The following is a 57,671-nucleotide window of genomic DNA, read 5'->3' as shown; positions in this document are numbered from 1 at the left end:
TGCGCTACGACTAACACATTGCCGTCGCTAAAGCGTTCTTTGATTTCTTCGATCACTTGTAACGACCGAGTCGCGATCGCCACTGCGGGCTCTCCCCCGGTAGGTGGGTACCAAGCAGGATCAGCAGACCAGCGCAAATAATCATCATGAAATTCTTGGCTCACTGTCGCTACTGTATTGCCTTCCCACTTGCCATAGTTAATTTCCTTTAAGCCGTCCCGCAGCTCCGGTTGCAAGCCTGTTGCCTCACAAAGCGGTTGCACTGTGGCGATCGTCCGCTTCATGGGGCTGGAAAAAATTGCCGTCCAAGGTACAGCTCTATAGGCGGCAGCAAATCCCTGAGCCATTGCCACACCATCGGGCGTCAGTTCAGGATCGATCGCGCCACAAAAGAGATTTCCGCGACTACAAGTTGTTTGGCCGTGGCGGAGGAAGTAAAGCGTGAGGCTCAAGGTTGTCAGCTCCAATACAGGGGGGCAAATCACCACTGCCAGTGTAGACAATCCTGACTTGCTAGCCCTTGTTTTAGGCCATCAGCCGTAAATTTACTGAGTTACATCCGATTTTGTGACTAGGATCACAGGTGAATTCGGCACTCGTCACATATCAGGCCAGAAAAATCCTTAACGATAGGAACATCTGGGTAATGACACCGTCCTTGGATCAAGGATTCATTTCAACCCTAATTTTTTGCCAGCAAATTTACTGGGTGCCGTCATGCTGCTGATTCGTGAAATTGTCCAACAAGCGCTCGCATCCGGTTGTTTGACAGTTGAAGCGGAAGAGCAACTTAGGCAGCTACTGGCTAAAAAGTATGATATCCAAGACTTGCAGGCTTTCATGAAGTTGCAACAGGCAACCATGTCGGGTTTGGTTAAGCAAGAATCTCGCGAGTTGCTATATTCGAGCTGATCTGCTGATTTCTATCGATTTCCTCTGTTCTCCCCATTGCGATCGCTCTCTGCAACGTAAAGAAGCGATCGCTTTTTTCTGGCTTAATTTTTCGGCTCAATCTATTACCACTTGAGGAACGCAGCTTCTGACCCCTGTTCGCGGCGAACTCTACCATCCTCCTCAAACCAAGCAATCACTTGTTCTGGCGTTAATTCTTCGATCGCCACACCTGCATCTTGAGCAATCTGCTTCAGCAACTTTAGAGAAGAAATCGTCAGGCGAGTTAAGAATTTCTCGTGAGACGACAACAACGCCGCATCTACAGCAGCCGCTTCTTCTAAGCTGAGGAACTGGGTGGAGGGTTGTTGGGCTTGAGTCATAGGGGGGCGGTTAGGAGTTAGCAATTAATGGATGATTAGGCTGAGCGGCGATCGCTACTAGCTTATTGACGATTATTTGAAACTAAACCTTTCCAAAGAATTATTCTGCCTAAGTTTCCGGCTAATCGCCAACTCCTGCTTTAGCCTGAATCAAGTACCCACAGCGATGTTCGCCATTCACAATCCAGTGGGTTCGCTCCACGGTACAACCAGGCAGGGCCGCTGCAAACATTTCTAACTCATGACCGCACACACTAGGGAATGACTCCGCAATGTGAGAAATGGCGCAGTTATACTCAGTCACCACATAACGCTCGGCCTGATCTGCCTGAGTTGCCACAGGTTGGTCCTCAGTGCCAGCCACCGAGTGCCATTCAGCCATATAGCCTTCGGCCCGTCGCAGCTCGACTAAATTAGCGACCCGCTCTTGCAACGACCCGGAACCCACGCGATCGCGATATTCTGCCGCCTTGCGCTCCCACTGCTTTTGCAGCAGCACCCCCACCTGCTCACGGCCCACCGTTGCAGTCAACGTATCTAAAAGCGAAATGGCAAATTCTTCGTAACGGTCAGGAAAGCGATCGCGACCTTGGCGACTGAGTTTATAGACGTGGTTGGGGCGACCCATACTGGCAGGCACCACTTCATGCAAAATCAACCCCTCAGCTTCTAAATCTTTTAGATGGCGACGAACCGCTTGGGGAGTCACTTTTAGATGTTCAGCCAGTTCTTGGGCAGTCGCTTGCCCCTGCTTCAGTAAATGATGCAGGATGTCCTGTTTCGTAGAAGGTTGCTGTGTCGTTGCCATCCTTGTCTCAAAACCAGTTAAAGCGAACGGCAAAAGTTGCACTAGTAGACTTTGACAACTAAATTGTTTCTAAAGTACCCTAAAATAGAAATTAAGCAACGAAAGTGTTGTTTTAATTATTTAATTATAGATTGTAGTTCAGTTTGTCCTGCCATCCTGCCTCATGAATTCAACGACCCCTGAAAGCCAGCAAGCAACAGAAAAAAGCCTCGAAGCCATGAGGCACTTTTCAGAAACCTATGCCAAACGGACAGGAACCTACTTCTGTGTAGACCCTGGTGTCACCGCTGTGGTGATTGAAGGGCTAGCCAAACACAAGGACGAACTGGGTGCTCCCCTCTGCCCTTGCCGTCACTATGAAGACAAAGAAGCAGAAGTAGCCGCTGCTTTCTGGAACTGCCCTTGCGTCCCCATGCGCGAGCGCAAAGAATGTCACTGCATGCTCTTCCTCACCGAAGACAACGAATTTAGGGGGGACAAGCAGGAAATCAGCTTTGAAGAAGTCAGATCTGTGACCAGTCAATATTAATTTCTAGCCTTTTGTTTGCCTGCGGCTGACTCGATTCCGTTTCTTACTTCAGAACACTCATTGCTCGTTTGCTGACCTAGCGTCTAATCTTCGCTCCGGGTTTGCTGTTCAGCCGCCTCCGATCCCCTCCGATCCTTAGAGTCTCAAGAGAACACTACCGATGACTGCAAGCGTTAAGACCCTCGTCAATCAGCCCTACAAGTACGGGTTTGTGACGGAAATCGAGTCAGAAACCCTACCCCGTGGGTTAAGCGAAGAAACCGTTCGCCTAATTTCGGCCAAAAAGGAAGAGCCGGAATTCATGCTGGAATTTCGCCTCAAAGCGTATCGCCAGTGGTTGAAGATGACTGAGCCTACCTGGCCTCACGTCACCTACCCACCGATTAACTACCAAGACATCATTTACTATTCCGCTCCCAAGCAGAAACAGAAGAAGCAAAGCCTGGACGAAGTAGACCCAATTCTGCTGGAAACCTTCGAGAAGCTGGGCATTCCGCTGACTGAGCAGAAGCGCCTCGCTAACGTGGCGGTGGATGCCATTTTCGATAGCGTTTCCGTCGCCACCACCTTCCGCGAGAAGCTGGCTGAGAAGGGCGTGATTTTCTGCTCCATTTCTGAGGCGCTACGAGAGCATCCAGAATTAGTGCAGAAGTATCTCGGTAGCGTAGTTCCAGTTGCCGATAACTATTTTGCCGCTCTGAACGCAGCGGTGTTTAGCGATGGCTCCTTTGTCTATATCCCCAAAGGCACCAAGTGCCCAATGGAGTTGTCCACCTACTTCCGGATCAACAGTGGCGACACAGGGCAGTTTGAGCGGACGCTGATTGTAGCCGAAGAAGGCAGCTCGGTCAGCTATCTAGAAGGCTGCACCGCCCCCATGTACGACACCAACCAACTCCATGCGGCAGTTGTGGAATTGGTCGCCCTCGATAACGCCGAAATTAAGTACTCTACTGTCCAAAACTGGTACGCAGGCGACGAAAAAGGTAAAGGCGGTATTTACAACTTCGTGACCAAGCGCGGTCTCTGCCAGGGTGTGAACTCTAAGATTTCTTGGACCCAGGTAGAAACAGGTTCGGCGATCACTTGGAAGTACCCCAGTTGCGTGCTGGTCGGTGACAACTCTGTGGGTGAGTTCTACTCGGTGGCGCTGACCAACCACATGCAGCAAGCCGACACGGGCACCAAGATGATCCACATCGGCAAGAACACCCGCAGCACGATTATCTCTAAGGGGATTTCGGCGGGCAACTCCAAGAACAGCTATCGCGGTTTGGTGAAGATTGGCCCCAAGGCGGAAGGCGCACGCAACTACTCGCAGTGCGACTCGATGCTAATTGGTGACAATGCTCAAGCCAATACCTTCCCTTACATTCAAGTGCAGAACAACACGGGCAAGGTAGAGCACGAAGCCTCAACTTCCAAGATTGGGGAAGATCAGCTTTTCTTCTTCACCCAACGCGGGATCTCGATGGAAGATGCGATCTCGATGATGATCAGCGGTTTCTGTAAGGACGTGTTTAGCCAGTTGCCAATGGAGTTTGCAGTCGAAGCCGATCGCCTGTTAGCCCTGAAACTAGAAGGTAGCGTGGGCTAAGACCTCTCCCCCAGCCCCTCTCCTGCGAGGAGAGGGGAGAAGCAAAGAAAAGTAAAAGTCGCGATCGCACCCCTCCTCTTCAACTCGCTCGAATTCCTCAACTCTCAAGCATTCCAAAGTTTTAATCAGTTGCAATGATCATTGAAAACAGCGAAGTTATTTTATCCGTCCGAGATCTGACCGCAAATGTGGACGGCAATCAAATCCTCAAAGGCTTGAACTTGGAAGTGAAAGCTGGGGAAATTCACGCCATCATGGGACCGAACGGTTCTGGCAAGAGCACCTTCTCCAAGATTTTGGCTGGGCACCCTGCCTATGAAGTCACAGGTGGCGAAGTGATCTTCCTGGGCCAAAACTTGCTGGAGATGGAACCTGAAGAACGGGCGCGATCGGGTGTGTTTTTGGCATTCCAATACCCGCTAGAGATTCCGGGAGTCAGCAACCACGACTTCTTGCGCGTGGCTTACAACTCGCGTCGCAAGCACCAAGGTCTAGAAGAACTCGACGCGTTTGACTTTGATGATTTGGTGCGGCAGAAGCTGGATGTGGTCAAGATGGACCCCGCTTTTCTAAATCGCAGCGTAAATGAAGGCTTCTCTGGTGGGGAGAAAAAGCGCAACGAGATTTTGCAAATGGCATTGCTGGAACCGAAGCTAGCCATTTTGGATGAAACTGATTCTGGTTTAGATATTGATGCGCTCAAGATTGTGTCTGGTGGGGTGAACCAGATCGCGAATCCCCAAAATGCCACCATTCTGATCACCCACTACCAACGTTTGCTCAACTACATCACCCCTGACTTTGTGCATGTGATGGAAGGTGGCCGCATCCTGACTACAGGCGGCAAGGAACTGGCCCTACAACTAGAAGAGCGCGGTTATGAATGGGTCCGAGAAGAAGACGCGGCTGAGGTGGCAGCACGATGACCATTCAATCCCCCGAACAAATTACGAGTTCTAGCGTTGCGGCTAATCGGGAAGCTTACTTAGCCAAGTTGCTAAAGTTGGCTCAAAGTGCTGAACTACCAACGGGTCAGGGTTTTTCGGAACTAAGATCGCAAGCTGCGGCACTAGTGCAAGAGCAAACCTTCCCCACGACTCGAAACGAGGAATGGCGAGTGACTGATTTGTCAGCGCTGTTGCAGGTAGAGTTGACATTTGGCGATCGCTCCTCAGCGATTAGCCCTGAAGCCGTTCAATCATTCGCTTTCCCAGAAGCGGCTGAGAGTCGGTTGGTGTTTGTGAATGGTGTGTATGCACCGGAACTGTCGGCGATCGCCAATCTCCCTACCAATCTTTTTGTTGGCAACTTGGCTGCTTTACCAGAGGAGCTGAAAGCGCGATCGCAAAACTACCTGGCGAAGCAACCTGGGGCTGAAGAAGTTTTTACGGCACTGAACACAGCAGGTCTGAATGATGCCGCTGTAGTCTGGATTCCCAGAAATCAGGAAGTTGCGGCTCCGATTCATCTGCTGTTTGTCTCTACGGCTAGCGATCGCCCCATCCTCTCCCAGCCTCGCTGCTTAGTCGTGGCAGAAACGGGCAGCAGCGTAACGCTGGTGGAAGATTATGTCACGGTGGGCGAGGGTGTATATCTCACCAATCCAGTGACGGAAATCTGGGTCGAACAAAATGCTCAGGTGAGTCACACTAGAATGCAGAGGGACAGCCAAACCGCTTTCCACATTGGCAAAACTGCGGTCAGCCAAGCACGAGACAGCCGCTATACCTGCAATGCCGTCGGCTTTGGCGCTAAACTTTCGCGGCACAACTTGGAAGTGTTCCAAATTGGGGAACAGACTGAAACCAACCTCAATGGCTTGACTCTAATGGGTGGAGACCAACTCGGCGATACCCACAGCACGATCGCCTACACGCAACCTCACGGCACTAGTCGTCAGCTCCACAAAACCATTGTGGATGACCAGGCGCGGGCTGTGTTCAACGGTAAAGTGTTCGTGCCCAAATTGGCGCAACTCACCGATGCAGGTCAGCTCAACCGTAACTTGCTCCTTTCCCCCAAAGCCCGTGTAGATACGAAGCCGCAGCTAGAAATTACAGCGGATAACGTTAAGTGTAGCCACGGCGCGACAGTGGGGCAGATTGACCCAGATGAAATCTTCTATCTGCAAAGTCGTGGTCTGGATCAGACCAGTGCCCGTCAGCTTTTGGTTTACGCCTTCGCGATCGAGATTATTGACCAAATTCCCGTTGCCTCTGTGCGCGATCACCTGTCTCAGCTAGTGAAACAACGAGCTTTTTAGAACCATGACCATCGCTCAGGAAAGAACTCTCGCCGCCAAAGTCCGTGCTGATTTCCCCATTTTGGATCAGGAAATCAATGGCAAGCCTCTGGTTTATCTGGACAACGCGGCTACTTCGCAAAAACCCCAAGCGGTGTTGCAAGCTTTGCAGCACTACTACGAGCACGACAACGCCAACGTCCACCGAGGAGTGCATACGCTCAGTTCGAGGGCGACAGATGCTTACGAAGGCGCAAGAGATAAGGTCGCTAAGTTTGTCAATGCGGCCTCTCGGCAAGAAATCATCTACACCCGCAACGCCAGTGAAGCGATCAACTTGGTGTCGAACGCTTGGGGTCTGAGCACGCTGAAGCAAGGCGACGAGATCATCCTGACGGTGATGGAGCACCACAGCAACCTGATTCCCTGGCAGTTGGTGGCGCAGAAAACGGGTGCGGTGCTGAAATTCGTCGAGTTAACCGAAACCGAAGAATTCAACTTAGAGCAATTCAAATCGCTGATCTCTGAGAAAACCAAACTCGTCTCCGTCGTGCATGTCTCCAATACTTTGGGCTGCATCAACCCCGTTAAGGAGATTTGCGCGATCGCTCACCAACATGGCGCAAGAGTGCTGATCGATGCCTGCCAAAGTCTGCCCCACATGCCAGTGGACGTGCAGGATATTGACTGCGATTGGCTCGTCGGCTCTGGTCACAAAATGTGCGCGGCGACTGGAATCGGTTTCCTCTACGGCAAGCTGGCTCTGCTGCGCTCCATGCCCCCATTCTTGGGTGGTGGTGAGATGATCGCGGATGTGTTTCTCGATCACTCCACCTACGCCGACCTGCCCCACAAGTTTGAAGCGGGCACCCCTGCCATTGCCGAAGCGATCGCACTCGGTGCTGCGGTGGATTACCTCATGGGCATTGGGATAGACAAAATCCACACCTACGAGGAAGAACTGACGGCGTACCTGTATCAGCGCTTAGCTGAGCTACCCGAAGTTCGTACCTATGGCCCCAAACCCACGGAAGATGGCAAAGGCCGCGCGGCTCTCGCTGCTTTCACGGTAGGCGCAGTTCACCCCCACGACCTCTCAACCATTTTGGATCAAGCAGGAATCGCCATCCGGGCGGGACACCACTGCACCCAACCGCTGCACCGCCATTTAGGAGCACAGTCTACGGCACGGGCGAGCTTGTATTTCTACAACACCCGCGAAGAAATTGATGTCTTCATCGAATCCCTCAAAGAAGCGATCGAGTTCTTCGGCAGTATCTTTGGTTAATCGTTACTAACAACTTTTCTTGTAAGTAGGGTGGGCAGTAGCTCACCTTATTTTTATGCCTTAAAAACCTTGTAGCTTCTCTAATTGATCGAGTGTTTGCTTATACTTGCTCAAATCATTCTGCTGAAGAAAAAGGTTGGAGGCTTTTTTAAAGTTTTCTAGAGCTATATCGTTTTCTTGAAGTAGCTGATGAGCCTTAGCTTTGTTGTAATAGAGTGAGGCATCTGTAGGATTGATTCGCGTAGCTTGAGTATAGTCTCTAGCTGCTTGTCTGTGATTACCCATTTTATAGTGGCTATTACCTCGGCCTTTATATGCTCTACTAAATCCGGGATCAATCCGAATTGCTTGAGTGAAGTCTTGAATAGAACCGTGATTATCCCCCAATTTGTATCGAGCAAGGCCGCGCTTGAAATAAGCATCAGCACTTATTTGAATAATTTGGCTGAACTCTTCAATGGCTTTCATATAATTTGCCTTGTCAATCCTTTTCAATCCTTGCCGAAGAAGGTTTTTGGGTCTGCACACAGGACAGTCATTTTCACCGCTCTCTAGCCTTCCAGGATGAATTTTATTGTCCAATGTTGGCCGATATGTATGGAACAAGGTGCACTCATACCAATAAGCCTCATGAAGAGTATTGCAGTGCATAAAGGTGTAATAGGCATAGCCTCGATTACGAATCCGCTCTCTTAAATTCCCAGATCTTCCTACGTAAGCAACAGGGCCATCCGTAGCATGAAAAAATAAATAAACTCCAGGTTTGGACTCTACATCTGGATGATAGCTAAGTTCGTTCAGCTGCCTAATCACACCATATTGAAATTCCATTTTGCTTTTTGATGCCGCTGCGTATGCGACGGTAACAATTCTCTACTAACTATGATTCCCTAGATTTAAGACAAGCCGTAACGCAGGGACGCGACAAATTTAGTGCGTGTGCTGCGCTCACACACCCTACGAGATGTAATTAGCGATCGCTCCATTGTTCCTGACATTGCTGTATTCACCTGAGAGCGTATTCCCACCAACGCAGACAGCGCGATCGCGAGCATGTTTGCCGCCTATCCTGACTGGACAATGGAAATTCTCAGCCTGATCAATCCGTAACTCGCGTCATCACCAACATCCTTCACTGTTGTCAAATAAAAAATAAGCACCGAAACACCCACCGTTAAATTCGTTTGGAGGGGGTCTGGGGGACGCAACCGTCCCTCAGCGGGAGTTTGAGGGCAGGTGCCCTCAAGGCTCGGATTTGTAATGCCAAACTAAACAACCCAATCTTCACCACAAATTTAAACAAAGCAGTTTACATTTTTTAACAAAGTGCAATACTATGTATTTAGGTATATATCCTCAGTTGAGTATATATTCTTATTTGTCCCAATCGTGTTGACTCAGTCTGTCAAGGAAACGTTTTACAGGAGCGGTGGGAGAAGCAAATTCCCTCTAGCCTGGGCTACTGGTTAAGCTGCTATCCCAATTGTTCAATCATCGATTTCGAGAGCGCCTAGCACCATCTGGTCTGACCTCCCTTCAATCGGTAGACCTCCTATCAAATCGAGACGGATTGATTCAGCACCCTGAATGCCCTTCGCAACGAAACGACCGATTTATAGGTCTTGACTAATGAGTACTGATTTTCCTTGGCTCACTACCATCATCCTGCTGCCCCTCGTAGCATCCCTGCCGATCCCCCTTCTACCTGGTAAAGGCAACAAAGTTGTCCGCTGGTACGCCCTAGGGGTTGGTCTAGTGGATCTAGCCCTGACTTTCTACACCTTCTGGCAGCACTACGATTTCCAAAATCCTGAGCTACAACTCGTTGAAAGCTATACCTGGGTTTCCCAGCTAGGTCTTAACTGGTCGGTTGGCGTGGATGGTTTATCGATGCCTCTGATAATTCTGACTGCCTTGGTCACGACCCTCGGCATCATGGCAGCTTGGCCCATTACCCACAAGCCTCGCCTGTTTTACTTCCTGATGCTGGCGATGTACAGTGCCCAGATCGGAGTATTCGCCGCTCAAGACCTGCTGATGTTCTTCTTGATGTGGGAGTTGGAACTCGTCCCCATCTATCTGCTCATCTCGGTCTGGGGTGGGAAAAACCGTCTCTACGCAGCAACCAAGTTCATTCTCTACACCGCAGTTGGTTCGCTGTTTATTTTGGTCGCGGCTTTTGCAATGGCCTTCTATGGTGACAATGTCACCTTCGACATGCGCGAACTAGCCCTGAAGGACTACTCGTTAACTTTCGAGCTGATTGTCTACGCGGCCTTTCTGGTTGCCTATGGGGTCAAGCTCCCCATGTTTCCCCTACACACTTGGCTACCGGATGCTCACAGTGAAGCGCCTGCGCCTGTGTCCATGCTGTTGGCAGGTGTGATGCTGAAGATGGGCGGCTATGCCCTGATCCGCATGAACGTGGAAATGCTACCCAATGCTCACGTTTACTTTGCGCCTGTATTGGCTCTGCTCGGTGTAGTCAACATCATCTACGCGGGTTTGACTGCCTTCGCCCAGACCAACCTGAAGCGCCGCATGGCCTACTCTTCTATCTCCCACATGGGCTTTGTCCTGATTGGGATTGCCTCCTTCACAGAGGTAGGCTTGAGTGGAGCGATCCTGCAAATGATTTCTCACGGCTTAATTGCAGCGGCTCTGTTCTTCTTGTCTGGGGTGGCTTACGAGCGGACTCATACCCTGATGATGGACAAGATGGGTGGTATGGCGAAGCAAATGCCAATTGTGTTCGCTTTGTTTACTGCTGGCTCAATGGCATCTCTGGCGCTACCCGGAATGAGTGGCTTCGTCAGCGAGTTGAGCGTATTCCTCGGCTTTACCAGCAGTGAAGCTTACAGCGGCCCCTTCAAAGTGGTTGTGGTGTTACTGTCGGCGGTGGGATTAATTGTCACTCCCATCTACCTGCTCTCGATGCTGCGGGAAGTGTTCTACGGTACAGCTAGCCCTGAAATGGCGCAGATTAAATTCTGGGATGCGAAGCCAAGAGAAGTGTTTATCACGGCTTGCCTGATTGTGCCCATCATTGGCATCGGTTTGTATCCCAAACTGGCGACCCAAACCTACGATGTCAAGACGGTGGCGATCGCAGCTCAAGCCAAAAACTCTCTCCCTCTCGTAGCAGAGCAATCTCCCTCTCGTTTGTTCTCCCGGATCTTAACGGCACCCCAACTGCCGACTCCTCAGACGGGCGAATTGCTAGGTGTGCTGAAGTAAGTTCCTAACTTCTACATTAAGGGCAGCATTTAAGGTGCCCAGTCCCCTGAAGTCAGCAGTATGATTTCAGGGGTTTTTGTTGATTGCAAGGATTGAGACTATGAAAGTTTGGACTTCTGCGCTGCTGGCTCCTGTCGTGGCTTTGGTGTGGTCAGCCACTGCTGAGGCGGCTCTCCGCACCAAGGTTGTGGAATATAAGCAAGGGAGCACTGTACTCGAAGGATACTTGGCCTACGATGATGCGGTGACTGGTAAGCGCCCTGGTGTATTGGTCGTGCACGAATGGACAGGCATTGGGCCTTATGTGAAGCGACGCACCAATCAACTGGCGAAAATGGGCTATGTCGCCTTTGCTCCTGATATTTATGGCAAGGGCATTCGGCCTAAAAACCCGAAAGAAGCAGGGGCTGAAGCGACTAAGTATCGCTCAAATCGGGCATTGCTACGCGATCGCGCTCAAGCTGGCCTAGATGTTTTGCGCCGACAACCCTTAGTTGACTCCAAGCGACTAGCTGCGATCGGATATTGCTTTGGTGGGGGTACCGTTTTGGAACTAGCGCGGAGCGGCGCTGATCTTGCAGGTGTGGTTAGCTTTCATGGCAACCTAGATACCCCCAATCCAGCTGATGCCAAAAACATCAAAGCCCAAGTTTTGGTATTGCATGGCGGTGACGATCCGCTAGTACCCGATGAACAGGTGCAGTCTTTTAAGCAGGAGATGCGCCAGGGCAAAGTCAACTGGGAACTAGTGAGTTATGGCGGTGCCGTCCATAGTTTCACCAATGCAGAAGCAGGCAATGATACCTCTACAGGGGTGGCTTACAATCGCACTGCCGATCGCCGTTCTTGGGAAGACATGAAACAATTTTTCGCGGAGATCTTTAGGAGATAGGAAGGATGAGGGATGAAGGAGGAAGGATGAAAAAGTGAGAAGCCAGGAGCCAGAAGGGTTTTAGTTCTCCCAACTTCTTAGCGATCGCCTCTCACAGAAAGTCGAAAATACCTCTGGTGTTCCTTTCCTCCCTCATCCCTCATCCCTCATCCCTCATCCCTCATCCCTCATCCCTCATCCCTCCTCCCTCATCCCTCATCCCTCATCCCTCATCCCTCATCCCTCATCCCTCATCCCTCATCCCTCATCCCTCATCCCTCATCCCTCATCCCTCATCCCTCATCCTTCCGTCCTCACCGCTTGCTCCTGCACCAGGTTGGGGCGAGTCACATTCGAGGTAAAGAGATTCTGGAAGGCGGTTTTGCGGCGGGCGACGTTGTTGGTGTCAAAGTTCCACATGGTTTCGTAGTAGAAGAACGACACCCCTTTAAAGTCGCGATCGCGTACTGCTTGCACTTGGGCTTGAATTTGGGGAGTTGGCATCAAACGGTCTTTCAAGCCAGCCAAAATGCCGATCGCGACAGGAATGTGTTGTTTTGCAGCTCGAACTTCAGGCTGATCGAGTTCCGAAATAAAGGTGTTTAAGTCAGTGCGATAAATCTGGAGTAACAGTTCCTCGACTAAGCCGCGTCGTTCCCACGTGACCCAATCGGCCAAGAATTCCTCATAAGAAAACTTTTGGGGATTGGGAGATAACGAGACGATCGCCTTGGGTTTGCGAGCTTTAATCGCTTCAAAAGTACGGGCAAAAACAGCGGTAATTTTGTCGGCACGCCAACGAGTCCATTCGGCATCTTTGGGATCGCTAGGCGGGCTTTGTCCTTGATGTTCTTGCTGATAAAGCTTGACGGTGAGAGGATCATAGCCAAACTGAGCGGGTAGCCCAAAGTGGTCATCAAACTGAAGGCCATCAATGTCGTATTTGGAGACAATTTCTGTGACCAAATCGATCATGAATTGCTGCACTTCTGGCTGGAAAGGATTGAGCCAAACGCGACTGTGCTTGCCCTCTGCCCAAATTGTGGAACCGTCTTGTCGAGTGGTGAGCCAGTCAGGATGACGTGCCACTAGATCTGACTCAGCAGGAGCCATGAAGCCAAACTCAAACCAAGGAATGACAGCGAGGTTGTTCCGATGGCCTTCCGCCACAGCTTCCGCCAGCATATCTCGCCCTTGTAAGCCTGGAGTCGGGTCTACTTCTGTACCAATCACTTTTTTGGCCACTTGGCTGGGGTAGAGGGTGTGGCCCCAGTTCCAGACGGTTGGGTACACAGTGTTGAATTTGAGATTCGCCAGGTCTTGCAAGTCATTCTTGAGGCGATCGCGGCTAAACAAGATCTCGCTATCGACATTCGTAAGCCAGACACCCCGAATTTCGCTCGTTTTATTGGTGCTTTGAGGCTGGGACTGGGGTTTGTTGCCAGCGATGTATTGAGCAGGAATCAACTGAAGTTGTCCAGTGTATGCTGTGCTCTGGCAAAGGGCTGCTGCCACATCTGCGCGAGTCGCCAGTTGATTTGGGTTGAGGGATTTGATGTTGGGATAGTTGACAACAAGTTGTTTTTCGGTGGCTGCCGCGATCGCGTTACGGGCATAGTCAGGAATCGCTTGAGCATCATTAAAGGTAGCGCTCAGAGTTGTCGCAACGGGTTGAGCAGGTTTGTAACCTAAACCATTGGCCAACGCTACCAACACTTGCGCTCGTGGAATGTTCTGACTGGGCTTAAAGATGCGACCTGGATAACCTGACAAAAACCCAGCCTCAGAAGCTTGGTTAATTGATGTACGCGCCCAGTAGTTAGTAGGAACGTCAATAAATTGAACCCCAAGCCCAGATGGAGGCTGAGTCACATTAATGGTGCCAGCAAAGTTTTTGGCCACCATTGCGGCAAATTCGGCGCGAGTGACGGGGGCACTGGGGCGGAAGCTACCATCGGGATAGCCACTAATGATTTTCTGGTCAGCCAAGTTTTCAATACAGTTCTGTGCCCAATAACCTTGCACATCTTTAAACTTGGTTTGGGCAGAGGCTGGAGTCATCATGCCAGCCAGAACCACCATCGCGATCGTGGCGATAAAAGTGACGATAAAAGAAAACTGAGAGCGGCGTTGGTAGAAGTTACGCATGCAGAGATTCCATAGGGCAAAGAATGGCAGGCAAAAATTAAGTATTTAGGGAATTGGGATTACAGCCTTATTTGGATCATCCAATTAGACTGCCCATGATTCCGCCAAAAAAAAGTGGGCTCATTTAGCCCACAAGTGTCAAAGACTATGGAAATGCAGCCAGGGTGCCGATCGCGAGATGGAATGTTACAAGAAAATCTAGCGATCGCTCGTCATCTCACCCTGATTTACCACTCGCCTTGGCTTTGTAGCCCAGCTTGGTCAAAATTTCTACGAGCTTCTGTGTGTGATCACCCTGAATTTCAATCGCGTTTTCTTTCACAGTGCCACCCGCTCCGCACTGGGCTTTCAGTTTTTTCAGCAAATCGGCCAAAGTTTCTGCCTTGGCTTGAAATCCAGTAATTTCAGTCACCGTTTTGCCACCCTTGCCTTTCCGGGTCGCCTGCACCTTCAAGTTTTGTTGATTCGGTGGTAAATCGGGTACTCCGCGCGCCAACGCATCAGGATTAGCAGAGTTACCAAACTCGGAGTAGACCATGCGATCGCTTTTATCGGTCGGCTTGCGCTTAGAAGAAGCCATAGTCAGAACTTGTTTATTGCTGAGTTGAATTCGTGGAGGTGCTGGGTTCCCCTTTCACTCCCCCAATGTAAAACAACCGGGTCACCGCTTCATAGGCCCAGTGATCTCTGGAGACATCGGAGAAGGGTGGCTCAAATTGCTCAATTGGGGTTTCGTAAACCTGAGGCAGCGGTAGCGGAGCATCTTGGCGGCGAATGGGATAACCCTGGTTTAGTGCAGGATCAGTGGGCGTTGGTTGAGCCGTGGAGTCAGTAGGCGCGAGATCAGGAGTTTGAGCTTGAGCAGGCTGAATGGCGATCGCTTGCGAGGGCGTAGCCCTTATCGCGCTTCCAGTCAAAGTTCCTAAAACCAAAAGCCATCCTAGAGGACGAGCCAGTATTTGTTGCAGCATAGTGAGGATTGAACGTGCGAATTTTATCTCCACGGTAGCGCGATCGCCTAGACCTTTGAGTCTGGCTCCCCTTCCCTAGTAGGGAAGGGGCTGGGGGTTAGGTTAATTCACAATTCCCAACTTCACCCGCATCACCTCATACAAAACCCGCGATAGCTCTCGTCGTTGCACAACTTGCTTGTCGATCGGAGTTCTAGCAAAAGCGCGATCGTACGCAGCAGGCAGAGCTTTTTTGACCAAGAAAGATAGGTGCTCACGGGTGATGGGGCGTTCTGGAGCAAAACGGCGATCGCCCACACCCGCCACGATTTGCTTGGCTACCAAAGTTTCAATCATGGGGTAAGCCCAGCGGTAGTTTGGCAGCACATCCACGAAAGTTGGTGTGGCGGGTGAGATCAGCTCAAAACCCAGTAGTTTTACCAGTGCGGTTGCTACAACTGCTCGATTGACGCTAGCTGAGGGCCGAAATCGCAGATCGGTGTGGCTCTCGCTGCGAATAATTCCGGCGGCTGCCAGAACTTGAATCGCTTCAAAGTCTGGATCGTCGTGAGCAATGTCATCAAACCAAAAAATTGGGATGCCGTTGCGGGTCAGCGTGCCTTGCAGCTTACGTTTTAGACTTTCGTTAGTAGCGACATCGCGAACATCCACGCCTGCATTCGCGGCTAGGGCTGCTAGATAACCTCCCGCTTCTCCGATCGCCCATTCTACGGGGTGCATCCGGTAGGCCGCATTGGTGATGTGGGTGGTGCCAATACTTTTGGCTGAGAGTACTAATCCATCAGTGTTGATGGGAATCAAAGCGCCGAGCGGCAAGGTGAAGGGCAAGGCGATCACGTTTTCCCCCGGCAAACTGGCATGTCCTGGCTCGTCGTTGCCGTGCAGATCAAGATAGTGGTACTGCCCAATACCCACACTATCGTCAAAGCTTTTGGCTCGCGCTTGCCCAGGGAAAAAGGGTTTGGCGACATCTTCATGGCGAATGGTAGTAACCGCGATGCCCCGTCTCGCTTCGCGAATGTAAGGCTCTAGGGCAATGCCATCGCGAGTCCACGTTAGGTCACCGCGCGGCTTTAAGTCCGGGACACCGTTGGTTTGCAAAAAGTGGACATAGGCACGGGCGCGATCGCGGGCTTGTTGAGTGTGACGCTGCCGATCTTCCCGGCTCACGCCCACTAAAACTCCGACTCGATAGTCATTACCACAGCACCAAGGGCCGTTTTCTCCATGTTGATGCTGCCCCCAATTGATGACGGTGACATCACCAGGGCTAATCGTTTTCTCCTCTTCGGCCACCCGCAGAATTCGTCGATAACGAAAAATACCGAAGGGATTAAAAAACTCACGGGGTTGGGGTTCCCACTGCCCTCGGCTTTTGTGCCAGAAAGAACTCCGAAATTCCTTGCTGTTTAACCAGGAAGTGCTGTTATATCCGGGTGGAGCCCCAATAGCAACGCCACGACCCGGAGCCGTTCGCTCTATCACATCGCCAAAGGTAAAAGATTGCTGACATTGGGGCAAGGCTCGTTCGGGTAAAGCTTGCTCTCCGGTCTCACTGCGGGCTTCTTGACCAACGCGAGATTCGATATTGCCTAGTTCTAGCAAGTCCCCCAAATCCGTCGCTTCCAGAATGACTCTGCTGTTAATCGTAAAGGTGTGATTGTTCTGACGGTTTTGGAAGACTACCCCGGTGATGCGCCGCCGCTGACCTGGATTTTCGGTGGCGATGACGCTAATGGGTTCGGCGAAAGGAATCAGAATCAGCTTGCCTTGAGCAATGTAAGGTGCGATCGCTTCATTCATCGCCGTTGCAGCCACGATAGGGGTGGTGGCGAGGGGGCTAACCCAACCTCCTCCCGGATTAGCGACCTTTCTGCCGTTGAGCTTTTGTAACTCCCGTTGGCGATCGCGGAAGGTGCGTTGGCTTTTAGAAATGGCAAACCGCTCACCTTCAACTTGAAAGGGGGTGGCTGGTTGCCGCAAAAGATCACCATCGTCAGAAGCGGGAAGGGCTTGAGCGGTAAATTGCCCACCCACTACCGCTTGGGGTTGGACTAAGCAAACCGTGACGCCACTCCTTAAGGCCGCTAAGGTGGCAGCATAGGCAGCAGTCGAGCCGCCTACGATCAGGATGGGGTAATCCAGCGATCGCCCATTCTCAGGTCGAACGAAGGCGTTGTCATCAAACACTCCTCCTTGCTGGCGAATCGGCTGTGGTGTCTGCATGGCTTGAGTTGGTGGTTGAGAATGGTTGGATGCGGAAAAGCCTGATTTATGGATTTTAGGCAGGGTCAGAGGTTTGGCTGGGTTCGTACAGCTTGATTTAAGCTCTGGGCAAATCCGAACCTTGGGGGCACTCGCCCCCAAACCCCCGCTGAAGGACGGCTGCGTCCTCCAGACCTCCTCCAGACGAATTGGACGGTGGGTGTTTCGGTACTGTGTTTAGCACTTTGTTCAATATTGTGTTTAGCACTTTGTAGTGATTCACGCTGCCAAGTTGCAATTCCTGGCATCGTTGGGTTAGCAAAGGGTTATTTAACAAAGTGCGATCGCGCTTGCTGCGTCTGTTGCAATTGGTCTGCTACGCCTTCCCAGTTTTCTTGCTCAATATTGGCGATGATTTGATCGAGTTGGTTGCGGTAAGCAGCAAGCGATCGCAACAGAGCGGAGCGGTTGTATCGTGCCATCATCAACCCCAATTCTGGATTCCCTCCGCCTACGCGACTCGTATCCTTAAATCCAGAGCTTGCTAAAGCTTGAGCGAGTTCTAGGGTGGTAGGGTCTGTCTCGCTCATGCAAGCTGCAATTAGGCTGGAACTAGCCATGACAGGTAAATGAGAGATCCAAGCTACAGCTCGGTCATGATCTTCAGGACGGCAGTGGTAAAGGTGAGCGTCCAGCGATCGCACCAAGGTTTCTACTGTTTCGATGCAGACAGGAGGGGTTGTTGTGGTAGGGGTGAGGACGTAAGGCTTACTGGCAAACAGATTGGCTTGGGCGGCCTCAATGCCATTTTCTTCGGTTCCTGCCATCGGATGCCCACCGACAAAGTTGGGCCAGAGTGGAGTGATGCTATCTACTACGGAAGTCTTGACTGAGCCAACATCCGTTAAAATCGTGGTCGCAGCAAGGTGTGGGATCAGCTGGATGACGGTTGATTCAATCGCAGAGAGAGGGGTACAAATAAAGACCACATCGGCAGCAGCCAAGAGGGTTAAGTTGACACTGGCATCATCGACGGCTCCTCTAGCAATGGCCCGCTGACAAGTGTGCTCCTGACGACTCACTCCTAAAACTTGGTACCCGCGCGATCGCAGATCCAGCCCCAATGAGCCACCGATTAAGCCCAGTCCAACAATCCCAATATTCATTTGTTATTCTGCGTTATTCTGCCAATATTCATTGTTGACTGACTCAACTAGCTACTCAGGCTTACGTAGCTCGACCATGACTAGATGCCGCCTATCTCCATCATTTTTGGATCTCTAAAGGGAAATCTTGATGAACGCTGAGGAACTCCTAAAAAAATACGGAGCGGGGACTAGAGAATTTATAGCGGCTGACTTGCGCGAGGCTAATCTCAGTGGCGTCAACCTGAGCAAAGCAAACTTGAGTCAAGCGAACTTGAGTGTATCAAATCTCAGTGGCGCTAATTTGAGCGAAGCTGATTTGAGTCGCACCAAACTGAATGTTGCTAGGTTGAGCGGCGCTAATTTGAGCAAAGCCAATCTCAGTGGCGCTAATCTTAACGTTGCTAACTTGATTCGGGCTGACTTGAGCGGTGCTAACTTAACACAAGCGGCGCTGGTGCGGGCAGAACTGGTGTTGGCTGATTTAAGCGGGGTCAACTTTAGTCGCGCTAATCTAAGTGAAGCCAATCTCCGTGAAGCCAAGCTGCGGCAAGCGAACTTGATGCGGGCTAATCTGAGTGCCGCTGATCTAAGGGGGGCTTCGCTCACGGGTGCCACGCTAGAGCAGGCAAATTTGCAAGGTGCAGATTTGAGTAAGGCTGACTTAAGTGGGGCTAATTTGAGTGGGGCTGAGCTGAGGCAAGCCAACCTCAACCAAGCCAACCTGAGTGGGGCTGATCTGAGTGGAGCCAATTTGCGCTGGGCTGATTTAAGCGGCGCTAAGTTGCATGGCGCAGACTTGAGCGGCGCTAAGTTGAGTGGGGCTGACCTCAGCCGTGCGGACTTGAGCAACACCAATTTGATGAACACCAGCTTGGTCTACGCTGACCTGAGCCAAGTGAACTTAATTCGAGCGGATTGGGTCGGAGCAGACTTAACGGGAGCGACTTTGACGGGAGCGAAGGTACATGCAGTATCTCGCTTTGGAATTAAGACGGAAGGCATTACCTGCGACTGGATTGACCTCAGTCCTAGCGGCGATCAAAGCCAGATTCATCGCTTTGCAGCGGAAGAGCATAAGAAATTTTTCAAATCCACACCACCGACAGTTCAGATTATTATCGATGCGCCATTGGAACCTGCATCCCACTCAGCGATCGCGGCTGCCTACCACCAAATTGCTCGGCAATGCCCAACCCTGAGTTATCCACCCAGTATTGAAGTCGGTCGGCGGCGCACGACCCTCACCTTTGGCCTGAATGGTGATGAGCAGTTGTTTGCGATCGCCTATGTAGCAATTTTGCCGTTTCAGGATGCAAAAACGGTGCAGCAGCAAATGATGGGATTGCTGCATATGGTGCGATCGCAGGGTACGCAAGAACTTAGTGTCAGAGAACTAGAGCGCTTGGATAAACTGAGCGCAGCTTTAACTCAAATTAGCCAACAAGTTACAAAAATCCGCCTTTCTCTCCCACCGACTCCGGTGGAACCTGCCAACCCAGAAAAGCCAGTTCAAGTCAAAGAAACCAACTTTTTTGTCGCCCCCACCCAAACGATTCTGACTAATTCCAGCGATCGCACCCTGACGGTTTATTACCATCCCATGTTTGGCAAACGCTTTATGAGTGCTTCGAGCTTTGCTAAAGCTGGCTTAGATAGTGCTACTTCAGCCAAGCCCGTGCTACTACCCGTCAGTCTGGTGATTGATTTTGTTCGAGGATTTTACTACTTAGACCTCTAAAACGCGATCGCTCAATGCACCTAGGTCCTAGAAAATAGGGATTCTATTTACGTTGACCTTAAGATAGAGCGTTCAGAAACCGAAGACTACTACAGTAGGCGGTAGACACACTGTAACCTGTACTACTAGTTGTATTGAGCAGCGAGGTCAATAATGAATTCTTGGCGCGATCGCTTTAACCAAATGAGTGGGCGCACCCGATTTGTCGTTTGTCGCCTGATGTTGCATCTGGCAGGGCAAGAAGTTGCCCCTATTTTAGGCGTGCTAAATCGGGCGGGCCGACAGGCCGTTGACTCAGATGGTGATTTAAAGGTTTTGGGAGAAGGATTGGTCGAAATCTGCCAAACCCTATTGCAAAACGACCTTTACTGGCAGTCTGCCGCCAACGAAGGTGATGTGTTTTGGAATGAAGGCGAAGCGGGAGACTTTGTGACCGACTTGTTTACAGACTCCGCTCAGCGTTATCTGAGTGAACCAGATTTTAGTCAATCGCCAGAAAACGAACCATTGTCCCTGCCTGTCACGCACAACTTGGTAGTCATGCTGACAGTAGCGTTTGAAGGAGAGGTTCCTGAATTGGAAACGGATCTCGCTAGTATGGAAGCAATGGCGGCAGGTTTAAGAGCATTGATCAATCTGCACTACCAGGACAACCTACGGGCCGTTCAGGTTCATTTCTCTCCCGCTCAGTTGGGTGACGAATTAACCTCGGATCAGCTATTACTCAACTTTGCAGAGTTAGTACCGCTGTAGAGGCGTCAAGCTGGTTCTTGACTTCCCAATCTTGAGAAACCATGCCGAATGGTTCATAAAATCAGTCTTGAAATGAATACAATAATTCACCCACCTATGTTTCGTCGATTTGTAATATTAGTCACGGCTCTAGCATTATGTTGGACTACGTTGGCTTGTGGTGAGGCTCCATCAGTCCAGTCTCAAGCTCCTAATGCTAATGCCAGGGTCTCAACAGCCCCCACCCAGCAGAACATACCAAGCGGCCAGTACCCCGTACAGCAGGCCACTTACAACGACGGTAATGGCGAATATAGCTTGATGTTGTTGAACACACCGCCCGGAGTGCCAGCTGTGTTTCGGACTTCTGATTTGCAAATGGCTCGCCTTACCGATGATGAAGTGGCTGCCAAACAGCAAAACTATCTAAAAGTCGATGGCGGGAAAGCCTCTCTCCATGTGGCGGAAGATTTCAAAATTGAGTACGTTCACAACGTCGTTGAAACCCAAGCTGATCCTCAAACGGGTCGCCAAGAAACGGTCGTTGTGCGCCAGCAATCCAGCTTCTGGACTCCTTTTGCAGGAGCGATCGCAGGCCAAGTAGTAGGCAATCTCTTGTTTACGCCACGCTATTATGTACCACCTGTCTATCAACCAGGGGGTCTAAGAGGGTTTGGTGGTTATGGTGATACTTACGGCCAAGCTGTGAACCGCTACCAATCTCGTTATCAAGCCCCACCTGCAGCGGTTCGCAATCGCCAAACTCTGCGTACCACGGGTCGTTTAAGAACACCCACGTCTAGCAGCCGCCCCACCACTGTGCAACGACCTTCTACCTCTGGCAATCGTTCTACTGGTTCTGGGTTTGGCTCCAGTACTCTCCGCCAATCTGGGCGATCGCAGCCTAGCAGAGTCAATCGGAGTTCTGGTGGTTTTGGCAGCAGCCGCTCTGGTGGAGTCCGGCGATCGCCTTCTCGCAGCCGACGGCGCTAATTTAGCTCCAAAGCCGATTGAAAGCCCCTGTCTCGTCTGACAGTTGTCATAATTGATCAAGAATCAGTTGCAAAAATCCCTGCGGTAAATTTAAAGCCAGCAGGGATTTTTAACGCCTGTGTCAGAATAAAGGTCACGCGGTAATCAAACGCTCCTCGCCTGTGATTGAAGTAGAAGTCCACCAGCAACTCCGTGCTTTCCTACGAGAACAGGGTGAGCCCTACTGGCCCCATCACTTAACGATGGGACGCTTGGTGGCGCGAGCTTTAAGGCTAGGCCGTAGTGCCTTGATTCAAGCGGGTGCTCCTTCGGGTAGCCACGCTCGCTATCGTCTGAGCTACTTAGTACCGTTGCTGATTTGGCCCGGTGCAGCCGTATTGGCGGTACCCGAAGAAGTGCAGCAGCGCCTTCTTATGGTCGAGATTCCTAGACTCCGCCAGTGGATTCAAACCCATAAACCGATTCGAACGGGCGATCGCTGGCCTGGGCCAGATTTTGAAGGATTGCTCTTAACCACACCTGAACAATGGCTGAGCGATCGCTTGGGTGATCAAAGCCGCTTTCCTGAAGGAATTCCGACCATTTTGGATGGGGTGGATGACCTAGAAGCTTGGGCACAGCACCAACTTACAGCTCAGTTAGCGCCGAGTCATTGGAATGACTTGATGCTGGCTCGCCCTGACTTAACCGAAACCATTCGAGATGTGCGAGTGCAACTCACGCGAGCCATCTTTCAGCATCCCGCCAATCCTTACGAGTGTTACTTAATTGAGCCTGAAGAACGAGAAATCTTAGAGACTTTGTTTCAGCAGTTGAGCGCAGGTCAACTAACAGATCCCGACGCATTCTCTCAGCCACTGCCAGCCCCAGATGAGTCAAACACTACACCCCCTTTACCTGGCTTGCCGGACGCTTGGAACTACTTCTGGGAGCGCTTGCAGAACCCCGATCAACTGGTCTGGACGACGATCGATCGCCAGCATGGTCAATTCTCTTTATACTGTGGCCCCATTGATGTTGCGCCTGCGCTAGAGAAGATCTGGCCGCAGCAGCCTGTAGTCCTAATTGGTGGGGCGCTGGATTTAGCGCCAGAAGCTCCAATCTATCGGCAGCGGTTGGGGCTCAAAGATTTGACTTGCCTCAAATTTGCGCCCGATCGCCAAAGCGAACTCATTCAACTGTACTTACCCGATGGGCTACCCATGCCCAACACACCCCAGTTCCAGGCCGCTTTGGTACAAGAAGTACGGGCTTTGTTAAATGTTAGTCTCACTGCTCCAGGGTTAGCCGTATTGTTGGTGGGAGATGTGCCGCTAAAGGCTCAGATTGGTTCCATTCTGGCAGGTGAGTTTGGCTCTAGAGTCCAGGTCGAAAAAACTTGCCTGGACGACAACGGCATTCTCGTCACCGGATGGGAGTTTTGGCGGCAGTACCAGCATGTTTTACCTGCACCCCATTTATTAGCGATCGCTACCCTACCCATCCCTTCTCTAGAGCATCCCCTCGTAGCAGGCCGAGTGGCTTACTATAAACGACTGCGCCAAGATTGGTTTCGACTCTACCTATTGCCCACTGCATTGAGTGAGTTGCAACGTGCGATCGCCCCAGCCAGAGAGCGTCAAGGAGTTGTGGCACTACTAGATAACCGAGTTTTACATCGCAGCTACGGACATCAAGTGTTAGCAGCCTTAAGCCCCTTAGCCCGAATAAACTATCTCGATCCAACCTTATTCAACCAGTCTGACTATTCGGTTTTAGACTGAAGCCAAAAACCCATAAGAAGATTTGTAGCTCTGCTAAACTGACAGCCCTCAGCCAGTCGTATCCTAAATGTAAAGACTACGAGCAAATTACTCGTCAATATTTACTAGAGTCATGGGTGAAGCAAAACGTCGTAAAGAGGCATTAGGAGAAAAATACGGTCAAGAACCCAGTATTCTCTCCAAACTAACCCTTACCAAGAAGCAGTCAGGGCAATTTGTCAAATGGAGTATTCAAGGAGCCTGGATTGGTATTGGGCTGCTTGTGGCTTACTGGGTAACCGTCCGTTTCGTTGGCCCTAGTTTGGGCTGGTGGCAAGTTAACTAAAAAACGCTAATAGCGCTTGAGTTAATGTGTTGCTAAGCACAATTTTTCCCATTGATACAGATTGCAAATCAGACTCATATGAATCTCAAATTAGTAGTTGAGATTCTCTTCAAATCGCAAGCTTTGTATACGTTCCGTCTTAAAACTACTTGTGATTCAAGTCAGTCTAAAGGCGGAACCTTATTATGTGCAGTTGATTCAATATTAAGAAGCTCATTGAACTGTTGTACTGGATACTTCCTCAAATGAAGCTGTCCATTAACCTGAGCAGGTGATGTTGGGAGTGAACTTTAGCAAAAGAACTGGGCATTCTGAATAGTAAAAATCCCAACCCCTGAAGGCTGATTTCTTAAGAGAAGGAAAATTCTTAAGAAAGTATAGAAAGGTCTAGAATGAGGTGTGGTGATTGGAGGACGAACGTGTTTTTAAGACTTGCAGAACAGCACCGTCAATTTGTCCAGGACTTGGTTATGAGCCTACAAGCCCTGGCTACTGTATTAGAAAACCGAGGGTATTTAGCTTCTTGCTATACCTGCGGTGGTCAAATGAATAGTGCCTCTTTTATGGTGAGCTTGGGAGACAACCACCTAATCCGGTTTTTAGTCTCTGATTACGGGATTACCTGGACTGAGATGCGGGATGACCGTGAACTGATGAAGCTAGAGGGCGCTGAAGCAATTAGTCAGTTGCAAGAGCTAGCAAATTTGGTCAAGTACCAGATCAAACCCGCAGAATATCGCCCTGCCGTAGCTCACCCAGCTTAATGCTCCGCGATCGCTCAAACCTAAATTCTGTCAGGAACCTTGTAGCCGTCAGTGAACTACCAAGCCTAATTAGAGGGATAATTCAGAGTGGCTCCTCACTCTAGGGTTAGCCTAGAGGCATGTGAAAAAGGCACTGGCTTGACATGACAATTGGGAATTCTGGTTGGCATCACCGTTTTGTGGAGACAAACCACATTCGATTACACTGTGTGATGCAAGGAGAAGGCGACCTAGTAGTGTTACTACATGGTTTTCCTGAATTCTGGTATTCTTGGCGCTACCAAATTCCAGTGTTAGCCCGTCATTTCAAAGTCGTGGTGCCTGACCTGAGGGGCTATAACGATTCGGACAAGCCAGAGCATGGCTATGACCTAAATACCCTAAGTGCCGATATTCGGGGTCTAATAGAAGGTTTGGGTTACGCCCGAGCGCATGTAGTGGGCCATGATTGGGGAGGAGTAATTGCTTGGCATTTAGCGCAAAAATTTCCTCACTATCTCAATCGTTTAGCAATTTTGAATGCTCCGCATCCGCAACGATTTGTTCAAGAGTTAGTCAGTAATTGGGATCAGATTCGGCGCAGCTGGTATTTTCTCGCGTTTCAGGTACCGGGCTTGCCAGAGTGGCTAATTCAGCAGAATTTGAAAAGTTTTGTGCAAGACTTTTTTCGGGGGCAGGCAATCCGCAAAGGAGCCTTTACGGCTGAGGATGCCCAAATGTATGAAGCGGCATTGAGAAAGCCTGGTGTGTTGTCGGCTGCTATAAACTACCATCGGCAACTGTTTTCGCTCCAGAGCTTGCTTCGCCAGTGGCAGCGATCGCCAGAACCGATTACGGTGCCTACCCTAGTTCTTTGGGGCGAAGAGGATGCACTGTTAAGCCCAAAGCTCACTGAAGGACTCGAACAGTTTATGGCAGCGCCGTTTAAGCTGAAGTTTGTGCCTCATTGTGGTCATTGGACTCAGCAAGAAGCGCCTCAAACTGTCAATCGTGAACTGTTAAACTTTCTCCAGCAGTAGACCCCTGACAGATCGCAACAGGTCTTGATAACTCCTTGTTGGGGCAGTGCTCCGCCGTAAAAGCGCTCCTGCACAAGTCATCTTTCAAACTTCCAAAGACAAAAACTAAGTAATACTGCGGTTATCTGCTATCTGCAAGCGTTCTACTCTAGAGTCTGAAGTGTGATTCTTGGCAGGGGCTGATTCAGCCGCGAGGACAGTTTTATAAAGCGCATCTCTGATTCGAAATTTTACTTACCAGTATTGGTATAGTGCTACGCATCAAGTTTAGGGCAAAGGGGGTGTGGGGGCTTCGCCCCCAGCTAGGGGTTTCACCCCTGCGCCCCGTCTTAACCTTTATCAGTACTGCTATATCAAACGGTTAGACAGATCTGCTATAACTTTTCAGCCGAGCCGCATTTTGATGGGTCACATTTCGAATACAACACTGCGAATCTATAGGTTAGCAGGCTACGTTGTGTGCTGTCTAAATTTCCACGGCTAAATTATGATTGATCCACGCTCTTGGGCTGCACAATCTTTAGGAATGATGACTCCCTTTACGGAGGCAGAGGTAGAACAACGCTTGGGCCTATACCGCGTTTTTCTACGACTTTATGAGCATCATCGCGATTTGCTTGATGAGATTTTAGAGCTGGAGGACTCTGGCAAGAGCTATCCCTACAAAGTAGCATTGCCCTATGTTCAGGGTGTGGTGAGTGGAGAGCAAATTCACTTATCAACTAATCTAATTGAAGGAAATACTCAAACTTTATTGCAACCACAGCAGATTTGGGTGTTTGGCCGCGATCGCCAAGCCGCCATTTCAATTCGAGATGAGCGTTTGTCTCGGCGTCATGCAGCCATTCGGTATGTAGCCGATCAAGGGTTTTATCTTGTTGACCTCGACAGCACGAATGGGTCTTTTATTAATGGTGAGCGGGTGTGGCGCTGTGCTCTCCTCAAAGAAGGCGATCGCGTCCGTTTAGGCAGTTTGACCTTTACATTTTTTATCTGCCACACGTATCAGACCGTAGGAGCTGTACCACCCTCAGTTCTGGAGCAGCTGGGTGCAAGCTGTGCCTACGATGGTTCTGACGCTTGTGGGACAATTGATACCGAATCAGAAGCAGAAGGTGCCTCCAATCCGTGGGATAAACCTTTACCCCCAGAAGCGCGTGAAACCTCAGGATTTCTGCAATCCCATCTGTCTGAGTACGAGCCGACACAAATGGACCCAGAACCTTTACGGACTCCCCCACTGCCTTCGAGCCTATTAGAGCAGTTGCTGAGCCAAAAGCAAAAGCTCAGCGACTGTAACTAGAGGAGCAAGCGCAAATCGCTTTAGGCGTGGACTCTAGCTATTTAGTTCACTACCTGACTGCTATGACTGCGAGGATCATCGTTGGCAGGTTTGGTTGGTTTAACCGCTGTGTTAAAAGCTGAAACTTGACCCGTTGCTTGAGCATAAGGCAGTGAAGAGCCTGCAACTAACGCTTCTAAGTTGCCTGCCATAATAGTTTTGGGCTGCTCGCCAATGGTGTTGGCAATGGCTTCGCCTTGCTGATTGAGAAACACGAAATGGGGAATGCCATCAACTCGGTAGTGCAAAACTTCTGGCAACCACTTAGTGTTATCGACATTGAGCATGACGAAGTTAATTTGGTCCTGATATTGCTGCTCTAAGGCATCCATTTCTGGTGCCATTGCCTGACAACTCGTGCACCAATTGGCATAAAACTCCATTAGGGTTGGCTTGCCGTTTTTGAGGGCTACTTCTAGTGGGGTTGCTTCTTCGGCCAGAGTGTTGAGCGAGACTGAATTCGTTTGGGTTTGTAGACCGAAGAACACAGCAACGCTAAGGGCGATCGCTACTAAAACGATGAGTAGGTTCCGCATGCGAGTACCGACTGTGGAGTTCGGCTTTGCTGGGGAAGTACCAGTTGGATCAGGTAAATTCGCCGCCATTGCAAGATATTTATAGTTAAGGATTACTAGACGTTTTTAGTGTAACTGAACTGGGAGAAGCAATTGGGCCACTAAATTCTGGGCAGGCTTACCGAGCTTTTACCGTAGTAGCCCTTGAGAGTGAGCAATTGTACGGTCGTCTAGAGAGCGCTAAATTTTGTAACCTAGGCTTAGTTGTTAAGTGTAGAGATAACTCAACCCTGCTTCCCTGACCAGCCCAACCGTACGGCTCAATTAAGGGGCATCCTGGAATTGTTACTGCTAATGGTGTCTTTCAGTTTCAGCCACCGATTGCCCAAGTGAGTTTTTTATGTCTTTCAATTCTGCTTCTGGGGCCAAGCCCCCCCCGCCTGACCAAGATGAACATGCAGCCTACAGTAACAGCATTGTTGGGGCCGCAATTTTTGATTTGAATGGTCTTCCGAAGGAGTACTTCACCGCTGGCGAGGGCAGCAATATGAGCTGGGTGCAAACAATTTTTCAGGCACTAGGTTTGCGATCGCTCCTCATGTCTTCGCTGCAACTAGAGGGCTTTCACCACGCAGTCATTCAAGGGCCAGACTGTTGTGCTGTGGTCGTGAAGCAACCAGCTCGCTACATGGCTTTGTTGATTCAGCAAACTGAGCCCACCAGTGTCATGACAGAAGCCTTTGTCCAGTGGGTGCAGCGATTTGAGCCGACTGTTTTGAAGACTCATCCTCGCTTTCGAGTAGCTTAAAGCGTTAGCAGGCCAATGAGTTTAGTTCAAGCTGAATCGGCAGGAGTCAAAAGTTAGGATTTGTCTAATTCTCTTGACTTCTGCCTTCTAGCTTCTAACCCTCTTCACGAGAATCGCCACTATTGCCGCTACCAGGAGAAGAATCGTAAAGCGCATCTAAGTGCTCACGAGCGTCTTCCACAGACATAGAACGCATGACCAGTAGAGGCTCGTTGATCACGTTGCCAGCATCATCCAAGAACTCTGGATGGGGCACAGGTCGGGGCCGCGAAGTCGCTGCACCATTGCCAGCAGACCATCCGGCGGGGGCATAACTCCGTTGAGATTCCATTCCTAGGGTCAGCATGTTGCGAATCAGATTCGCGATCGCCAAAAACGCCAGAATGGTAAAAGCCAGAACGTAAAGCAGGTGCAACATAATTTTTTCTCCCAGCCGAATAGCTCACCAGCAAGTTCGCAATTGTGCTCGAAATGGAACCAAGCTTAAAACTGGAGCAGGCAGCAACTGGTTCCAGGCAGTGTTGAGCTTCATTGCCATAGTTTCTCAGATTTGTTGTGACTTAATCTACTCTCTTAGCTAGCAGAGCGTTCCAGGCGGAAACGAATGGTTGTTTGCCAACATTCAGTGACAAGCTGATGCCACGGCATCAAGACCGTTGTTTCTACGCCCACCTGCCCACCTGTCGCCTCAAGCAACATTTGAGTGGTGCGAACTTCCTGTTGCGCCTGTTTTACTCGTGCCAGCAAATCAGCTTGCTTCTCTGTGCCTAAAAATCGAATCTCTTCTGTTTCGAGCAAAACTTGCGATCGCTCAAACCAGTATTGAAAGTCTTCCAATAGCGGTTGCAAAACAGTTTTTAATAAATTCGGCTCAGGCAAGTTGGAACTAAACATGCATCAAAATGAGTTTCTATCTTACTAACCATAATAATCTTAATTTCATTTACGTTTTGTAACATTTTCTGGAATTTCTTTTCATTTGCTTGGGTGACGAGGAGGTAAGGGCGATCGGTAAGATAGAGGCTATAGGGGATGATTTCCCTCTGATCCCAATCGAACCCTTGCAAGTCAAGATATTTCTCGAATGATGCAGCAGATGCCTTCTTCAGAATCTCCTTCTTCAGGACTAGCCGAAAAAATACATTTACCTCGCACCAGCGAATCTGAAGCATTGAAGAAGATTCGTCACACCACGTCTCATGTGATGGCGATGGCGGTGCAGAAGCTGTTTCCCAAGGCGCAAGTGACGATTGGCCCCTGGATTGACAACGGGTTCTACTACGACTTTGACAGCCCAGAACCCTTTACCGAAAAAGACCTCAAAGCCATCAAAAAAGAGATGGTGAAAATCATTAATCGCAAATTGCCTGTGATGCGCGAAGAAGTCAGTCGCGAAGAAGCAGAGCGGCGCATTAAAGCGGTTAATGAACCCTACAAATTAGAAGTTTTGGCAGGTTTGGAAGAGCCGATCACGATCTACCACCTAGGTGATCATTGGTGGGATCTGTGCGCGGGGCCCCACGTTGACAACACCAGTGAACTGAAGCCAGACGCGATCGAGCTAGAAAGCGTGGCGGGGGCTTACTGGAGAGGCGATGAAACTAAGGCTCAACTGCAACGAATTTATGGGACGGCTTGGGAATCTCCGGAGCAGTTAACCGAGTACAAGCGCCGGAAAGAAGAAGCCCTGAGACGCGACCACCGCAAACTGGGTAAAGAACTCGGCCTATTTATCTTTTCTGATATTGTCGGTCCTGGCTTACCTTTGTGGACTCCTAAAGGCACACTCTTGCGCTCTACCTTAGAAGATTTCCTGAAGCAGGAGCAACTGAAGCGGGGCTATCTTTCTGTGGTGACGCCGCATATTGCCAGAGTGGATTTGTTCAAAACTTCAGGGCACTGGCAGAAGTACAAGGAAGACATGTTCCCCATGATGTCGGAGGATGAGCAAGCTGAAGCGGAGGAGCAAGGCTTTGTGCTCAAGCCAATGAACTGCCCCTTTCACATCCAGATTTATAAGAGCGAATTGCGCTCCTACCGCACCTTGCCCATGCGGTTGGCAGAGTTTGGCACAGTCTACCGCTATGAGCAATCGGGTGAGTTGGGCGGCTTAACTCGCGTGCGCGGCTTTACGGTAGATGACTCGCACCTGTTCGTCACCCCGGAACAACTGGATGCGGAATTCTTGAGCGTGGTGGATTTGATTCTGTCTGTGTTCAAGAGTTTGCAACTACAAAACTTTAAGGCTCGGCTCAGTTTCCGTGACCCTGCTTCAGATAAGTACATGGGTTCGGATGAAGTGTGGGATAAAGCAGAAGGGGCGATTCGGCGAGCAGTCGAAACCTTGGGGATGAACTACTTCGAGGGCATTGGGGAAGCGGCGTTCTATGGGCCGAAGCTCGACTTCATTTTTCAAGATGCGCTCGATCGCGAATGGCAACTCGGAACGGTTCAGGTAGACTACAACCTGCCAGAGCGCTTTGACCTGGAATATGTGGCAGAAGACGGCACTCGCCAGCGTCCTGTGATGATCCACCGGGCTCCGTTTGGTTCTTTGGAGCGGTTGATCGGGATTTTGATTGAGGAATACGCTGGGGATTTCCCGCTGTGGCTAGCACCGGAGCAGGTGCGCTTGTTGCCTGTGAGCCAAGATCAAGTGGAGTTTTCTCAGAATGTAGTCAATCAGATGCGATCGCTCGGTATTCGGGCAGAGGTTGATCTGAGCGGTGAGCGCCTTGGTAAGCTGATTCGCAATGCTGAGAAGGAGAAGATTCCGGTGATGGCGGTTGTGGGGGCTAAGGAAGTGGAGGCGAATAGTCTTAGTATTCGGACGCGGGCGAGTGGAGAGTTGGGGGCGATTCCGGTGGCTGAGGTGTTGGATAAGTTGAAGGTGGCTTTGGCGAATCACGATAACTTCTAAAACCAAGAACTTGAGGGCACCTGCCCTCAAACTCCCGCTGAGGGACGGCTGCGTCCCTCAGACTCCCTCCAAAAGTGGTTTTATTGACTGGTGGTGGAAATTTGGAGGGTGGCGATCTTCCAAGGGGCGATTTGCACTACTGCGGAAGTATCTTGATCGAGAGAAGCAGTTGCTTGTTCTAGGAGGTTGACTGGCTGGGCGATCGCTAAGCCTAAGTCGCTGTGTAGGGTTAATTCGGTGGGTTGACCGTGGCACTCATAGCACCGCAAGATCCACTGTTGGGGGTCGTCTTCGGATTGTTTGAAGGCGCTGAGGATGAGGTTTTCGGCTGGGAGGTTGAGGAGTTGGCTTTGAGGGGGGAGAGTGGCTGGTGGATAGGCGGGCGATCGCTGTGTATCTAACAGAAATGTTTGTAAGGGAAAGTTGAGTTCGTAGCCTTTACGGACGGTTTGGGCGGTTTGCCAGTTGCCTACATGAGGGTAGAGGGCGTAGGTGAACTGATGCTGGCCGCGATCGGCTTCTGGATCGGGCCAAGTTGTGCCTCGGAGCAAGGTGAGTCGAAGTTGGTTGGGTTGAGCATCATAGCCATATTTACAATCATTCAGCAGGCTCACGCCGTAGTCTTCACTGCTTAAATCAGCCCAATGGAGAGCGGGGACTTCCCATTTGGCTTGCTCTCTCGGTTCTGTGGGATTTGTGGGGCGAGCGATCGCGCCGTAGGGGATTTCATAAGTGGCTTGCTCTGCTTCTACGGTTAACGGAAAGGCAGTTTTCACCATCACATGCCGTTCTTGCCAATTGACTTGAGTGACAATTTTGAGTACTGGATCATCAGCTTGCAGCGCATAATCTTGGCAAAATTCTGATTGGCCCAGTTGCCGCACGACGCGCACTCGCTGCAACAGTTCGCCGCGATCGCGCCATTCAATTGATTTCAATTTGGTTGGAAGTAAAGGGTGCTGGGCGTAGTTGGGGTCAATGTTCCAAGCGTCCCAATACTGTCCTTGGTCTTGAAAGGCTTGGATTTGATTGCCTGCACTGCTCAACACTTCTCGCTGTTGAGTCTTGTCCCAAACACGGTTTAAATCACCTGTTTGAGGATCGATGGTTACCTGTAAGGCCGCATTTTCTAAAATCCATTCGCGATCGCCTTTAGCGGTTGTGGCTCCCCTAGCTCCCCGGTATTGGGGGAAATCAGAATCTTCTAGGACTGGCGGACTCAGCCAGAAAACGCTGTAGCCCACACCTGGAATTTGCTCTGCCCAAAATAGCAGGGTTGGAACGAGTTGGCCTTGCTCATCGTAGTTTGTGGTTTGGCTAGGAACTGGCTCACCCACTGAGTTATAAACCTGCCAGGTAGTGTCGGCTGGCAAAGGAATTGAAACAACTTGCGATCGCGCCCAATTCAACGGATTAAACACCACAATCGGCTGGGCATCGGGATGGGGGGATTCAGGCAGTTGAATATGAGAGGCGATCGCTTGCAAGCTTGTCTGTAGTAGTACTTGCCCAGTTTGCTCGGCTTGCTGCCAAAGCTGGTTGGCATCGACAAATACTTCTGGAATCGATGACCCTGGCAGAATGTCGTGGAATTGGTTAAACAGCATTTTCTTCCACGCTGCTTCTAGCTCTGCTTTGGGGTATGCAGCACCCGTCGTTAATGTGGCAAATGAGGCAAATAATTCCGCTTGGTAAAGCAACTGCTCACATCGACGATTCCAGCGCTTTTGCTCGGCGTGCGTTGTGTAACAGCCTCGGTGGAATTCCAGGTAAAGTTCGTTGTTCCAGGTGGGAAGGAGTGAGGAGTGAGGGGTGAGGGGTGAGGAGTGAGAGGTGAGAACGTTTTCGGAGGATGAGATGTTCAACTTTGCTGTTTGCAAAGCAAGGGATGAAGAAGACTCCTGGCTCCTGGCTTCTGACTCCTGACTCCTCTCCCCTCTCTCCTCACTCCTCACCCCCTCCAAATATTCTTCCGCTGTCGTAAAGCTCAATCGTGGGAAGAAAGGCGAGGTTTGCCAACGGCGAGCCATTTCCAGCATGTCTCTTGTAGGGCCACCGCCATGATCTCCAACACCGGGTAGCCAAAGGGTTTCGAGGTTGCCTGTTTTGGTTTCCCACATTGAGGCGTGCTGGGTCATTTTGAGCGGGTCAATGCCTTCGCCAATGGGAGCGGACATGACGCTAAAGATTTCGCTGCCGTCTGGCGATCGCCACCAAAAGGCTTCGTAGGGAAACTGGGTGGTGTCGTTCCAGCGCAGCTTTTGGGTGACGAAATACTCAATGCCGCCTTGCTTGAGGATTTGGGGCAACTGCCAACAGAGACCAAAGGTATCGGGGAGCCAAGCAACTGGGCTAGTCTGGCCAAACTTGGTCTGGGTGTAGCGTTGCCCGTACAGCACTTGGCGCACAATAGACTCGCCGCTGACTACATTGAGTTCTGGCTCTACCCACAAGCCCCCGATCACCTCCCAACATCCTGCTGCTACTTGGGCTTGAATGGCGGCAAACAAGGCGGGACGGTTGGTTTCAATCCAAGCGTAGAGGGCAGGAGTGGAGTGACAAAAAATCAGTTCTGGAAAGTTTTGCTGGAGTTGCAGCACAGATTGGAAGGTACGCTCAGCGGCTTCCCAGGTTTCGCTCACAGGCCACAACCAAGCTAAATCCAGGTGAGCATGGCCTAACAAATAAATTTGGCGCTGCTTGATCCAATCACTATAAGGTTGGAGGGTTTGGCGTAGTTGCTGCAAGGACTGATCAAACTTGAGGGGGGAGCGATCGCCTGCGTTCAGCGCGCTCCAATCAAGACGAGCGATCGCGGCTGCCAATTCTGCTAATTTTTCTGGGGCAAAAGTACCGAGATATTGCTGGAGTACGGCTAGCTCATCGGCGACAAATCCTGGCTCGACGCGATTGTCTAAGTTTGCCGTGTTAGAGGCAACTTCGTAGAGAGACAGCGATCGCACTAGGGCTCCATCATCATGTCCTGGACTCACGAGGCGCACAGCTACGGCGATCGTTGCTCCAGGTTGGGCGGATGGACTGAGCAAAATACGGGTGGAGCAGTCGAACAAATCGCCTTCCTGCACCAATTGCCCGTTGACAAAAATTTGAGCGGATTCGGCCCACCAAGTTAGAGCTAAGCGCAGAATCAACCCCTCTAGCGGGTAGCCTTGCAAATCGTTGGGGATCACCAACTGCTGCCCCAGCCACAACACCTGCTGTCCCTTAACCCAGGCAATATGTTCTCTGGCATTTAGCTGTACGGTGGACCAGGTCTGCCATTGCTGCGGTTGGGTTGCTGCAACGATGGGCAGGTCTCCTAGGTACATCTGCCAGCGAGTTTGCACATTGAGCTGCGTCAGTTGCCGTAGCTGAGAAATTGCTTCAGAAATTTGAGCCTGGAGTTTCGCTGGGTCAGCCATCTTTAGATAGAATCAGGTCACTAGCTGTACCGCCTGAGTCACGCTGAAGTCGCTACGCCGTGGCAGGCTGTACACCATCCTCACTTTACAGCAGCCGCCCCGCTGACAACTGCCATGTCTTCTGCTTCTTCTGGTCGCTATCAAAGTCGGTTGTTCAACTTTTTCTCTCGGCGATCGCGTGAGTTTGTAGACCAGTGCGATCGCGCTCTCCGCCATGCCAAAGTGGCGACGGTTTGGGGAGCGCAGGTTTTGCTCTACCCCTTCTACGCCATATTTCAAACCACGCGCTTGGTGGGCAGGCAAATTCAAACCACGATTGAGACTGGGCGACCCTCTCTGCATACAGCTCAGGAGCCGACTAGTGAGCCAAGTTCAGAACCTCTTTCTAAAGCTGATCAAGTGGTGCACAACGTTTTACAGGCAGTTGAAACGTTGGCACTCCCAGAAGGGGTTGCAGTTCCAGCCCTGGCAGGCAGTGGCAGTTTAGCGATCGCCGCGCCAAGTGAGGTTACCGCTGCCTCTCACCCCTCCTTCCTCTCACGGTTTCTGAAAACTACCGTCGCAGCACAAGCGTCAACTGGAGTTGCAGCAGAAAAAACGTCAGCGATCGCGATTCAAGGGGTGGCAACTGCGCTAGAAACTCGGACGCTCGTTCTAGTCACAGTTCAAAATCAGATTCTGGCCATCTTAGCGCCAGCCCAACAACAGCAGCTTTATCAGCGCATTGTTTGGGAGGTCAGCCACTATCAGCGCTATTTGCATATTCTGGCTCGGCAGCGATCGCAGGCTCCGCTCCAGTTGCCCAGCGACACCCCCAACCTCTTACCCCCTATTCGTTTCGTGCGGCAGATCATGGCTTGGGTACAAACTGGCCCAGTGGCGATCGCGCTTAACTGGTTTCAAGAATCCAGGGTGGCGGCTCAACTATCCAGCAATTCGGCATCTCAGGTAGAAGAACTTTACTTCACCAGTCACTCCACTTTAGCAGTTGGGATTTTGCCCATTCCGCCCATTCCCTACGAAGCGCTAGCCCCTCTCGATCGCGCGATTGCTCAGATAGAAGCTTATCCCTCATCGCTAGCTCTCACAGAGCTTTCCACGGCATTAGAGCAGCGAGGACAATCACTGGTCAGCTTGTTGCGGGCAGCAGTTGACTACTTCTTTGGCGATCGCCGTCTAGGTTTAACCGGGAAAGCAAATCAGCCTGAACTCACTCAAATTGCTGGGGATCATGTGGCCAGCGATCGCCTGTTAACCGGGGATTATGACTGGCATCCCGATCCTTGGTTGAGTTATGAAGATGTTTTCGCTCAAACCGGAAGTGCCGGAAGTATTAGTGGCGATCGCACTTCCACCTCTATCCCAGCGCTATCAGAACCAACCGTCACTTCCCCTACAGCTTTGCCCCCGGCGCTACAAGTACCTATTTCTACCGCTAAGAATTGGTGGGCACGATTAGTCGGACGATTCTGGCAGCGAGATGCGAGTGCCAAAACAGGCGCGATCGTTTCTACTCCTGAAACTACTGCTGATCTTGCGACTCAGCAGGCCCAGTCCTCTGCGATCGCTTCATCTCCCAGTGCCAACGCCAACGCCACTCGCACCACCTCCCTATCTAAGCGATCGCGTTCACAATCTGCTGTCGTAAATGGCGGTGATCCCCTCGTTACAGCCAACGTAGCGATGTCAGGTGCAAACTTGGCTGCAACCTCCGAGAACTATGGCGATCTCAGCAATACTTGGATTGAAGCTGAAGCAACTAGTTTGGGTTATGTGAAGCACCCCTTGGAGCGAGTTCTCGGTTGGCTCGATCGCGCCATGCTGTGGCTAGAAGAAGTGATTGTCTCGGCAGGGCAATGGTTACAGCGATTGTGGGGAAAGTAGTTGTAGAGAAACCCCAAAAAGACTTAATGTAACCAAGCAGCCCCTGCTGTAAATCGGTTGGCCTCAACCGCTGGGAACGTCTCATCAGGAATGGCGTCAAAGCTGACTGAAGCCTGGAGCCAGACTGAGGATTATATAAGACGGCTAGGTGAGACTCAAAATTGAGGCGGCATTCCGATATGATTAGAGAGACTTATCTCTTGAGATCCTGGTATGGTAACCCTCAAAATTGCGGTCTACATTGTCGTTGCACTCTTTATCAGCTTATTCGTGTTTGGATTTCTATCCAACGATCCTACTCGCAACCCTGGTCGGCGGGATTTGGAATAAGCAGTTATTGAGCTATTCCTCAGGCCGTAGAATTGCCTCTGAGACGGTTGAGGTAACGTGTCCGGGCTGTTTGTCGGAACCATTCTGCTAAAGTATGCCCTACCCGGTCCTACCACCTGAACCGCCTGCGATTATCAATTCCTTGCCGCCTGAGGAGCACCACTCCTCAGTTGCGGTTGCAGCAACGACAATTGAGCCCGTATCTAACCCAGATATTTCTCAGTCTGTCGTAGTAGGAACACTCACAACCCCTACCCCCCCTGAAGCCTTCGCCCCAGAGAACTCGTTCTCTGATCAGCCAGCTGAGCCAGCTTTACCTGTTGCCTCGGAGGAGCCTCAACTGGCAGGCAGTCCCCAAGGATTGTCTCCTTCTGGAATAGAAAATCAGGCCATAGAAAGTAACGCTGAGTCTGCTACGGCCTTGGGTTCACCGTTGGTTGTGGATGCTTCAGAGACAGAAGTTATCCCCAGGCATCGTCAATCCGACGTTCATATCAATGCTACGGCTCCAGCGCTGCCACCTCGCTACGTTTCCAGCGTCATAGCCAGCCCCAGCACTTCTACTAAAAATTATCCGGTTGCAAGTCAAGTTCAACCTGCGATCGCCCCACCCGCTCCCTCTGGTTGGTCCATTGTAGCGACACCTCCTGCTGGCACTAACAATTCTACTTCTGGCCCAAACTTGCCCTCCTTGCGTCCGGCGACGCCACCCCCTGCTTCCTCACCGCCTCCCGCTAGACAGCCTATCGCTTCCCCAGACGAAGCGCAGCCGATTCCCCAGCCAATCTTAGAAACGGCTCCTGCTCGCCCTCCAAGCACCCCAGAAGCCAACCCTAATCCTCAAACAACTTCTTCTCCGCAAGCAGCACCTACTCTGGTGATTCCAGAGGCACCTGCTCCAGCCGCACCGCCCTCAAATTCAGCGCCAGTTGTCGCGCCGACCAGCCCTGTGACCCTGCCGAGTAATGACCCTGCAAGCAGTGGGGTGATTGAACTTAGTGCTGATCGCCAGGAGTACGACGAACAACGGCGGGTCTTTACGGCGGAAGGTAATGTCTTGATGCGCTTTCGGGGTGCAGTTCTCGATACAGAGCGCTTGCAAGTCAATATTCCCAATCGCTTTGCAGTCGCAGAAGGTAACGTGGCGCTGACCCGTGGTGAGCAGGTGCTGCGGGGCGATCGCTTCGAGTACAATTTTGTGCAAAACACAGGCACGATCGCAGGGGCAAGAGGTGAGATTTTCTTGCCGACCGCTAGCACCGATTTCACCCCTACCTTGCCAACTGATGTCAGTGCTGGCGTCACTTACGACCGCCCCTTAAGCGATCGCATTACGGCAACGCAGCCCACTCAAAATGTTGCTAGTCCTGGTGGGGTCAATATTGGTGTGGGGGCAGGACAAGATGCTCCTTCCTCGACGCAAGGTGGCTCTGTACGACGCTTGCGATTTGAGGCAGGTCAGATCGCGTTCAATCCTAGGGGTTGGCAAGCTCAGAATATTCGCATTACTAATGACCCGTTCTCACCTCCAGAACTAGAATTACGTGCGGACGAAGCCACGCTCACCAACCTTTCACCGCTCCGGGATGAAGTCAGAGCTAAGCGCCCCCGCCTCGTCTTTGACCAACGGTTCTCTCTCCCTCTGCTGCGATCGCGGGTGATTCTCGACCGCCGGGAACGTGACCCTGCTTTATTGCAGTTTGGCTTTGACCAAGAAGATCGGGGTGGCTTGTTTGTGCAGAGCACGTTTGAGCCGATTTCCAACGAGAAGATTCGCTTTAGTGTCACGCCCCAGTTCTTGATTCAAAAAGCCCTGACGGACAGTAATGGGGCCATCTTTGACCCTTCTGTATACGGCTTAAAAACTAAGTTGACAGCTACCCTCAGCCCCCGCACCACGCTGACTAGCTCGGTAACACTCAATAGCCTAGATCCCAGCGATTTTGAGGAGGAAGCCCGGGCCAATGTCCGCTTACGGCAGTTAGTAGGCACTCATACCTTGGCGGTTGACTATAGCTATCGCGATCGCCTGTTCAATGGCTCTTTGGGTTATCAAGATGTGCAGAGCAGTTTGGGTGCCTTCTTGATTTCTCCAGTGGTGCCATTAGGAGATACAGGTATCAGCTTGAGCTACCAAGCAGGGGCCCAATTTGTCACAGCTGACAGCGATCGCCTAGATTTACTCGATGCCAACCGCACTAACAATCGCATCAGTTTAGGTCGCGCTGAAGCGAGTGCCGCCCTCAATAAGGGCTTTACCCTTTGGCAAGGCAAGCCTTTACCGCCCACTGCAACTGAAGGCTTGCGCTATACCCCCGCTCCGGTCGTTCCTTATTTACAGCTGTTTACGGGAGTCAGAGGTGTAGCGAATGGCTATACCAACGGTGACAGCCAAACCACCCTCACAGGGACGGTGGGGATACAAGGGCAAGTCGGTCATTTTTCACGGCGCTTTTTTGACTACACAGGTTACAACCTCAGCTATTCTCAAAGCGCGATCGGGGGGCAATCCCCATTTCTGTTCGATCGGGTTGTGGATGACAAAGTTCTCTCCGGTGGAATTTTGCAGCAAATTTACGGCCCATTCCGCTTCGGGTTTCAAACCGCGATCAACATAGATACGGGGAATGAAATTAGTACAGACTACATTTTGGAGTACAGCCGCCGAACTTATGGTGTGACCTTGCGCTACAACCCAGTTTTGGCGATCGGTTCCCTTGGTTTACGCATCAGCGACTTCAACTGGAGTGGAGGAGCAGAACCGTTCGGGGGCTCTGGTATTCGTCCAGTTGAGGGGGGTGTAGTTCGGCCCACCAATGACTAATCATCCTGAGGCTGTTTGAATCCACGGGCGATTTGCGCTTTAATGTCAAAATCCGTCGCTGTTTCAGTCTGCTTTTTGTAGGCCACAGAGATGGATCGAGATCTGGTGTCAATCAGCTTAGGAATCGGTCACACTCTCCTGCTCTCGCTTTTCGCGGCTCACCTAAGCTAACTTGAAAGGGAGATGCAGTAAACAGTTGAGCATGACAGAATCAGTAAAAGACTCTGTGAGCGCTAATGCAGCGGCTCTGCTGATTCACTACAGCTTTGACCTCAATGGCTGCACTGTTGATGAATTAGTAACCTCTTGGTCGAGTACCTACCAACCGCTTTGGGTGCGCTCAGCTGTAATTGAAGCTTTGTATCAAGGACGTTACAAGGCTATTTCTGTTGAGCAAATTTTGGCGCTATGGCGACGGCGGGGGCAACCGCTGTATCACTTCAACCACGAATTTGAGCGAATTGTGTGCAGCAAGTTTCCTCAGGTGTTTGTCCCTAAGGCTCCTGCTGTTGGGGAAGCTGTTCCTTTACCGCCTCCTAAGTTTCCACCCCAGTCTCACTGGCGCTACCTGTTGCCAGCAGCGGCTAGGACTGATAGCCCTCCGGTTGCCCCTGTAACGGGCTCTGCTTCCCCTGCTACTTCGCTCTTTGCCAGAGCTGAGGAATCGAGCATCCCCTCTTATCCTATGGATGAGCATCCTAGGGATGAGCGATCGCGCCCAGAATCGCGCCCAGAATCGCGCCCAGAAACCACTCCCTCTTCCACATCAGCCCAACTGACTACGGCATCAAATCTAGCTCAATTATTACCAGACTCCAATCCGGAGCTAGTGCCAGAGCCAGTCCCAGAGTCAGTGCCAGAGCCAGTCCCAGAGTCAGTCATAGTGGATACAGCTCCAGAAACCATTACTTCTGAAGTGGTGGCTGAGTTTCCCCCAGCAACCGAACCAATCCTGCCTCAAACGCCTCGTTCCCTTAACGGTAACCTGGTTCCATCTGAACCAGACACTGCTGCCGATGTTTCTCTAGGAGATGTCTCTTTAGAATCTGTACTGGCAGAAGCCGATCGCCTGCTAGCAGGTTTAACTCCAATGGACAGTGAACCCGTCAGCACAGAATTCGCTCTAGCCAACCAAGCAAAGACAGAACCCATTCACCAGTTTGTACCCATCCCAGAATCCTCTGAGTTTTACACTAAGCTCAAGGCAGTAGCTCAAACCCCAGAAGATGAACTGGCTGTATCCGAAACCCTGAGCCCTAGCGAGTCTAATAGCCAGCGGGCCTAGCGACAGCAACGGGTATGGGCTTCTCCTCGAGCTCCTTTACTCGGTGGCCCTTGCCTAGGCATTAGCCGTGCTGTCGGCTGTTTGAGCTTGGGGTTGGGTTCCGCCCATACGAATTTCTGAGCAGAACGTAGCCATACTGAAGCCACCGAAGCGTTTCAAGATGCTAGTCCGTAATCGTAAATTGGGGCTGGCAAACCATAAGCGCTCCTCGGAGTACATGGATTCATACTCAGTAATTAGCGTCAGGGCTTCGTCGTCCCCCATTCTGTAGCGTCCCGCAACGGGAGCCTTTTCGGCATAGCCCATTTCGCGCAGCAATTTACCTTCCTTAGGGTTTTCTAGATCAGCAATCGGAACTAGCACCGTGGAGCCAGTATGTTTTTCTTCGTCCCATTCCATCGTGCCGTTCCAGGTGACACGCGCTCCACAAAGAGCCAACCCTGGGTCAATCTCATACTGTTCGCACAGCTTCACCACTTCTGGATTGTTGCTGGGCAGCATTTCAATCACAATATCTGATTTACCGCTTTCGGATTGCTTGAATGCCAAGTGGTGACTGGTGCGCTGGGAAAACCATTTGCCAGCACTCTGCTGGAAAAAATCCGCAATATTCATGAATTAAACGATCCTATGCCCACAATTTTTAATCGTAATCTTTACTAAGTTTAAGACGCAAAACGCAGAAATTTTATGAACTACAGCGCTGCAAAATGATCTCCGCTTAGATGAGCATTTCACCGTCCGCAGATCGGATTGCTAGAGTGCCACCAGCCTGAAAAATCACTTGTAACCGCGCCAAGGATTTTTGTTGAGAAGCTTCTGTCTGAGGTGATTCAGACACCGCCAACAGAGTGGGAAGAGGAGTTTGGTCAGCGTAGTCAAAGGCGGCTTGATTCACAGGCTGATACATCGCGATCGCCCCATCCTCGGTCACATCTACTAGGTAAATCAGATCTGGGTCTGCCGCAATCTTAGCAATAGTTGTTTGATTCAACTGGGCTTGTAACTGTTGAGCCAGCGATCGCAATTGCTCTAAGTTGGTGATTTCAGGAGTGATAGAGGAGGAGTCTGGCTTAGAGCCGCGCCGAGAATGGCTTCTACCTTGTTGACGCAGGGTGCAGAGAGCGATCGCTTGCACAGCTCCCAAAACGGTGAACTGACTGGCAATGGGTAGGAGAAGTGCGCCTAGTTCTCCGGCTGTGCTTGCCGCTGCCTGTAATAGGAGCGACACAACAAAACTGCCAAAACTGGCTACGCAAGGCAGCAAGATCCAAAACCAGGCAGGCTTAGCAAATTGTCGCAGCACCAACCACTGAGCGAAACCTAGCCACACAAAAGCGAGATGACTAAGAAATTCACCTGAGTTGTCCAGCGAGGAGGCAGCTACGGCATTGGCCACAATCCAACCCAGAGCTGTCGCCCCAATCCAGAACTGACTCGGAATGTAGCGCCGCAAAATTAACCACTGTCCACTGCCAACCGCTCCCCCCACCAAAATCCATTCCAGCCATTGTCGTCCAATGCCAACGATCGCCTCTGGCAAGCGGCCATAAAGCCCTAAGGCTAGCCCCCATGACAGCGCCACAGCCATCAATCCGCTCAGCAGCGTCAAAAAAGTAAACAGCAAGGCAAACCGTAGTCGCTGAGGAGGCTCGATCAAAAAAGGTTTTGGGGGTGATGCAATAAAGGCGAGCGGATCGGGGGATAGGTCAGATGGCATGAGCTTGAGGCAATAGAGAAAATTGGCTATTCAGAGAAAATAAAAAGCGATCGCCCTTCATCAACAAATCTGATTTCTTGATCGGCGATCGAGAAACAAGGGCAACACGGAATGGTAAGCTAGCAAATGCATTTAAGAAATAATTGGTGAATCTTCAATGGCCGGATCGACCCAAATTCCTTATCTGTTACGGGCTGCTCGGGGTGAAGCTGTTGATCGACCACCCGTGTGGATGATGCGGCAGGCGGGTCGATACATGAAAGTCTATCGGGATTTGCGCGACAAATATCCCTCTTTCCGGGAGCGCTCCGAAAACCCTGAGCTAGCAATTGAGATCTCCTTGCAACCCTTCCGGGCGTTTCGTCCCGATGGTGTCATCCTGTTTTCCGATATTCTGACGCCGCTACCCGGAATTGGGATTCCTTTCGATATTGTGGAAAGCCGAGGCCCCATTATTGATCCTCCCATTCGCACCTTAGAGCAGATCAATAACTTGCATCCCATTGACCCCGAAGGCTCAATGCCCTTCATTCGCACGATTCTGCAAACGTTGCGCCAAGAAGTTGGCAACGAAGCAGCAGTGCTTGGTTTTATCGGTGCGCCTTGGACACTCGCAGCTTATGCGATTGAAGGTAAGAGTTCTAAAGACTACACGATCATCAAGGGCATGGCGTTCAGTGAGCCAGAAATGCTCCACAAGTTCTTGGGTAAGATAGCAGACGCAATCGCCGCCTATGCCTGCTATCAGATTGATTCTGGCGCTCAGGTGATCCAAATGTTCGATTCTTGGGCAGGACAGCTTAGCCCCCAAGATTTTGAAACCTTTGCTCAGCCTTACCAAAAGCAAGTCTTTGCCAAGATTAAAGCGGCGCATCCTGACGCGCCTCTGATCCTCTACATCAACGGTAGTGCGGGTGTTCTGGAGCGGATGGCACAATCTGGATGTGATCTCGTCAGTGTGGACTGGACCGTAGATATGGCCGAAGCGCGTCAGCGTCTGGGCGCTAACATGGGCGTACAAGGCAATATTGACCCCTGCGCTTTGTTTGGTTCCAAAGACTTCATCCGCGATCGCATTCTGGATACCGTGCGAAAAGCAGGCAATCGTCGCCACATCCTCAACCTCGGCCACGGAGTTCTGCAAGGCACTCCTGAGGAAAATGTGGCTCATTTCTTTGAAACTGCAAAGCAAGTTGACAAACTCTTGGCAGTTCATGCGTAGGTGGTGATATGGAGGTAGTGATTTTGACTGGTGTTTCGCACCCCACTCAAAATCACTACAAATCTAAAACCACCCATGCGTAATGGGGTTTGGGGTTACGGCCCCGCTCCCTCAGCTCTCTATTTATTCATACCTCCATGCCCCCCAAGCGGATTTTCATGACGGGTTCGAGTGGCTGCATCGGTCACTACATCGCGGAAGCTTTGATTCAGTCCACTGAGCATGAATTACATCTGCTGGTTAGAGACCCCGCAAAGCTGAAGTTTGACTACCAAGCTCGTCCTGGGATTCACATCATTAAGGCTAATATGCGGGATGTTGACCGCATGGAAGACTTATTGGCATCAATGGATGTGGCGATTTTGGTGGCTACTGCTTGGGGGAATGCTCAAGAAACCTATGATGTGAACGTTTTAAAGACGTTGCGGTTGATGAGTTTGCTCGATCCAGAACGCTGCGAACAAGTAATTTACTTCTCAACCGCCAGTATTCTCGATCGCAAAAACCACTTGCTCAAAGAAGCAGGGCAACTGGGGACTGATTACATCAGCTCGAAGTACTCTTGTTTTCAACAGTTACCGAAGCTGGCGATCGCTCCTAAAGTTACTACCTTGTTCCCTACTTTGGTGTTGGGTGGGGATGAGCATAAACCTTACTCTCACTTGTCTTCTGGGATTTCAGAGGTGGTGAAATGGGTTGACCTGATTCGCTTCTTGAAGGCGGATGGAAGTTTTCATTTCATTCATGGCCGCGATATTGCCCAGGTAGTGCAACATTTGGTAGAGCACCCACCGGAACCGGGGCAGCCACGGCAGTTAGTGCTAGGAAATCAGCGAATTACGGTGGATGAAGCAGTAGAGACGCTTTGCGATTATCTGGGGAAGAAAATTCAGTTTCGGATTCCTCTATCGCCTGTGCTAGCTGATGTGCTGATTGCAGTATTTCGGATTCAGATGGCGGCTTGGGATCGTTTCTGTGTCAAGTATCGACATTTTACTTACGAGAATGTGGTGAATCCAGCGACGTTCAATTTGCCGACTTATTGCGCCACGTTTCGGGATGTGTTGAAGGTTAGTGGGGTACCTGGGCAGGGTGTGAGGGCTGCTGAGGCTAAAGAGCGGGCGATCGCAGAATAAGTCTTTTGCTGCATCCACATTCTTGGTAAGAACCAAGCCATTGGGGGCACTCGCCCCCAAACCCCCGCTAAGGGACGGCTGCGTCCCTCAGACTCCCTCCAGACGAGTTTGCGGGTGGGTGTTTCGGTGCTTTGAGTTCTGCGTTCTACTGCTGCTTCCTTTTCCTTCAACGCTACCTTTCGCTCTTGAAAACACTCAAGGCATACGTTTTTGGGTTGCGTCTGTTAAACTCCAGTACAAGTGATACTGGAAGTTCCTTAATCCTTGCTTGAGGAAATACACTTTTAATGGCGAGGATTGGCCCCCTTCGCATCCGTTGATTCAGTTGCGCTTTATGCATTGACTGAAAACTTTTATCGTGAGAGTTTTCAGGATAGACAGGCACATCAATATATCTGAAAACGGGCCGTTATTTTAGATAAGAGGCTAACAATTAATGCGAGTTTTACTCCTCTATCCCCTTTTTCCTCGGTCGTTCTGGTCTTTTGATAAGGCTCTAGAACTGATTGGGCGTAAGGTTTCGCTTCCTCCCTTAGGACTGATTACGGTTGCCGCAATTTTGCCTCAAACGTGGGAGTTTCGCCTGGTAGACCGCAATGTGCGGCTGGAGACAGAAGCTGACTGGAATTGGGCAGAGCTGGTGATTATCTCTGGCATGATTGTCCAAAAGCCAGATATGTTGCATTTGATTCAGCAGGCTAAGCAACGAGGCAAATTAGTTGCCGTGGGTGGCCCTTATGTCACCTCGGTTCCAGATGCAGCTCAGGCAGCAGGAGCTGATTTCCTGGTGTTGGATGAAGGTGAAATTACGCTTCCCATGTTGGTTGAGGCGATCGCCCAAGGTAAAACTTCTGGTGTTTTCCGCGCTGGAGAAGAAAAGCCAGATGTCAGCACTTCGCCCATTCCGCGTTATGACCTGCTGGATTTCAAGGCTTATAACGAGATGTCGGTGCAATTCTCGCGTGGGTGTCCGTTCCAGTGCGAGTTTTGCGACATCATTGTGCTGTATGGACGCAAGCCTCGTACCAAAACCCCGGCCCAGCTCATTGCTGAAGTACAAACCCTGTACGACCTCGGTTGGCGGCGAGCGATCTTTATGGTCGATGACAACTTCATTGGCAACAAGCGCAATGTCAAGCTGTTGCTACGTGAACTTGGCTCCTGGATGGCAGCCCACAACTATCCGTTCCGCCTTGCCACCGAAGCCTCGATCGATCTAGCTCAAGACCAAGAGCTACTGGATTTGATGATTGATGCCAATTTTGGTTCTGTATTTATCGGCATCGAAACTCCAGATACAGATAGTTTGGCGCTGACTCACAAATTTCAAAATACCCGCAACTCGTTAGTGGAGTCTGTACAAACGATTAATCGGGCAGGTTTGAATGTGATGGCTGGCTTTATCCTCGGCTTTGACGGTGAGAAGCCAGGGGCGGGGCAACGGATTATCGATTTTGTCGAGGCTACCGCGATTCCTAAAGCGATGTTTGGGCTGCTCCAGGCACTTCCTAACACAGCACTCTGGAACCGACTAGAAAAAGAAGGTCGGATGCTAGAGGCCAACAAAGAAACCCAGGGCCACCAAATGGCGCTGACCAACTTTATCCCTACCCGTCCGGTAGAAGAATTGGCTCGTGAGTACCTGAGTTGTTTTTGGGAGCTGTACGAACCTAGCCGTTATTTGTCACGGGTCTATCGCAACTTCATCCAGCAAAAGCCATCGCCTCACAAAGTGCCATTTCGCATGCTAGAACTGGTGGAACTCCGGGCTGTGTTCACCATTTTCTGGCGGCAGGGCATCAAACGCAGTACGCGTTGGCAGTTTTGGCGGCAACTCTTTGCGATTCTGCGGCACAATCCCAGCGTCTTTGTCCCCTATATGAGCAATTGTGCTTTGAGCGAGCATTTCCTGGAGTACCGTCAAACGGTGCGGGACGAAATCGAAGCTCAGCTAGCGGAGTACTTAGCCGCTGAGGCGAACTTCCAGGCTCAAACTGCGAAGGCAACCGTCACAGCTAACATCAATGCGATCGCCAGTTAAATCGCCAGTTAAATACACCCGCTAAATCGACTGATTACTTTTGCCCGGTTTCTGGAAGCTTCCTTAGAAAATGTGATTAACCATCCAGAATCTGTGTAAGCTGTCCGACCGGGCATTTAACCTGTGAGGCTAAATTTAAATGCGAGTTTTACTCCTCTATCCGCTGTTTCCCAAAAGCTTTTGGTCGTTTGAAAAAACTTTAGAACTCGTCGACCGCAAAGTCTTGCTGCCACCTTTAGGCTTAGTTACTGTTGCGGCCATTCTGCCTCAGGAGTGGGAATATAAGCTGGTCGATCGCAATGTCCGCGCTGTCACAGAAGACGAATGGGCTTGGGCTGATCTGGTAATGCTCTCCGCCATGATTGTGCAAAAAGATGATTTCTTGGCCCAAATTCAAGAAGCCAAACGCCGAGGCAAACCAGTGGCTGTGGGTGGCCCTTACCCAACTGCCTTACCGGAAGAGGCCCAAGCGGCTGATTACCTGATCTTGGATGAGGGCGAAATTACTTTGCCGCTCTTTATTGAAGCAATTGAGCGTGGTGAAACCCAGGGAGTCTTCCGCTCCAATGGCGTGAAGCCAGACGTTACCACCACACCCATTCCCCGATTCGAACTGCTCGACTTCAGCGCTTACGACAGCATGGCGGTGCAGTTCTCGCGCGGGTGCCCGTTCCAGTGCGAATTTTGCGACATTATTGTTCTCTACGGTCGTAAACCGCGCACCAAGGCTCCGCAACAACTCCTAGCCGAGCTGAACTACCTCTACGAACTCGGCTGGGATCGTAGCATCTTCATGGTGGATGACAACTTTATTGGTAACAAGCGCAACGTAAAGTTGTTCCTCAAAGACTTAAAAACCTGGATGGAGGAGCACCAGTATCCCTTCTCCTTCTTTACTGAAGCTTCGGTAGACTTGGCCCAAGACCCAGAAATGATGGAGTTGATGGTGGAGTGCAACTTCACCGCCGTCTTCCTCGGCATCGAGACCCCAGACGAAGACAGCCTAGCCCTGACCCAGAAATTTCAAAACACCCGTGACTCCCTCAGCGAGGCAGTTGAATCTATCACCAGAGTGGGTCTACGCGTCATGGCTGGATTCATCATCGGCTTTGACAACGAAAAACCGGGTGCAGGCGATCGCATCGTCCAGTTCGTGGAAAAAACCGCCATCCCCACCGCTCTATTCAGCATGTTGCAAGTCCTACCCGACACTGCCCTGTGGCATCGCTTGAAAAAAGAAGGGCGTTTAGGGGATGAGACAGGCAACATCAACCAAACCACGTTGATGAACTTCGTTCCTACTCGCCCCTTAGAAGACATTGCTCGCGAATACATGCACGCCTTTTCCGAGCTTTACGAACCCCATAAATTCCTCGATCGCGTGTATCGTCACCACCTGATCATGGGATCGCCCAAATTCAAGGCTCCCAGCAAAATTCCAAGTTGGGTAGATGTTCGCGCCTTACTCACCGTCTGCTGGCAACAAGGCGTTGTCCGGAGTACCCGCTTCCAGTTCTGGCGCAACCTCTGGAACATCTTCAAACACAACCCCAAAGTTTGGGATCGCTACCTCACCGTCTGCGCCCACAACGAACACTTCAGCGAATATCGCCAAATTGTTTGCGACGAAATCGAAGCCCAACTCACCGAATATTTAGCTACTAAAGCAGAGACACAAAAAACGGCACAAACTGTCGTACCCAAAGTCAACGCGATCGCTGGCTAGAAGCTGGAAGGATGAGGGATGAGGGATGAAAGGTAGGGATGAAGGATAAAAGGTAGGGGGTGGGGAGAGAGGAGCAAGGGATAGAAGAATCAAATGTATCGAAACACCTACACTCAGCTTCGTCTGGAGGGGGTCTGGGGGACGCAGCCGTCCCTCAGCGGGGGTTTGGGGGCAGGTGCCCCCAAGGCTCGGTTCTAGATCAACTTGACAGCCTTCAAGCCAAAAAACAACCCAAGCGCCGCACCATAAAACAAACCGAGCACCAACAGATAAGAAAAAGCACCAGACATTGACAATTCTCCACAAAAGCCCAACAAAACCATTGAATCATTTAGTGGAGTAGAATACAGCCCACGGGCATTTGTTAGTCGGGGCAGAACGAAACCAATGAAGTCTGTAATTCCTGTTGAATTACCACAACAGTCTTATGATATCGCGATCGCCTCCGGTGGTCTGGAGCAGCTAGGAAACTGGCTGATCGGACATGGCGCACAGCCACTCAAACTCGGCAAAAAAATTCTCCTCGTTTCTAGTCCCCCGATTTTTAAGCATTACGGAACCCAAGCGATCGCCTCCTTAGAGCAAGCAGGCTTTACCGTGGCTCAGTGCATCTTGCCCGCCGGAGAACGCTACAAAACTCCTGCTTCTCTACAAAAAATCTACGACGTAGCCCTAGAAAACCGTCTAGAACGCTCCTCCACAATTTTGGCTTTAGGCGGTGGTGTGATTGGTGATATGGCAGGGTTTGCCGCCGCCACCTGGCTCCGAGGCATTAACTTCGTGCAAGTACCCACAACCTTGCTGGCGATGGTCGATGCCTCCATTGGTGGTAAAACTGGCGTCAACCATCCCCGTGGTAAAAACCTAATCGGCGCGTTCCATCAACCCAAATTAGTTTTAATCGATCCTCAAGTGCTCAAAACTCTGCCAGCCAGAGAATTCCGAGCAGGGATGGCTGAGGTAATCAAGTACGGCATTATTTGGGATGCCGAACTGTTTGAAAAACTAGAACAAAGCCCACGGCTGGATCAACTACGCTACATCAGCGACGAACTACTGCAAGAAATCTTGACTCGCTCCTGTCAAGCCAAAGCCCACGTTGTCAGCAAAGACGAAAAAGAAGCAGGCTTACGCGCCATCCTCAACTATGGTCACACCATCGGCCATGCAGTCGAGAGCTTAACCGGATACAAAGTGGTCAATCACGGCGAAGCGGTCGCGATCGGCATGGTGGCAGCAGGTCAAATCGCTGTAGATCTAGGGTTGTGGGATCAAGCTGCTAGCGATCGCCAACTCGCCTTAATTGAGAAAACTGGCCTCCCCACCAAACTGCCAGAAGGCTTGGATATTGAGGCGATCGCGGATAGTTTGCAAAGCGACAAGAAAGTCCAAGACGGTCGGGTGCGGTTCATTTTGCCCACCCAAATCGGCGCTGTCACCATTACTGATCAAGTTCCTGCTAACGTGATTCAGCAAGTTCTTTATGGCATGAATATAGACCTAACCCCCCAACCCCCTTCCCTGTGAGGGAAGGGAGAGCAAGAAATTCTTGTACGCGACAGTTAACTTAAAGGCCCCTCTCCGCATCGGGGAGGGGTTGGGGAGGGGTCGGTAAGAACGTCAACTACTCACCAATCGCAAAATTTCGTTTCTCAAAAAGAACAATGAGTTACTTCCGTCCTAGCGTTGATGCGATGACTGGCTATCAACCTGGGGAGCAGCCAGCCCCAGGCATCAAAGTTATTAAGCTCAACACCAACGAAAATCCCTATCCTCCCTCTGAGGCTGCCCTGCAAGTTCTGCGTGGTTTTGATGGTGAGTTGTTGCGGCGCTACCCTGATCCGATGGCTGATTCGTTCCGTCATGCGGCTAGCCAAGTTTTAGGCGTTCCCTACGATTGGATTTTGGCAGGTAATGGCAGTGATGACATTCTGAATTTACTGGTGCGGGCTTGTACCGAAGGCGATCGCAAAATTGTCTACCCCACTCCCACTTATGTTCTCTACGAAACGTTAGCGGAAATTCAAGACACAAAAGTGCTTGAGATTCCCTACGATGACGACTACAACCTACCCGTCGAACAGCTGATTGAGGCAAACGGGGCGATCACGTTTATCGCTTCGCCCAATAGCCCCTCTGGAACATTGGTTCCTTTGGATTTGCTCAACAAGTTAGCTAGCCACCTGTCTGGAGTGCTGGCGATCGATGAAGCTTATGTCGATTTTGCCGACTACAGCGCTTTAGAGCTGGTGAAAGAGCACGACAACGTGATTGTGCTACGAACCTTCTCTAAGGGCTATTCCTTGGCAGGTTTGCGGCTAGGTTTTGGAGTTGCCAATCCAGCATTACTATCGGGGCTGATTAAAGTTAAAGATAGCTACAACGTCGATGCGCTGGCTTGTGCAGTGGGAGCAGCAGCGATCGCCGACCAAGCGCACAAAAACGCCAGTGCTGAACGGGTGAAAGCCTCTCGCGCTAAGCTCACCACTGACCTCACTCAACTAGGCTTTAAAGTCGGGCCTTCCCAAGCTAATTTTGTTCTGGCCCAGGCTCCCGACAACACAGGCGCTCTCTACCAAGCTCTGAAAGAACGGGGTATTCTGGTGCGCTACTTCAATCAACCTCGCCTCGACGACAAACTACGGATCACCGTTGGTACTGAAGAACAAAACCAAGCCCTCATTTCTGCTCTCACCGAATTGTTGGATTAGGAACCTAACCCCCAGCCCCTTCCCTGCTGTAGCTTGCTTCCCCGCAGGGGTGGGAAGGGGAGCCAAATTCAAAGTCTCTCTCCGCGTCGGAGAGGGGTTTGGGGAGAGGTCTACTTTCATTACGCAGCACTCATAGAAGCGATCGCGAGAGAGCCAGCAACTTCTCAGCCAAAGACTCAATCAATTCTCGGTATGCCAAGCGCGATCGCCACTCCGCCGGAATTCCTGTCTCTCCATAGAACGCCCCTGCAAGCTGCCCATAAACAGCTCCCGTAGTATCGGCATCGTTGCCTAAGTTGACTGCCAGCAAACAACCTGCTGGAAAAGAATCGCTATGGTAGAAGGCCCACAGCGCTGCTTCCAGGGAGCGCACCACATAACCAGAGCCTTGAATTTCAGGTGGTTGGCGCTGCTTGAAAGAGCCTTGGGCAATCTCAGCAATTTCTGGCACTAAGGGATGCTGATTCCAGTAGTCAGGAACGGGGCTGTAGTGGTCTGCAAGCAATTCTTCTTTGCTAGCTCCCTGCAAAGCACCAAGCATCAAGGCACCCAGATAACGGCAGGCATCAATCGTTGTGGGAGCTGCATGAGTGGTGCGAGAACTCTCAGCGGACTTGGCGATCGCTTCCTCTGGTCGAGTCGCATAAAACAACGGCACCGGAGCTAAGCGCATAATCGAGCCATTGCCCGCAGCACGCGGATCAGGAGATCCGCAGTATGGCTCTCCGGTGGCCTCAAACTTTAATAGGGCTGTGCGAGTGGCGTTGCCAATGTCAAAACAGCGTCCGGTGCTGCTGAGGTAGCCTTGACGATACCAACGGTCATATTTTTCCAATTGATGTTTCGGGTCAAAACCTTGGCACTCGATCAAACTTTCCGCTAGACACAACGCCATTGAGGTGTCATCGGTCCACTGTCCGGGCTGGAGGTTAAAGGGGCCACCACCGACCATATCTGTGATGGGCGTAAATGACCCTGGCGGCTCAAACTCTAGCGTAGTGCCAACCGCATCACCCGTGGCTAGCCCTAACAAGGCTCCTCGATAACGCTCAATTAACTCCACTATTCCTCCACCCGATAGCCTAATTCTGCGAGGCGAGTGCGCGATTGCCGCCATTTCGGTTGCACTTTGACAAACAACTCTAGGTACACCTTACCCGCAATTAATTTCTGCATTTGCTCACGGGCCGCACTGCCGATCGCCTTCAGCATGCTGCCACCTTTGCCAATGATGATGCCTTTTTGGGATTGCCGCTCTACGTGGATGGTGGCGAGGATGCGAGTAATGGTCGGTTCTTCCTCCACCCGATCGATCGCGATCGCCACTGAATGGGGTACTTCCTCACGAGTCAGCAGCAAAATTTGCTCCCGGATCAGTTCGCCCATGATAAAGCGCTCTGGCTGATCAGTGACGAGATCGGGTGGGTAATAGTAGGGGCCAAGTTCTAAGCGATCGCCTAGTAGAGTTTGTAGGGGTTCTAAGCCTTCTCCAGTCAAAGCCGAGAATTTAGCGATCGGCCAATCGTAGGGTTCTGCCAATGCGTGATAGCTGGCATCTAATGCTGCTGTTTCACCCGGTTGCTGGTCGCTTTTATTCAGGCCCAAAATCACTGGGGTTGTGGTTTTACTGAGCAACTCGACGATGTAGCGATCGCCTCCACCTGCATCGACGGAGCTATCAACCACAAACAGCACCACATCGACCGAGTGAATGGCAATCTGAGCATTCTTGACCAAAACTTCCCCTAGCTGGTGGTGGGGTTTGTGAATGCCGGGAGTATCCACAAAAATAAACTGACTATCTGGCGTGGTCAAAATTCCTAAAAGCCGATTGCGGGTAGTTTGGGCTACAGGCGACGTAATGGCAATCTTTTGTCCCACTAAATAATTCATCAAGGTTGACTTGCCGACGTTGGGACGGCCAATGATGCCCACAAAGCCTGATTTAAAGCCTTCTGGCGCAACTGGAATGCTCCACTGATCTGATAGGTCTGACATAGGTTATCGTTCTTGCCTGCGCCTGTTCATCGTTTGCTGATTTGTCAAAAAGCGCAATATTGCCATAGTAGCGTTGCCAGCAAACCTAAAGCCAACCTGCAATTCTGTAGAAACGCTACCGCTTAGCTAGCGACGGAAGCCCCGCGCTGTACTTGAAAAGTCAGCGTCGGGATAGGGAGTCCGGCGCTGAGGAGTCTCACCCCGAACGATGCCACAGGCGGGTGGAGTGGGTGAGTGACGAATCGCCAACCTATCGAGCAAATAAAAGGCTTGAAGTCTATTCATGGCAAGGGTTTCAAGGTATAATTTAGATGGTTTAATAACCCACCTGACCGCATCGAACAGACAGGCAAACTTCAAAGTAGAGGTTCGACTCTTGCCGCAGACAGATCGGTAGTTCAGGGAAGCTGTTTTCTCCAACTGGTCGCCATTGCGTAAATCCAAGAGAAGCAAAAGCAAAAGTTATCAACCTGCGGAAGGCGGGTTGCTGCCTGGGTGGTAGGCAACTATCACGGGAGTCAGTGGGATGTGCTGCGAATGCAGACATTACCAAAACCTCCAGAAGCTGCGTCAGACCAATACTTTGCTTGCAAGGTGGAGGCAGTGGCTGTTGAAACAGGAAGCCCGTGCTGTATTGCTTACAATCAGCGTCGGGTACTTCACCAGTACTGTACAGCCTGACCTTATTTGTCGTTTAGGCGACGGCGAACCATATGGGACAAAAGCGGATTGGGATTCTGACGAGTGGAGGCGATTGTGCTGGACTCAATGCTGCCATTCGAGCGGTGGTATGTCGGGCGGCGGGTACCTACGGTTGGGAGGTGCTAGGAATTCGGCAAGCGACCCAAGGGCTCATGCACAGCGCACCCCAGGCAATTTGCTTAGACCTAGAAAATGTAGATCCGTTGCGGGTTGCAGGCGGCACGATGCTCGGCACCACCAATAAAGGCGATCCCTTTGCCTTTCCCATGCCCGACGGCACCCTTTGCGATCGCTCACAAGACATTATTGCTGGCTATCACCAGCTCGGTCTAGATGCCATCATTGGTATTGGTGGAGATGGCAGCATGGCAATTCTGCGGCGCATTGCCGAACAAGGCAACCTGAACCTGGTGGCGATCCCCAAAACTATTGACAACGATGTGGGTGTGACCGAGCACTCAATTGGCTTTGACACTGCCGTCAATACCGCGACCGAAGCCCTCGATCGCCTCCACTTTACAGCCGCTAGCCACAGCCGCGTCATGATTTTAGAAGTAATGGGTCGTGATGCAGGCCATATTGCCATTACCGCAGGCATTGCGGGTGGTGCCGATGTGATCTTGATTCCCGAAATTCCCTACACCATCGCTAACATCTGTCACAAAATTAAGGAGCGCCAAGAGCAAGGTAAAAACTATTCGCTGGTGATCGTATCGGAAGCGGTGCGGACGGAAGCAGGAGACCCAGTTGTGATCACCAATCGTTTAGGGCAATGTCGCTATGGTGGCATCGGTGACTACTTAGCCGATCGCATTTGTGACTGTAGTGGGGCTGAAACTCGTGTGACAGTGCTGGGTCATGTGCAGCGGGGAGGAACGCCTTCGCCACTCGATCGCCTGGTCGCATCAGCCTTTGGCGTAGCTGCAGTCGATCTGATTGCTGAGGAGAAATATGACCACATGGTCACTTGGCAAAACCGTCAGGTTGTTAGTGTTCCCATTGCTGACGCGATCGCGCATTATCAAGCCGTAAACCCTAGCGGCACCTTAGTCAAAACCGCTCGTGGCTTAGGCATTTATCTAGGCGATTAAATAACAAACCCCTCTCCAAAACGAAGAAGGGTTGTGGTCTATCTCCCCTTCCCTGTAGGGAAGGGGTTGGGGGTAAGGTCTCAATGCTATTGGCCCACAGCCAGTTAGCGTTTTGACTTGAACGAATCTAACCACTCTCTGGTTTGTTGGGCCGCGATTTCTCGACCACCTAAGCCAAAAGCCAGGGCGATCGCTACAGCAATCGCTCCTAGCAGCAGACCAAACGCCAAATTGACAATATTCGGCGCAATGCCCATTTGCTGAAGTGCCATCGCTGAAACGAAAGCAATAATGGCAATTCGTGCCGTTTGGCCCAAAACTCTAGCTTGGGAGTTGCCAGAGCTGGTAATGAGATTGAAAGCGAGATTTGCCAAATACAAACCGATCGCAAACACCACCAAACCAGACAGAATTCGCCCAAATACCAACAGTAACCCAGCCACGATCGCAGTTAGAGCTACGAAATTCAGCACATTCGTAGCGGCTACGGTCGCAAATAGGAGAATCCCAATCAAGGTGATGATGCCAGCCACCTCGGAAGGAGTGCGAGTTCTGGGAGTCGTGGGGCTAACCTGACCCAGTTCCTGAATCACAGGAGGCTCACCTGCTAGAGGCGCAGGAGGAGCCGAGTAGGGAGTTGATTGTAGACCCAACCAGTAGAAGATATTGTTGAAGCCCAGGCTGGTCAGAATATTCGTAACCAGATCAGCTACAAACTTTCCAATCGCATAAGCGATCGCCAGAATCAAGGCTGCCGTAAAAATCTGTGGAATCGCATTGAGGATCTGAGTCAGCATCGAAATTGCTGGCTGAGAAATCGCATCAATCCGCAGCGCATTCAAAGCCGCGATCGCCGTTGGAATCAGAATTAAAACATAGACAATTGTGCCAATAATCCAAGAGAGGGATTGGCCACCTGCTGTACCCCTCAGCCCAAAGCGAGTACCAATGCGATCGGTCCCTGCGGCGGCTAACAAGTTGGTCACGATGCGACGCACCACTTGAGCAATCAGCCAACCTGCCGCTCCAATCAACACTGCCGCCAAAATATTCGGCAGAACTGCCAAAATCGCATTCAGCAGCTGTTGTACGGGTTGCAGCGTCCCCTGTAACTCCAGCGTGTTTAAAATTGCTGGTAAAAACAGCAGGAAAATAAACCAATACAACGCATTGCCAATCGTTTCACTTAACGAAAAGGGCGGGTCTCTCGGTGGCGGTGCAATGGGTCGAGTTGTACTAGATGCTTCTAGGGGATCAGGGTCATTCGGCGGTTCATTAATGTGCTCACCGAGCCGTTCATCTAAGCCGAAGGTGCGGAGTCCCTGCGTCACAATCAGCTTGACTACTGTGGCAATTGCCCAAGCGATCGCCAACAAAATGCCAGCTCCCGCCAGTTTAGGCAAGAAGCGCAGAATTTGGTCAAGGAAAGTGTTGAGGGGTTGAGAAACCGCAGTTAGGTTGAGCGCCTGTAAAAAAGCCACCACCGTGAAAATGGTAATTAGCCAAAAAACGGCATCTCCCACCCATTTTTCCACCCTCGGTGGCCGCGTTCCCGCTTGGTGACGGGTTATGCGCTCGGCTAGCTTATTGTCTATATCTGTCCGGTTCAATATCCCTCGGACTACCGCTGCGACCAATGCCGCAATGAGTAGCCCCACCACCAAAATAATCAGGGCTTTAATTAAACTGGGAATCGCAGTGCCCAAACTTAGGCCGATTCCTTGCAGAAAACCATCTGCCCCTGTCGGATAAGCCCCAGGGGCTGCTTGTGGTGCTGTAGTTGTAGGAGAATTTGCTGGAGCCTGTGCCAACAGCGAGTTGAGTTGCGGTATGGGCACAGACGCACTGACGATTTGTGTAATTTCTTGCCAAGTTCTATCCATAATTCCTGAGCTAGCTTTAGCCCCTCAGTCCCGTAAGAACACGACTTTTGCTTGAGATAGATTGATTTGTGAGAAATAGCTTACCTAGCACCCCACATCTCTACTGTCATCCTGTTTGCAAAGCACAAGACATGGCGACGTAGAACTAAACATTGATAACGTAAGCTCGAATTCTGGGTTTTACATCTATCTATATGGAGAATTAAGACGTAAAAAGCTAGGATTCGCTAATTTTTAACGTTTATTCAAGACTTTACCCGCCCGAATCAACCCAGATCTGACCAAGATTGACCTAATATTCGGTAGGCCAGCGTCAATCAACTGGATGTATCGTCAGCACCCCGCTCTAAAGAACGGGGCTTCATGCCTCGACTTTAGATAGCTGACCAGTCTGAGCCTTCACTGGCTACGTTTCAAGGGTCATGACACCTACAGATGCTTTCCAGTTTGTAGCTCTGT

Annotated in this window: 50 protein-coding genes (1 of these 50 running past the window's edge); 29 read left to right on the top strand and 21 right to left on the bottom strand. The window is 50.9% G+C overall.

Annotation, left to right across the window (positions count from 1 at the left end):
- Positions 1-452: the 5' portion of a histidine phosphatase family protein gene (locus KME12_17745; protein ID MBW4489630.1), read on the bottom strand. 187 nt of this gene lie to the left of the window's left edge; 452 of the gene's 639 nt are visible here — the first part of the coding sequence; the start codon lies at positions 450-452; the stop codon falls past the left edge of the window.
- Between the two features lie 265 nt (positions 453-717).
- Between KME12_17745 and KME12_17740 the strand changes: the two genes are divergently transcribed.
- Complete coding sequence (locus KME12_17740; protein ID MBW4489629.1) at positions 718-912, top strand: hypothetical protein; 195 nt, start codon at positions 718-720, stop codon at positions 910-912.
- A 104-nt stretch (positions 913-1,016) separates the two neighbouring features.
- On the opposite strand, the gene KME12_17735 is transcribed toward KME12_17740, so the two are convergent.
- Together KME12_17735 and sufR are read right to left on the bottom strand one after the other, a co-directional pair.
- Positions 1,017-1,274 (bottom strand): hypothetical protein, encoded by a 258-nt coding sequence (locus KME12_17735; GenBank protein MBW4489628.1) that lies wholly within the window; start codon positions 1,272-1,274, stop codon positions 1,017-1,019.
- Positions 1,275-1,395: 121 nt separating this feature from the next.
- Positions 1,396-2,082 (bottom strand): iron-sulfur cluster biosynthesis transcriptional regulator SufR, encoded by a 687-nt coding sequence (gene sufR, locus KME12_17730; GenBank protein MBW4489627.1) that lies wholly within the window; start codon positions 2,080-2,082, stop codon positions 1,396-1,398.
- 163 nt (positions 2,083-2,245) lie between these two features.
- Here sufR and KME12_17725 point away from each other — a divergent pair, with 163 nt between their 5' ends.
- From KME12_17725 to KME12_17705, 5 genes are all read left to right on the top strand, one after another.
- Complete coding sequence (locus KME12_17725) at positions 2,246-2,611, top strand: ferredoxin--nitrite reductase (protein MBW4489626.1); 366 nt, start codon at positions 2,246-2,248, stop codon at positions 2,609-2,611.
- Positions 2,612-2,771: 160 nt separating this feature from the next.
- Positions 2,772-4,208: a Fe-S cluster assembly protein SufB gene (sufB, locus tag KME12_17720; protein ID MBW4489625.1), complete on the top strand. Its 1,437-nt coding sequence runs from the start codon at positions 2,772-2,774 to the stop codon at positions 4,206-4,208.
- Positions 4,209-4,342: 134 nt separating this feature from the next.
- Complete coding sequence (gene sufC, locus KME12_17715; protein ID MBW4489624.1) at positions 4,343-5,134, top strand: Fe-S cluster assembly ATPase SufC; 792 nt, start codon at positions 4,343-4,345, stop codon at positions 5,132-5,134.
- A complete protein-coding gene (gene sufD / locus KME12_17710) occupies positions 5,131-6,471 on the top strand; it encodes a Fe-S cluster assembly protein SufD (protein ID MBW4489623.1) in 1,341 nt (446 codons plus the stop codon). The genes sufC and sufD overlap by 4 nt, the downstream gene beginning before the upstream one ends.
- A gap of 4 nt (positions 6,472-6,475) precedes the next feature.
- Positions 6,476-7,738, top strand: coding sequence for a SufS family cysteine desulfurase (locus tag KME12_17705; protein ID MBW4489622.1), 1,263 nt, complete (start codon positions 6,476-6,478; stop codon positions 7,736-7,738).
- Between the two features lie 60 nt (positions 7,739-7,798).
- Here KME12_17705 and KME12_17700 read toward each other — a convergent pair whose 3' ends face one another.
- Entirely contained in the window at positions 7,799-8,569 is a 771-nt protein-coding gene (locus KME12_17700; GenBank protein MBW4489621.1) for a tetratricopeptide repeat protein, read from the bottom strand.
- Between the two features lie 65 nt (positions 8,570-8,634).
- Positions 8,635-8,793, bottom strand: coding sequence for a hypothetical protein (locus KME12_17695; protein MBW4489620.1), 159 nt, complete (start codon positions 8,791-8,793; stop codon positions 8,635-8,637).
- A 574-nt stretch (positions 8,794-9,367) separates the two neighbouring features.
- On the opposite strand from KME12_17695, the gene KME12_17690 reads away from it, so the two are divergent.
- The gene (locus KME12_17690; protein ID MBW4489619.1) at positions 9,368-10,975 is read left to right on the top strand and encodes an NAD(P)H-quinone oxidoreductase subunit 4; all 1,608 of its coding nucleotides are present in this window, start codon (positions 9,368-9,370) and stop codon (positions 10,973-10,975) included.
- 100 nt (positions 10,976-11,075) lie between these two features.
- The gene (locus KME12_17685) at positions 11,076-11,867 is read left to right on the top strand and encodes a dienelactone hydrolase family protein (GenBank protein ID MBW4489618.1); all 792 of its coding nucleotides are present in this window, start codon (positions 11,076-11,078) and stop codon (positions 11,865-11,867) included.
- A 279-nt stretch (positions 11,868-12,146) separates the two neighbouring features.
- Here the strand turns inward: KME12_17685 and KME12_17680 are convergent, their stop codons facing one another.
- The 5 genes from KME12_17680 to KME12_17660 all read right to left on the bottom strand — a co-directional run bounded on the left by KME12_17680 (position 12,147) and on the right by KME12_17660 (position 18,336).
- Positions 12,147-13,994 carry a family 10 glycosylhydrolase gene (locus KME12_17680; GenBank protein MBW4489617.1) on the bottom strand — a complete coding sequence of 616 codons (1,848 nt, stop codon included), beginning with the start codon at positions 13,992-13,994 and terminating at the stop codon, positions 12,147-12,149.
- A gap of 217 nt (positions 13,995-14,211) precedes the next feature.
- Positions 14,212-14,574 (bottom strand): translation initiation factor, encoded by a 363-nt coding sequence (locus tag KME12_17675; GenBank protein ID MBW4489616.1) that lies wholly within the window; start codon positions 14,572-14,574, stop codon positions 14,212-14,214.
- Positions 14,575-14,587: 13 nt separating this feature from the next.
- Positions 14,588-14,965 carry a hypothetical protein gene (locus KME12_17670; protein MBW4489615.1) on the bottom strand — a complete coding sequence of 126 codons (378 nt, stop codon included), beginning with the start codon at positions 14,963-14,965 and terminating at the stop codon, positions 14,588-14,590.
- Positions 14,966-15,067: 102 nt separating this feature from the next.
- The gene (locus KME12_17665) at positions 15,068-17,191 is read right to left on the bottom strand and encodes an FAD-dependent oxidoreductase (GenBank protein MBW4489614.1); all 2,124 of its coding nucleotides are present in this window, start codon (positions 17,189-17,191) and stop codon (positions 15,068-15,070) included.
- A gap of 305 nt (positions 17,192-17,496) precedes the next feature.
- Positions 17,497-18,336: a prephenate/arogenate dehydrogenase gene (locus tag KME12_17660; GenBank protein MBW4489613.1), complete on the bottom strand. Its 840-nt coding sequence runs from the start codon at positions 18,334-18,336 to the stop codon at positions 17,497-17,499.
- A gap of 130 nt (positions 18,337-18,466) precedes the next feature.
- On the opposite strand from KME12_17660, the gene KME12_17655 reads away from it, so the two are divergent.
- The 8 genes from KME12_17655 (at position 18,467) to KME12_17620 (ending at position 26,955) form a co-directional block, all read left to right on the top strand.
- Complete coding sequence (locus KME12_17655) at positions 18,467-20,056, top strand: pentapeptide repeat-containing protein (GenBank protein MBW4489612.1); 1,590 nt, start codon at positions 18,467-18,469, stop codon at positions 20,054-20,056.
- A 153-nt stretch (positions 20,057-20,209) separates the two neighbouring features.
- Positions 20,210-20,809 (top strand): DUF1517 domain-containing protein, encoded by a 600-nt coding sequence (locus KME12_17650; GenBank protein ID MBW4489611.1) that lies wholly within the window; start codon positions 20,210-20,212, stop codon positions 20,807-20,809.
- Between the two features lie 72 nt (positions 20,810-20,881).
- Positions 20,882-21,781, top strand: a complete 900-nt coding sequence (locus KME12_17645; GenBank protein MBW4489610.1) for a hypothetical protein — start codon at positions 20,882-20,884, stop codon at positions 21,779-21,781.
- 161 nt (positions 21,782-21,942) lie between these two features.
- Positions 21,943-23,544: an ATP-dependent DNA helicase gene (locus tag KME12_17640; GenBank protein ID MBW4489609.1), complete on the top strand. Its 1,602-nt coding sequence runs from the start codon at positions 21,943-21,945 to the stop codon at positions 23,542-23,544.
- 112 nt (positions 23,545-23,656) lie between these two features.
- Positions 23,657-23,869, top strand: a complete 213-nt coding sequence (locus KME12_17635; protein MBW4489608.1) for a DUF2839 domain-containing protein — start codon at positions 23,657-23,659, stop codon at positions 23,867-23,869.
- A 419-nt stretch (positions 23,870-24,288) separates the two neighbouring features.
- Positions 24,289-24,633: a DUF1815 family protein gene (locus tag KME12_17630; protein ID MBW4489607.1), complete on the top strand. Its 345-nt coding sequence runs from the start codon at positions 24,289-24,291 to the stop codon at positions 24,631-24,633.
- 143 nt (positions 24,634-24,776) lie between these two features.
- On the top strand, positions 24,777-25,652 hold the full coding sequence (locus KME12_17625; protein MBW4489606.1) for an alpha/beta hydrolase: 876 nt from the start codon (positions 24,777-24,779) through the stop codon (positions 25,650-25,652).
- A 487-nt stretch (positions 25,653-26,139) separates the two neighbouring features.
- Positions 26,140-26,955 (top strand): FHA domain-containing protein, encoded by an 816-nt coding sequence (locus tag KME12_17620; GenBank protein ID MBW4489605.1) that lies wholly within the window; start codon positions 26,140-26,142, stop codon positions 26,953-26,955.
- Between the two features lie 41 nt (positions 26,956-26,996).
- Here the strand turns inward: KME12_17620 and KME12_17615 are convergent, their stop codons facing one another.
- The gene (locus KME12_17615; protein MBW4489604.1) at positions 26,997-27,599 is read right to left on the bottom strand and encodes a thioredoxin family protein; all 603 of its coding nucleotides are present in this window, start codon (positions 27,597-27,599) and stop codon (positions 26,997-26,999) included.
- 310 nt (positions 27,600-27,909) lie between these two features.
- Here KME12_17615 and KME12_17610 point away from each other — a divergent pair, with 310 nt between their 5' ends.
- Positions 27,910-28,317, top strand: a complete 408-nt coding sequence (locus KME12_17610) for a hypothetical protein (GenBank protein MBW4489603.1) — start codon at positions 27,910-27,912, stop codon at positions 28,315-28,317.
- Positions 28,318-28,411: 94 nt separating this feature from the next.
- Here the strand turns inward: KME12_17610 and KME12_17605 are convergent, their stop codons facing one another.
- Both KME12_17605 and KME12_17600 read right to left on the bottom strand, forming a co-directional pair.
- On the bottom strand, positions 28,412-28,735 hold the full coding sequence (locus tag KME12_17605; protein MBW4489602.1) for a DUF2973 domain-containing protein: 324 nt from the start codon (positions 28,733-28,735) through the stop codon (positions 28,412-28,414).
- A 155-nt stretch (positions 28,736-28,890) separates the two neighbouring features.
- Entirely contained in the window at positions 28,891-29,211 is a 321-nt protein-coding gene (locus tag KME12_17600) for a DUF2605 domain-containing protein (GenBank protein ID MBW4489601.1), read from the bottom strand.
- Positions 29,212-29,401: 190 nt separating this feature from the next.
- Here KME12_17600 and thrS point away from each other — a divergent pair, with 190 nt between their 5' ends.
- Positions 29,402-31,237 (top strand): threonine--tRNA ligase, encoded by a 1,836-nt coding sequence (gene thrS / locus KME12_17595; protein ID MBW4489600.1) that lies wholly within the window; start codon positions 29,402-29,404, stop codon positions 31,235-31,237.
- An 80-nt stretch (positions 31,238-31,317) separates the two neighbouring features.
- On the opposite strand, the gene KME12_17590 is transcribed toward thrS, so the two are convergent.
- On the bottom strand, positions 31,318-34,659 hold the full coding sequence (locus tag KME12_17590; GenBank protein ID MBW4489599.1) for an alpha-mannosidase: 3,342 nt from the start codon (positions 34,657-34,659) through the stop codon (positions 31,318-31,320).
- A 114-nt stretch (positions 34,660-34,773) separates the two neighbouring features.
- Between KME12_17590 and KME12_17585 the strand changes: the two genes are divergently transcribed.
- The 4 genes from KME12_17585 to KME12_17570 all read left to right on the top strand — a co-directional run bounded on the left by KME12_17585 (position 34,774) and on the right by KME12_17570 (position 40,982).
- The gene (locus KME12_17585; protein ID MBW4489598.1) at positions 34,774-36,543 is read left to right on the top strand and encodes a hypothetical protein; all 1,770 of its coding nucleotides are present in this window, start codon (positions 34,774-34,776) and stop codon (positions 36,541-36,543) included.
- Positions 36,544-36,756: 213 nt separating this feature from the next.
- Positions 36,757-36,873 carry a photosystem II reaction center protein I gene (locus KME12_17580; protein ID MBW4489597.1) on the top strand — a complete coding sequence of 39 codons (117 nt, stop codon included), beginning with the start codon at positions 36,757-36,759 and terminating at the stop codon, positions 36,871-36,873.
- 94 nt (positions 36,874-36,967) lie between these two features.
- Complete coding sequence (locus KME12_17575) at positions 36,968-39,697, top strand: DUF3769 domain-containing protein (GenBank protein ID MBW4489596.1); 2,730 nt, start codon at positions 36,968-36,970, stop codon at positions 39,695-39,697.
- A gap of 202 nt (positions 39,698-39,899) precedes the next feature.
- Positions 39,900-40,982, top strand: a complete 1,083-nt coding sequence (locus KME12_17570; GenBank protein ID MBW4489595.1) for a hypothetical protein — start codon at positions 39,900-39,902, stop codon at positions 40,980-40,982.
- Positions 40,983-41,036: 54 nt separating this feature from the next.
- Here KME12_17570 and KME12_17565 read toward each other — a convergent pair whose 3' ends face one another.
- Both KME12_17565 and KME12_17560 read right to left on the bottom strand, forming a co-directional pair.
- Positions 41,037-41,597, bottom strand: a complete 561-nt coding sequence (locus KME12_17565) for a phycobiliprotein lyase (GenBank protein ID MBW4489594.1) — start codon at positions 41,595-41,597, stop codon at positions 41,037-41,039.
- 106 nt (positions 41,598-41,703) lie between these two features.
- Positions 41,704-42,702 (bottom strand): hypothetical protein, encoded by a 999-nt coding sequence (locus tag KME12_17560; GenBank protein MBW4489593.1) that lies wholly within the window; start codon positions 42,700-42,702, stop codon positions 41,704-41,706.
- A gap of 157 nt (positions 42,703-42,859) precedes the next feature.
- On the opposite strand from KME12_17560, the gene hemE reads away from it, so the two are divergent.
- The 4 genes from hemE to KME12_17540 all read left to right on the top strand — a co-directional run bounded on the left by hemE (position 42,860) and on the right by KME12_17540 (position 48,827).
- Positions 42,860-43,924 (top strand): uroporphyrinogen decarboxylase, encoded by a 1,065-nt coding sequence (gene hemE / locus KME12_17555; GenBank protein ID MBW4489592.1) that lies wholly within the window; start codon positions 42,860-42,862, stop codon positions 43,922-43,924.
- A 137-nt stretch (positions 43,925-44,061) separates the two neighbouring features.
- Positions 44,062-45,060, top strand: a complete 999-nt coding sequence (locus KME12_17550) for an NAD(P)-dependent oxidoreductase (GenBank protein MBW4489591.1) — start codon at positions 44,062-44,064, stop codon at positions 45,058-45,060.
- Between the two features lie 436 nt (positions 45,061-45,496).
- Positions 45,497-47,101 (top strand): B12-binding domain-containing radical SAM protein, encoded by a 1,605-nt coding sequence (locus KME12_17545; GenBank protein ID MBW4489590.1) that lies wholly within the window; start codon positions 45,497-45,499, stop codon positions 47,099-47,101.
- A 139-nt stretch (positions 47,102-47,240) separates the two neighbouring features.
- On the top strand, positions 47,241-48,827 hold the full coding sequence (locus tag KME12_17540) for a B12-binding domain-containing radical SAM protein (GenBank protein ID MBW4489589.1): 1,587 nt from the start codon (positions 47,241-47,243) through the stop codon (positions 48,825-48,827).
- 194 nt (positions 48,828-49,021) lie between these two features.
- On the opposite strand, the gene KME12_17535 is transcribed toward KME12_17540, so the two are convergent.
- Positions 49,022-49,117, bottom strand: coding sequence for a cytochrome B6 (locus KME12_17535; GenBank protein ID MBW4489588.1), 96 nt, complete (start codon positions 49,115-49,117; stop codon positions 49,022-49,024).
- Between the two features lie 97 nt (positions 49,118-49,214).
- Between KME12_17535 and aroB the strand changes: the two genes are divergently transcribed.
- Entirely contained in the window at positions 49,215-50,354 is a 1,140-nt protein-coding gene (gene aroB / locus KME12_17530) for a 3-dehydroquinate synthase (protein MBW4489587.1), read from the top strand.
- 137 nt (positions 50,355-50,491) lie between these two features.
- The gene (hisC, locus tag KME12_17525) at positions 50,492-51,538 is read left to right on the top strand and encodes a histidinol-phosphate transaminase (protein ID MBW4489586.1); all 1,047 of its coding nucleotides are present in this window, start codon (positions 50,492-50,494) and stop codon (positions 51,536-51,538) included.
- 130 nt (positions 51,539-51,668) lie between these two features.
- Here the strand turns inward: hisC and KME12_17520 are convergent, their stop codons facing one another.
- From KME12_17520 to KME12_17510, 3 genes are all read right to left on the bottom strand, one after another.
- Positions 51,669-52,601: an ADP-ribosylglycohydrolase family protein gene (locus tag KME12_17520; GenBank protein ID MBW4489585.1), complete on the bottom strand. Its 933-nt coding sequence runs from the start codon at positions 52,599-52,601 to the stop codon at positions 51,669-51,671.
- Positions 52,601-53,536: a GTPase Era gene (era, locus tag KME12_17515; protein MBW4489584.1), complete on the bottom strand. Its 936-nt coding sequence runs from the start codon at positions 53,534-53,536 to the stop codon at positions 52,601-52,603. The genes KME12_17520 and era overlap by 1 nt, the downstream gene beginning before the upstream one ends.
- 126 nt (positions 53,537-53,662) lie before the next feature.
- Positions 53,663-53,821, bottom strand: a complete 159-nt coding sequence (locus KME12_17510) for a hypothetical protein (protein ID MBW4489583.1) — start codon at positions 53,819-53,821, stop codon at positions 53,663-53,665.
- A gap of 428 nt (positions 53,822-54,249) precedes the next feature.
- Between KME12_17510 and KME12_17505 the strand changes: the two genes are divergently transcribed.
- Positions 54,250-55,329 carry an ATP-dependent 6-phosphofructokinase gene (locus KME12_17505; GenBank protein MBW4489582.1) on the top strand — a complete coding sequence of 360 codons (1,080 nt, stop codon included), beginning with the start codon at positions 54,250-54,252 and terminating at the stop codon, positions 55,327-55,329.
- A 104-nt stretch (positions 55,330-55,433) separates the two neighbouring features.
- Here KME12_17505 and KME12_17500 read toward each other — a convergent pair whose 3' ends face one another.
- The gene (locus tag KME12_17500; GenBank protein ID MBW4489581.1) at positions 55,434-57,212 is read right to left on the bottom strand and encodes a mechanosensitive ion channel; all 1,779 of its coding nucleotides are present in this window, start codon (positions 57,210-57,212) and stop codon (positions 55,434-55,436) included.
- Positions 57,213-57,671: the final 459 nt, after the last annotated feature.

Source organism: Trichocoleus desertorum ATA4-8-CV12 (assembly GCA_019358975.1).
GTDB lineage: Bacteria > Cyanobacteriota > Cyanobacteriia > FACHB-46 > FACHB-46 > Trichocoleus > Trichocoleus desertorum_A.
This window is presented reverse-complemented; position numbering and strand designations above follow the sequence as displayed.

Bases quoted from the DNA above. Each gene is read 5' to 3' on its own strand.
- KME12_17700 (MBW4489621.1), bottom strand. From the start codon at position 8,569: ATGGAATTTCAATATGGTGTGATTAGGCAGCTGAACGAACTTAGCTAT.
- KME12_17610 (MBW4489603.1), top strand. From the start codon at position 27,910: ATGTCTTTCAATTCTGCTTCTGGGGCCAAGCCCCCCCCGCCTGACCAA.
- thrS (MBW4489600.1), top strand. From the start codon at position 29,402: ATGATGCAGCAGATGCCTTCTTCAGAATCTCCTTCTTCAGGACTAGCC.
- era (MBW4489584.1), bottom strand. From the start codon at position 53,536: ATGTCAGACCTATCAGATCAGTGGAGCATTCCAGTTGCGCCAGAAGGC.
- KME12_17620 (MBW4489605.1), top strand. From the start codon at position 26,140: ATGATTGATCCACGCTCTTGGGCTGCACAATCTTTAGGAATGATGACT.
- KME12_17550 (MBW4489591.1), top strand. From the start codon at position 44,062: ATGCCCCCCAAGCGGATTTTCATGACGGGTTCGAGTGGCTGCATCGGT.
- KME12_17615 (MBW4489604.1), bottom strand. From the start codon at position 27,599: ATGGCGGCGAATTTACCTGATCCAACTGGTACTTCCCCAGCAAAGCCG.
- KME12_17740 (MBW4489629.1), top strand. From the start codon at position 718: ATGCTGCTGATTCGTGAAATTGTCCAACAAGCGCTCGCATCCGGTTGT.
- KME12_17705 (MBW4489622.1), top strand. From the start codon at position 6,476: ATGACCATCGCTCAGGAAAGAACTCTCGCCGCCAAAGTCCGTGCTGAT.
- KME12_17725 (MBW4489626.1), top strand. From the start codon at position 2,246: ATGAATTCAACGACCCCTGAAAGCCAGCAAGCAACAGAAAAAAGCCTC.
- KME12_17565 (MBW4489594.1), bottom strand. From the start codon at position 41,597: ATGAATATTGCGGATTTTTTCCAGCAGAGTGCTGGCAAATGGTTTTCC.
- KME12_17685 (MBW4489618.1), top strand. From the start codon at position 11,076: ATGAAAGTTTGGACTTCTGCGCTGCTGGCTCCTGTCGTGGCTTTGGTG.
- KME12_17660 (MBW4489613.1), bottom strand. From the start codon at position 18,336: ATGAATATTGGGATTGTTGGACTGGGCTTAATCGGTGGCTCATTGGGG.
- hemE (MBW4489592.1), top strand. From the start codon at position 42,860: ATGGCCGGATCGACCCAAATTCCTTATCTGTTACGGGCTGCTCGGGGT.
- hisC (MBW4489586.1), top strand. From the start codon at position 50,492: ATGAGTTACTTCCGTCCTAGCGTTGATGCGATGACTGGCTATCAACCT.
- KME12_17645 (MBW4489610.1), top strand. From the start codon at position 20,882: ATGAATACAATAATTCACCCACCTATGTTTCGTCGATTTGTAATATTA.
- sufC (MBW4489624.1), top strand. From the start codon at position 4,343: ATGATCATTGAAAACAGCGAAGTTATTTTATCCGTCCGAGATCTGACC.
- KME12_17500 (MBW4489581.1), bottom strand. From the start codon at position 57,212: ATGGATAGAACTTGGCAAGAAATTACACAAATCGTCAGTGCGTCTGTG.
- KME12_17505 (MBW4489582.1), top strand. From the start codon at position 54,250: ATGGGACAAAAGCGGATTGGGATTCTGACGAGTGGAGGCGATTGTGCT.
- KME12_17635 (MBW4489608.1), top strand. From the start codon at position 23,657: ATGGGTGAAGCAAAACGTCGTAAAGAGGCATTAGGAGAAAAATACGGT.
- KME12_17675 (MBW4489616.1), bottom strand. From the start codon at position 14,574: ATGGCTTCTTCTAAGCGCAAGCCGACCGATAAAAGCGATCGCATGGTC.
- KME12_17600 (MBW4489601.1), bottom strand. From the start codon at position 29,211: ATGTTTAGTTCCAACTTGCCTGAGCCGAATTTATTAAAAACTGTTTTG.
- KME12_17650 (MBW4489611.1), top strand. From the start codon at position 20,210: ATGAATTCTTGGCGCGATCGCTTTAACCAAATGAGTGGGCGCACCCGA.
- KME12_17575 (MBW4489596.1), top strand. From the start codon at position 36,968: ATGCCCTACCCGGTCCTACCACCTGAACCGCCTGCGATTATCAATTCC.
- sufB (MBW4489625.1), top strand. From the start codon at position 2,772: ATGACTGCAAGCGTTAAGACCCTCGTCAATCAGCCCTACAAGTACGGG.
- KME12_17590 (MBW4489599.1), bottom strand. From the start codon at position 34,659: ATGGCTGACCCAGCGAAACTCCAGGCTCAAATTTCTGAAGCAATTTCT.
- KME12_17655 (MBW4489612.1), top strand. From the start codon at position 18,467: ATGAACGCTGAGGAACTCCTAAAAAAATACGGAGCGGGGACTAGAGAA.
- sufR (MBW4489627.1), bottom strand. From the start codon at position 2,082: ATGGCAACGACACAGCAACCTTCTACGAAACAGGACATCCTGCATCAT.
- KME12_17545 (MBW4489590.1), top strand. From the start codon at position 45,497: ATGCGAGTTTTACTCCTCTATCCCCTTTTTCCTCGGTCGTTCTGGTCT.
- KME12_17585 (MBW4489598.1), top strand. From the start codon at position 34,774: ATGTCTTCTGCTTCTTCTGGTCGCTATCAAAGTCGGTTGTTCAACTTT.
- KME12_17560 (MBW4489593.1), bottom strand. From the start codon at position 42,702: ATGCCATCTGACCTATCCCCCGATCCGCTCGCCTTTATTGCATCACCC.
- aroB (MBW4489587.1), top strand. From the start codon at position 49,215: ATGAAGTCTGTAATTCCTGTTGAATTACCACAACAGTCTTATGATATC.
- KME12_17605 (MBW4489602.1), bottom strand. From the start codon at position 28,735: ATGTTGCACCTGCTTTACGTTCTGGCTTTTACCATTCTGGCGTTTTTG.
- KME12_17535 (MBW4489588.1), bottom strand. From the start codon at position 49,117: ATGTCTGGTGCTTTTTCTTATCTGTTGGTGCTCGGTTTGTTTTATGGT.
- KME12_17680 (MBW4489617.1), bottom strand. From the start codon at position 13,994: ATGCGTAACTTCTACCAACGCCGCTCTCAGTTTTCTTTTATCGTCACT.
- KME12_17735 (MBW4489628.1), bottom strand. From the start codon at position 1,274: ATGACTCAAGCCCAACAACCCTCCACCCAGTTCCTCAGCTTAGAAGAA.
- KME12_17580 (MBW4489597.1), top strand. From the start codon at position 36,757: ATGGTAACCCTCAAAATTGCGGTCTACATTGTCGTTGCACTCTTTATC.
- KME12_17665 (MBW4489614.1), bottom strand. From the start codon at position 17,191: ATGCAGACACCACAGCCGATTCGCCAGCAAGGAGGAGTGTTTGATGAC.
- KME12_17510 (MBW4489583.1), bottom strand. From the start codon at position 53,821: ATGAATAGACTTCAAGCCTTTTATTTGCTCGATAGGTTGGCGATTCGT.
- KME12_17690 (MBW4489619.1), top strand. From the start codon at position 9,368: ATGAGTACTGATTTTCCTTGGCTCACTACCATCATCCTGCTGCCCCTC.
- KME12_17570 (MBW4489595.1), top strand. From the start codon at position 39,900: ATGACAGAATCAGTAAAAGACTCTGTGAGCGCTAATGCAGCGGCTCTG.
- KME12_17695 (MBW4489620.1), bottom strand. From the start codon at position 8,793: ATGCTCGCGATCGCGCTGTCTGCGTTGGTGGGAATACGCTCTCAGGTG.
- KME12_17625 (MBW4489606.1), top strand. From the start codon at position 24,777: ATGACAATTGGGAATTCTGGTTGGCATCACCGTTTTGTGGAGACAAAC.
- KME12_17540 (MBW4489589.1), top strand. From the start codon at position 47,241: ATGCGAGTTTTACTCCTCTATCCGCTGTTTCCCAAAAGCTTTTGGTCG.
- KME12_17670 (MBW4489615.1), bottom strand. From the start codon at position 14,965: ATGCTGCAACAAATACTGGCTCGTCCTCTAGGATGGCTTTTGGTTTTA.
- sufD (MBW4489623.1), top strand. From the start codon at position 5,131: ATGACCATTCAATCCCCCGAACAAATTACGAGTTCTAGCGTTGCGGCT.